The sequence below is a fragment of the Nocardia sp. NPDC058640 genome (assembly GCF_042716995.1).
GTDB lineage: Bacteria > Actinomycetota > Actinomycetes > Mycobacteriales > Mycobacteriaceae > Nocardia.
The window spans coordinates 1-56,053 of sequence record NZ_JBHXRG010000010.1; the positions used below are offsets into that span (position 1 = coordinate 1).

General features: G+C 66.6%; 59 protein-coding genes and 2 pseudogenes (1 of these 61 cut by a window edge). 41 read left to right on the forward strand and 20 right to left on the reverse strand.

Annotation, left to right across the window (positions count from 1 at the left end):
- Positions 1-178: 178 nt before the first annotated feature.
- Both ACFWU5_RS14135 and ACFWU5_RS14140 read left to right on the forward strand, forming a co-directional pair.
- Complete coding sequence (locus ACFWU5_RS14135) at positions 179-370, forward strand: DUF3046 domain-containing protein (protein ID WP_379240850.1); 192 nt, start codon at positions 179-181, stop codon at positions 368-370.
- Between the two features lie 7 nt (positions 371-377).
- Positions 378-1,601: a tetratricopeptide repeat protein gene (locus ACFWU5_RS14140; protein WP_379240851.1), complete on the forward strand. Its 1,224-nt coding sequence runs from the start codon at positions 378-380 to the stop codon at positions 1,599-1,601.
- Positions 1,602-1,614: 13 nt separating this feature from the next.
- Here the strand turns inward: ACFWU5_RS14140 and ACFWU5_RS14145 are convergent, their stop codons facing one another.
- A complete protein-coding gene (locus ACFWU5_RS14145) occupies positions 1,615-2,130 on the reverse strand; it encodes a CGNR zinc finger domain-containing protein (RefSeq protein WP_379267449.1) in 516 nt (171 codons plus the stop codon).
- 140 nt (positions 2,131-2,270) lie between these two features.
- On the opposite strand from ACFWU5_RS14145, the gene ACFWU5_RS14150 reads away from it, so the two are divergent.
- From ACFWU5_RS14150 to ACFWU5_RS14195, 10 genes and pseudogenes are all read left to right on the forward strand, one after another.
- Positions 2,271-2,720, forward strand: coding sequence for a VOC family protein (locus ACFWU5_RS14150; protein ID WP_379267526.1), 450 nt, complete (start codon positions 2,271-2,273; stop codon positions 2,718-2,720).
- A 40-nt stretch (positions 2,721-2,760) separates the two neighbouring features.
- Positions 2,761-3,639: a pyridoxamine 5'-phosphate oxidase family protein gene (locus ACFWU5_RS14155; protein WP_379267450.1), complete on the forward strand. Its 879-nt coding sequence runs from the start codon at positions 2,761-2,763 to the stop codon at positions 3,637-3,639.
- Positions 3,640-3,659: 20 nt separating this feature from the next.
- The gene (locus ACFWU5_RS14160) at positions 3,660-4,109 is read left to right on the forward strand and encodes a nuclear transport factor 2 family protein (RefSeq protein WP_379267451.1); all 450 of its coding nucleotides are present in this window, start codon (positions 3,660-3,662) and stop codon (positions 4,107-4,109) included.
- Positions 4,110-4,281: 172 nt separating this feature from the next.
- The gene (recA, locus tag ACFWU5_RS14165; protein ID WP_379240856.1) at positions 4,282-5,319 is read left to right on the forward strand and encodes a recombinase RecA; all 1,038 of its coding nucleotides are present in this window, start codon (positions 4,282-4,284) and stop codon (positions 5,317-5,319) included.
- A gap of 430 nt (positions 5,320-5,749) precedes the next feature.
- A pseudogene (locus tag ACFWU5_RS14170) lies at positions 5,750-6,289 on the forward strand (regulatory protein RecX); the annotation flags it as partial.
- 153 nt (positions 6,290-6,442) lie between these two features.
- A pseudogene (locus ACFWU5_RS14175) lies at positions 6,443-6,601 on the forward strand (recombination regulator RecX); the annotation flags it as partial.
- A 242-nt stretch (positions 6,602-6,843) separates the two neighbouring features.
- A complete protein-coding gene (locus tag ACFWU5_RS14180; RefSeq protein ID WP_379267527.1) occupies positions 6,844-7,494 on the forward strand; it encodes an ABC transporter permease in 651 nt (216 codons plus the stop codon).
- A complete protein-coding gene (locus ACFWU5_RS14185) occupies positions 7,487-8,665 on the forward strand; it encodes an ABC transporter ATP-binding protein (protein WP_379267452.1) in 1,179 nt (392 codons plus the stop codon). The genes ACFWU5_RS14180 and ACFWU5_RS14185 overlap by 8 nt, the downstream gene beginning before the upstream one ends.
- 154 nt (positions 8,666-8,819) lie before the next feature.
- Complete coding sequence (locus ACFWU5_RS14190) at positions 8,820-9,584, forward strand: ABC transporter permease (protein ID WP_379267528.1); 765 nt, start codon at positions 8,820-8,822, stop codon at positions 9,582-9,584.
- A gap of 26 nt (positions 9,585-9,610) precedes the next feature.
- Positions 9,611-10,561, forward strand: a complete 951-nt coding sequence (locus ACFWU5_RS14195) for a glycine betaine ABC transporter substrate-binding protein (RefSeq protein WP_379240858.1) — start codon at positions 9,611-9,613, stop codon at positions 10,559-10,561.
- A 65-nt stretch (positions 10,562-10,626) separates the two neighbouring features.
- Here the strand turns inward: ACFWU5_RS14195 and ACFWU5_RS14200 are convergent, their stop codons facing one another.
- The 4 genes from ACFWU5_RS14200 to ACFWU5_RS14215 form a co-directional block, all read right to left on the reverse strand.
- On the reverse strand, positions 10,627-11,520 hold the full coding sequence (locus ACFWU5_RS14200) for an amino acid ABC transporter permease (protein WP_379240859.1): 894 nt from the start codon (positions 11,518-11,520) through the stop codon (positions 10,627-10,629).
- Positions 11,517-12,188 carry an amino acid ABC transporter permease gene (locus tag ACFWU5_RS14205; RefSeq protein ID WP_379240860.1) on the reverse strand — a complete coding sequence of 224 codons (672 nt, stop codon included), beginning with the start codon at positions 12,186-12,188 and terminating at the stop codon, positions 11,517-11,519. The genes ACFWU5_RS14200 and ACFWU5_RS14205 overlap by 4 nt, the downstream gene beginning before the upstream one ends.
- A gap of 93 nt (positions 12,189-12,281) precedes the next feature.
- Positions 12,282-13,115: a glutamate ABC transporter substrate-binding protein gene (locus ACFWU5_RS14210; protein ID WP_379267453.1), complete on the reverse strand. Its 834-nt coding sequence runs from the start codon at positions 13,113-13,115 to the stop codon at positions 12,282-12,284.
- 38 nt (positions 13,116-13,153) lie between these two features.
- Positions 13,154-13,882: an amino acid ABC transporter ATP-binding protein gene (locus ACFWU5_RS14215; RefSeq protein WP_379240995.1), complete on the reverse strand. Its 729-nt coding sequence runs from the start codon at positions 13,880-13,882 to the stop codon at positions 13,154-13,156.
- A 239-nt stretch (positions 13,883-14,121) separates the two neighbouring features.
- Here ACFWU5_RS14215 and miaB point away from each other — a divergent pair, with 239 nt between their 5' ends.
- Both miaB and ACFWU5_RS14225 read left to right on the forward strand, forming a co-directional pair.
- A complete protein-coding gene (gene miaB, locus ACFWU5_RS14220; protein ID WP_379267454.1) occupies positions 14,122-15,663 on the forward strand; it encodes a tRNA (N6-isopentenyl adenosine(37)-C2)-methylthiotransferase MiaB in 1,542 nt (513 codons plus the stop codon).
- Between the two features lie 107 nt (positions 15,664-15,770).
- Positions 15,771-16,349 (forward strand): hypothetical protein, encoded by a 579-nt coding sequence (locus tag ACFWU5_RS14225; protein ID WP_379240863.1) that lies wholly within the window; start codon positions 15,771-15,773, stop codon positions 16,347-16,349.
- 55 nt (positions 16,350-16,404) lie between these two features.
- Here ACFWU5_RS14225 and ACFWU5_RS14230 read toward each other — a convergent pair whose 3' ends face one another.
- Positions 16,405-17,775, reverse strand: coding sequence for a DUF349 domain-containing protein (locus ACFWU5_RS14230; protein ID WP_379240864.1), 1,371 nt, complete (start codon positions 17,773-17,775; stop codon positions 16,405-16,407).
- A gap of 170 nt (positions 17,776-17,945) precedes the next feature.
- Here ACFWU5_RS14230 and ACFWU5_RS14235 point away from each other — a divergent pair, with 170 nt between their 5' ends.
- The 6 genes from ACFWU5_RS14235 (at position 17,946) to ACFWU5_RS14260 (ending at position 24,091) form a co-directional block, all read left to right on the forward strand.
- Positions 17,946-18,803 carry a hypothetical protein gene (locus ACFWU5_RS14235; protein ID WP_379267455.1) on the forward strand — a complete coding sequence of 286 codons (858 nt, stop codon included), beginning with the start codon at positions 17,946-17,948 and terminating at the stop codon, positions 18,801-18,803.
- The gene (miaA, locus tag ACFWU5_RS14240; protein WP_379267456.1) at positions 18,800-19,732 is read left to right on the forward strand and encodes a tRNA (adenosine(37)-N6)-dimethylallyltransferase MiaA; all 933 of its coding nucleotides are present in this window, start codon (positions 18,800-18,802) and stop codon (positions 19,730-19,732) included. The genes ACFWU5_RS14235 and miaA overlap by 4 nt, the downstream gene beginning before the upstream one ends.
- A complete protein-coding gene (locus ACFWU5_RS14245; RefSeq protein WP_379267457.1) occupies positions 19,729-20,565 on the forward strand; it encodes a TrmH family RNA methyltransferase in 837 nt (278 codons plus the stop codon). Before miaA ends, ACFWU5_RS14245 begins: the two co-directional genes overlap by 4 nt.
- A 44-nt stretch (positions 20,566-20,609) precedes the next feature.
- Positions 20,610-21,491 (forward strand): diaminopimelate epimerase, encoded by an 882-nt coding sequence (dapF, locus tag ACFWU5_RS14250; RefSeq protein ID WP_379267529.1) that lies wholly within the window; start codon positions 20,610-20,612, stop codon positions 21,489-21,491.
- 169 nt (positions 21,492-21,660) lie between these two features.
- Positions 21,661-23,094, forward strand: coding sequence for a GTPase HflX (hflX, locus tag ACFWU5_RS14255; protein WP_379267530.1), 1,434 nt, complete (start codon positions 21,661-21,663; stop codon positions 23,092-23,094).
- Between the two features lie 97 nt (positions 23,095-23,191).
- Entirely contained in the window at positions 23,192-24,091 is a 900-nt protein-coding gene (locus ACFWU5_RS14260) for a lysophospholipid acyltransferase family protein (protein ID WP_379267458.1), read from the forward strand.
- A gap of 64 nt (positions 24,092-24,155) precedes the next feature.
- On the opposite strand, the gene lexA is transcribed toward ACFWU5_RS14260, so the two are convergent.
- Positions 24,156-24,866 (reverse strand): transcriptional repressor LexA, encoded by a 711-nt coding sequence (lexA, locus tag ACFWU5_RS14265; RefSeq protein WP_379240869.1) that lies wholly within the window; start codon positions 24,864-24,866, stop codon positions 24,156-24,158.
- Between the two features lie 232 nt (positions 24,867-25,098).
- Here lexA and ACFWU5_RS14270 point away from each other — a divergent pair, with 232 nt between their 5' ends.
- The 3 genes from ACFWU5_RS14270 (at position 25,099) to nrdR (ending at position 27,640) form a co-directional block, all read left to right on the forward strand.
- A complete protein-coding gene (locus tag ACFWU5_RS14270) occupies positions 25,099-25,755 on the forward strand; it encodes a hypothetical protein (RefSeq protein ID WP_379240870.1) in 657 nt (218 codons plus the stop codon).
- Positions 25,756-25,939: 184 nt separating this feature from the next.
- Entirely contained in the window at positions 25,940-27,097 is a 1,158-nt protein-coding gene (locus ACFWU5_RS14275) for a hypothetical protein (protein ID WP_379267459.1), read from the forward strand.
- Positions 27,098-27,166: 69 nt separating this feature from the next.
- Positions 27,167-27,640 carry a transcriptional regulator NrdR gene (gene nrdR / locus ACFWU5_RS14280; RefSeq protein ID WP_379267460.1) on the forward strand — a complete coding sequence of 158 codons (474 nt, stop codon included), beginning with the start codon at positions 27,167-27,169 and terminating at the stop codon, positions 27,638-27,640.
- A gap of 31 nt (positions 27,641-27,671) precedes the next feature.
- On the opposite strand, the gene hrpA is transcribed toward nrdR, so the two are convergent.
- Positions 27,672-31,826: an ATP-dependent RNA helicase HrpA gene (gene hrpA, locus ACFWU5_RS14285; protein ID WP_379267461.1), complete on the reverse strand. Its 4,155-nt coding sequence runs from the start codon at positions 31,824-31,826 to the stop codon at positions 27,672-27,674.
- A gap of 231 nt (positions 31,827-32,057) precedes the next feature.
- Here hrpA and ACFWU5_RS14290 point away from each other — a divergent pair, with 231 nt between their 5' ends.
- Complete coding sequence (locus ACFWU5_RS14290; RefSeq protein WP_379267462.1) at positions 32,058-32,726, forward strand: Pr6Pr family membrane protein; 669 nt, start codon at positions 32,058-32,060, stop codon at positions 32,724-32,726.
- A 54-nt stretch (positions 32,727-32,780) separates the two neighbouring features.
- Positions 32,781-34,004 (forward strand): aspartate aminotransferase family protein, encoded by a 1,224-nt coding sequence (locus tag ACFWU5_RS14295; protein WP_379240875.1) that lies wholly within the window; start codon positions 32,781-32,783, stop codon positions 34,002-34,004.
- Between the two features lie 80 nt (positions 34,005-34,084).
- On the opposite strand, the gene ACFWU5_RS14300 is transcribed toward ACFWU5_RS14295, so the two are convergent.
- Complete coding sequence (locus ACFWU5_RS14300) at positions 34,085-34,432, reverse strand: type II toxin-antitoxin system HicB family antitoxin (protein ID WP_379240999.1); 348 nt, start codon at positions 34,430-34,432, stop codon at positions 34,085-34,087.
- 520 nt (positions 34,433-34,952) lie between these two features.
- Here ACFWU5_RS14300 and ACFWU5_RS14305 point away from each other — a divergent pair.
- The 9 genes from ACFWU5_RS14305 (at position 34,953) to ACFWU5_RS14345 (ending at position 40,483) form a co-directional block, all read left to right on the forward strand.
- Complete coding sequence (locus ACFWU5_RS14305) at positions 34,953-35,327, forward strand: hypothetical protein (RefSeq protein WP_379240876.1); 375 nt, start codon at positions 34,953-34,955, stop codon at positions 35,325-35,327.
- On the forward strand, positions 35,324-35,620 hold the full coding sequence (locus ACFWU5_RS14310) for a hypothetical protein (protein WP_379240877.1): 297 nt from the start codon (positions 35,324-35,326) through the stop codon (positions 35,618-35,620). The genes ACFWU5_RS14305 and ACFWU5_RS14310 overlap by 4 nt, the downstream gene beginning before the upstream one ends.
- A complete protein-coding gene (locus ACFWU5_RS14315) occupies positions 35,621-35,938 on the forward strand; it encodes a hypothetical protein (RefSeq protein WP_379240879.1) in 318 nt (105 codons plus the stop codon).
- Positions 35,939-35,943: 5 nt separating this feature from the next.
- Entirely contained in the window at positions 35,944-36,708 is a 765-nt protein-coding gene (locus ACFWU5_RS14320) for a hypothetical protein (RefSeq protein WP_379267463.1), read from the forward strand.
- 307 nt (positions 36,709-37,015) lie between these two features.
- Positions 37,016-37,369: a hypothetical protein gene (locus ACFWU5_RS14325; protein WP_379240882.1), complete on the forward strand. Its 354-nt coding sequence runs from the start codon at positions 37,016-37,018 to the stop codon at positions 37,367-37,369.
- Between the two features lie 122 nt (positions 37,370-37,491).
- Positions 37,492-38,049: a DUF3558 domain-containing protein gene (locus ACFWU5_RS14330; protein WP_379241000.1), complete on the forward strand. Its 558-nt coding sequence runs from the start codon at positions 37,492-37,494 to the stop codon at positions 38,047-38,049.
- A gap of 13 nt (positions 38,050-38,062) precedes the next feature.
- On the forward strand, positions 38,063-38,443 hold the full coding sequence (locus ACFWU5_RS14335; RefSeq protein WP_379240883.1) for a hypothetical protein: 381 nt from the start codon (positions 38,063-38,065) through the stop codon (positions 38,441-38,443).
- The gene (locus ACFWU5_RS14340) at positions 38,440-39,744 is read left to right on the forward strand and encodes a hypothetical protein (protein ID WP_379240884.1); all 1,305 of its coding nucleotides are present in this window, start codon (positions 38,440-38,442) and stop codon (positions 39,742-39,744) included. The genes ACFWU5_RS14335 and ACFWU5_RS14340 overlap by 4 nt, the downstream gene beginning before the upstream one ends.
- A complete protein-coding gene (locus ACFWU5_RS14345; RefSeq protein ID WP_379240886.1) occupies positions 39,731-40,483 on the forward strand; it encodes an ESX secretion-associated protein EspG in 753 nt (250 codons plus the stop codon). The genes ACFWU5_RS14340 and ACFWU5_RS14345 overlap by 14 nt, the downstream gene beginning before the upstream one ends.
- A 15-nt stretch (positions 40,484-40,498) precedes the next feature.
- Here ACFWU5_RS14345 and ACFWU5_RS14350 read toward each other — a convergent pair whose 3' ends face one another.
- The 5 genes from ACFWU5_RS14350 to ACFWU5_RS14370 all read right to left on the reverse strand — a co-directional run bounded on the left by ACFWU5_RS14350 (position 40,499) and on the right by ACFWU5_RS14370 (position 44,023).
- A complete protein-coding gene (locus ACFWU5_RS14350) occupies positions 40,499-41,143 on the reverse strand; it encodes a hypothetical protein (RefSeq protein ID WP_379267464.1) in 645 nt (214 codons plus the stop codon).
- Positions 41,124-41,726, reverse strand: a complete 603-nt coding sequence (locus tag ACFWU5_RS14355) for an energy-coupling factor transporter transmembrane component T family protein (RefSeq protein WP_379267465.1) — start codon at positions 41,724-41,726, stop codon at positions 41,124-41,126. The genes ACFWU5_RS14350 and ACFWU5_RS14355 overlap by 20 nt, the downstream gene beginning before the upstream one ends.
- The gene (locus ACFWU5_RS14360) at positions 41,723-42,403 is read right to left on the reverse strand and encodes an energy-coupling factor ABC transporter ATP-binding protein (RefSeq protein ID WP_379267466.1); all 681 of its coding nucleotides are present in this window, start codon (positions 42,401-42,403) and stop codon (positions 41,723-41,725) included. The genes ACFWU5_RS14355 and ACFWU5_RS14360 overlap by 4 nt, the downstream gene beginning before the upstream one ends.
- Before the next feature lie 12 nt (positions 42,404-42,415).
- Positions 42,416-43,009, reverse strand: a complete 594-nt coding sequence (locus tag ACFWU5_RS14365) for a biotin transporter BioY (protein WP_379240890.1) — start codon at positions 43,007-43,009, stop codon at positions 42,416-42,418.
- A 105-nt stretch (positions 43,010-43,114) separates the two neighbouring features.
- Positions 43,115-44,023: a hydrogen peroxide-inducible genes activator gene (locus ACFWU5_RS14370; protein WP_379267467.1), complete on the reverse strand. Its 909-nt coding sequence runs from the start codon at positions 44,021-44,023 to the stop codon at positions 43,115-43,117.
- 92 nt (positions 44,024-44,115) lie between these two features.
- Here ACFWU5_RS14370 and ACFWU5_RS14375 point away from each other — a divergent pair, with 92 nt between their 5' ends.
- The 3 genes from ACFWU5_RS14375 to ACFWU5_RS14385 all read left to right on the forward strand — a co-directional run bounded on the left by ACFWU5_RS14375 (position 44,116) and on the right by ACFWU5_RS14385 (position 46,082).
- Complete coding sequence (locus tag ACFWU5_RS14375) at positions 44,116-44,703, forward strand: peroxiredoxin (protein WP_379267468.1); 588 nt, start codon at positions 44,116-44,118, stop codon at positions 44,701-44,703.
- 35 nt (positions 44,704-44,738) lie between these two features.
- The gene (locus ACFWU5_RS14380) at positions 44,739-45,278 is read left to right on the forward strand and encodes a carboxymuconolactone decarboxylase family protein (protein ID WP_379267469.1); all 540 of its coding nucleotides are present in this window, start codon (positions 44,739-44,741) and stop codon (positions 45,276-45,278) included.
- Between the two features lie 102 nt (positions 45,279-45,380).
- Positions 45,381-46,082, forward strand: coding sequence for a PhzF family phenazine biosynthesis protein (locus ACFWU5_RS14385; protein WP_379267470.1), 702 nt, complete (start codon positions 45,381-45,383; stop codon positions 46,080-46,082).
- On the opposite strand, the gene ACFWU5_RS14390 is transcribed toward ACFWU5_RS14385, so the two are convergent.
- Both ACFWU5_RS14390 and ACFWU5_RS14395 read right to left on the reverse strand, forming a co-directional pair.
- Positions 46,079-47,290 (reverse strand): hypothetical protein, encoded by a 1,212-nt coding sequence (locus tag ACFWU5_RS14390; protein ID WP_379267471.1) that lies wholly within the window; start codon positions 47,288-47,290, stop codon positions 46,079-46,081. The two genes, ACFWU5_RS14385 and ACFWU5_RS14390, sit on opposite strands and share 4 nt — an antisense overlap.
- Positions 47,291-47,348: 58 nt before the next feature.
- On the reverse strand, positions 47,349-47,933 hold the full coding sequence (locus ACFWU5_RS14395; protein ID WP_379267472.1) for a DUF5134 domain-containing protein: 585 nt from the start codon (positions 47,931-47,933) through the stop codon (positions 47,349-47,351).
- 208 nt (positions 47,934-48,141) lie between these two features.
- Here ACFWU5_RS14395 and ACFWU5_RS14400 point away from each other — a divergent pair, with 208 nt between their 5' ends.
- From ACFWU5_RS14400 to ACFWU5_RS14415, 4 genes are all read left to right on the forward strand, one after another.
- Positions 48,142-48,639 carry a GNAT family N-acetyltransferase gene (locus tag ACFWU5_RS14400; RefSeq protein WP_379267473.1) on the forward strand — a complete coding sequence of 166 codons (498 nt, stop codon included), beginning with the start codon at positions 48,142-48,144 and terminating at the stop codon, positions 48,637-48,639.
- Between the two features lie 67 nt (positions 48,640-48,706).
- On the forward strand, positions 48,707-49,297 hold the full coding sequence (locus ACFWU5_RS14405) for a TetR family transcriptional regulator C-terminal domain-containing protein (protein ID WP_379267474.1): 591 nt from the start codon (positions 48,707-48,709) through the stop codon (positions 49,295-49,297).
- Positions 49,298-49,377: 80 nt separating this feature from the next.
- A complete protein-coding gene (locus ACFWU5_RS14410) occupies positions 49,378-50,118 on the forward strand; it encodes an SDR family NAD(P)-dependent oxidoreductase (protein ID WP_379240900.1) in 741 nt (246 codons plus the stop codon).
- A 97-nt stretch (positions 50,119-50,215) separates the two neighbouring features.
- Entirely contained in the window at positions 50,216-50,428 is a 213-nt protein-coding gene (locus ACFWU5_RS14415; protein ID WP_379267475.1) for a 4-oxalocrotonate tautomerase family protein, read from the forward strand.
- 38 nt (positions 50,429-50,466) lie between these two features.
- Here the strand turns inward: ACFWU5_RS14415 and ACFWU5_RS14420 are convergent, their stop codons facing one another.
- From ACFWU5_RS14420 to ACFWU5_RS14435, 4 genes are all read right to left on the reverse strand, one after another.
- Positions 50,467-51,048 (reverse strand): hypothetical protein, encoded by a 582-nt coding sequence (locus ACFWU5_RS14420; protein WP_379267476.1) that lies wholly within the window; start codon positions 51,046-51,048, stop codon positions 50,467-50,469.
- A 109-nt stretch (positions 51,049-51,157) separates the two neighbouring features.
- Positions 51,158-52,360 carry an adenosylmethionine decarboxylase gene (speD, locus tag ACFWU5_RS14425; protein ID WP_379267477.1) on the reverse strand — a complete coding sequence of 401 codons (1,203 nt, stop codon included), beginning with the start codon at positions 52,358-52,360 and terminating at the stop codon, positions 51,158-51,160.
- A gap of 7 nt (positions 52,361-52,367) precedes the next feature.
- On the reverse strand, positions 52,368-53,471 hold the full coding sequence (locus ACFWU5_RS14430; RefSeq protein ID WP_379267478.1) for a type III PLP-dependent enzyme: 1,104 nt from the start codon (positions 53,469-53,471) through the stop codon (positions 52,368-52,370).
- A 105-nt stretch (positions 53,472-53,576) separates the two neighbouring features.
- On the reverse strand, positions 53,577-56,053 hold the 3' portion of the coding sequence (locus tag ACFWU5_RS14435) for a DEAD/DEAH box helicase (protein ID WP_379267479.1). Its footprint extends 22 nt past the window's final position; the window shows 2,477 of its 2,499 coding nt (coding positions 23-2,499); the start codon falls outside the window, past its right edge; its stop codon occupies positions 53,577-53,579.

The following is a 56,053-nucleotide window of genomic DNA, read 5'->3' on the forward strand; positions in this document are numbered from 1 at the left end:
CTGGACAGGCGGAGAGGCTAAACGCCTGCGGAGGGACCGTAAGTCCTGCCGCCTAGCGGAAGGCACGTCCCTGTGAAACAGGAACCCACCGGAGAACCGCAAGGTTCAGGAGGAATCCCGGCCCTTCAGGGCCGGGAGGATGTCAAAGCTGTCACACAGCGCGAGTATCTTGGGCAGCGTGCGGTTGACCGAATTCCAGGAGCTGATGCACACCGAGTTCGGCGTCGCGCGCGCCGACGCCATGCTGACCGATCACGTGATACCCCAGTTGGGGCGCACGGGGGCGGTCGCGATCGACCAGGGTGTCGACCCGCGCGACGTGTGGCGGGCCCTGTGTGCCGACTTCGATGTCCCTCCGACCCGGTGGTGAGCAGGCAATGGCCGTGACAGCGCAGAACTCGGACACGCGACCGTATCGGTTCGACGAGCGGCTGCGCATGATCCCGGTCGACCCCGAAACCCTCGCGGCCCGGGTCGCGCTGGCCGACCCGCACGATTTCCCCGGCCTGCGCAGGCTGGGTATCGCGTTGATGCTGCTGGGCCGCCACGACGAGGCGCTGGACCGGCTCGACCAGGCCCTCGAACTGGCTGATACCGAACGGCGCCGGATCACCGTCTGGATCAACCTGGCCGACGTCTACCGCTACCAGGGCGAGCCCACCCACGCCGAAATCCTGTACCGCCGGGCCCTGCACGCCAGCCGCGCGCTCGACCCGGATCTGGTCTCCTTCGCCGCCCACCACCTGGGCAAATCCCTGGCCGAACAGCACCGCCCACAGGAAGCGCGCGAGCTGCTCAACGAGGCCATGCGCCTGCGGGTGGCCGACGGCGATTCCGAACTCATCGAATCCACCCGCGCGGCCCTGGACCACCTCGACGAGCTGGCCCTGCCGCTGCCGCCGACGATCGAGACGCTGCTGGGACCGGTGCCCGCGTGGTCGGACGAGCACGAGGGCCGTGACGGCAACCTGGTGCGTTCGGGCCAGTACTGGATCAAACGTGGGCCGCGCGCGGTGGCCGAGTTCCATCGGCTGACCTGGTTGCGGGACAAGGGAATTCCGGTACCCGACGTGGCCGCCTTCGCCGAAGACGTGTTGGTGCTCGACGATGCCGGGGTGGGATCGCTTGCCGGACAAGCTGATCCGGCCGAGGTCGGCACGCAGATGGGTCAGACCCTGCGCGCGCTACACGACCTTCCGGTGGCGGACTGCCCGTTCGACGGTGGTCTCGACGTCACCCTCGCCCGCGCCCGCCGGCACGTAGTCGAAGGTTTCGTCGACACAACGGATTTCGACGATGACCACCGCGACCTCGCTCCTGCGGCGATGCTGGAACAACTACGCGAACAGCGCCCGGCCACCGAGGATCTGGTCGTCACGCACGGCGATTTCACGCCGGGCAACGTGCTCACCGGCGGCCTGCTGATCGATGTCGCGGCACTGGGCCGCGGTGACCGCTACCGCGACCTGGCACTGGCCGAACGCGACCTGGCCGCAGACTTCGGCAGCGAGGCGGTCACGGCCTTCTTCACCGCCTACGGGTCGACCGAACCCGATCGCACCAAACTCGACTACTACCGCCTGCTCGACGAACTGTTCTGACCGGGCGGGTCGGTCAGCTGCCCTTGGCGTAGTGCCGCGCCGCCTTGGTGCGATTGCCGCACGTCGCCATCGAATGCCAGCGGCGGGTGCCGTTCTTGGACGTGTCGTAGAAGAACAGCACGCAGTCGGGGTGCGCGCACTGGCGGATCCGGTGCGGTGCCTCACCGATCAGGTGCAGCAGATTGTCGGCGGCGAGCCAGCCCGGTAGCCATGCTGGGTCGTCGACCTCGGGGATGTCGCGCGGTCCCTCGTCGATGAGCTCGCGACGGATGCGCCCGGTGGCCAGGACGCGATTGAGCGCGGCGTGCTCGGTCCGGGTGACCGCGTCGTGCACGGCGTCGCGCGCGGTGTGCAGCGCGGTGAGGGTGTGCTCGTCGACGGGCACGCGGTCGGCCAGACCGAGCAGCTCCAACCAGGTGCGCAGGCCGTCGAGATCGGAGAGCAGATCGCCGGGTTCGGCGCCCGCCCACCGGGTGTTGAGCAGGTCCAGAGCAGGGGGTTCGCCGGTGTGCGGACGGGGATCGCGCATGCCCGAGGTTATCAACACGCCGTTCCTAACTGTCTAAAAGTATTTCAAGGGTTGACGAAGGGTGGAGTCCATCGTATGTTCTAACTGTTCAACAACCAATAGCTGGTTAACCATTCCGGGAGGAAATCACGACCGCCGTCATCGCACCCGTGCTCACCACCGGCCACATCGGCCTCAATGTCGCCGACCTCGATCGATCCGTGGACTTCTATCGCCGAGGCCTGGGCTTCGAACCGCTGGGTATCGGCGCGAACGGTGAACAGCGGTGGGCGTTCCTGGGCCGAGGTGGGGCGCTGGTGCTCACGCTGTGGCAGCAGAGCAGCGGCGAATTCTCCACCAGCACACCGGGTTTGCACCACCTGTCGTTCCAGGTCGACGATGTCGACACGGTGCGCGCCGTCGAGTCGGCGTTGCGCGACCTGGACGCGGAGTTCTTCCACGACGGCGTGGTCGCGCACGGGGAGGGTGCGTCCTCGGGCGGCATCTTCTTCGCCGATCCCGACGGCATCCGGCTCGAGGTGTACGCCCCGGCGGGCGCCGAGACCGCACCCGCACCGGCGGCATCCGCGCCGACGTGCGGATTCTTCTGAGCCACCGGCGATTTCACGTCATCGATTGAGGAGAATCAGCATGTTTCACTCCGGTGAGCTGGCCGTGCAGCAGCGCCTGGGACAGGCCGAGACTGCCGCACACGTCGGGCGCTCGATCCGTTCGCAGATCCCGGCGGTGGCCGCGTCCTTCCTGGCGCAGCAGCCGATGGTGGTGCTGTCCGCCGCGGACCCGGCGGGCCGCCTGTGGTGCAGCCCGCTCACCGGGCCCGCCGGTTTCGTCCATGCAATCGATGACGTCACGATCGGTATCGACACCGTGCCCGCCGCCGACGATCCACTGTCGGCGGCGTTGGCAGGCGACGTCGCGGTCGGCATAATCGCGCTGGAACCGCAGCGCCGCAGGCGAATGCGCGTGAACGGCACCTCCACCGCTCGGGCGGACGGGCTACGGATCACCACCGAACAGGTCTACGCGAACTGCCCGAAGTACATCTCACGCAGGCACATTCAGGAAATCGCAGCTGCCTCGATCGAACCCGTGTGGCGTGGAACAGAACTGACCACGGCGGCAGTCGAGATGATCGGCGGTGCCGACACCTTCTTCGTCGCCACCGCCGACGCCGAAGGGCATGCCGACGCCTCTCACCGTGGGGGCAATCCCGGTTTCTTGCAGGTACTTTCAGCAAACCGGCTGCGCTGGCCGGACTACCGCGGCAACTCGATGTTCATGACACTGGGCAATATCGCCGTCCAACCACGCTGCGGCCTGCTGATCGCCGACTGGTCGACCGGCGCTTTGCTGCAGCTCACCGGACATGCCGAAATCCTCTGGGACACAGAAACATTGACCGCCGGAGCGCAGTGCGCGGTCGACTTCACCATCGAACAGATAGTCGAAAGGCCGGGCGCGCTCGCCCTACGCTGGGGACCATCCGAACTGTCCCCGGTCAACCCCTGATCACCGAAAGGCCTTCTCCCATGCGACCTCCCCTGCCACCGTTCGACCTGGAATCCGCGCGCGCGAAGGTGCTCGCCGCCGAAAACGCCTGGAACACCAAGGATCCCGAACGCGTCGCCGCCGCGTACACCGAGGACTCGGTGTGGCGTAACCGCGACGAGTTCTTCACCGGCCACGCCGCGATCGTGGACTTCCTGACCCGCAAGTGGTCGACCGAGAACGGCTACGCGCTGCGCAAGGATCTGTGGGCCTTCCACGACAACCGCATCGCCGTGCGCTTCCAGTACGAATGGCACGACGAGTCGGGGCAGTGGTGGCGCAGCTACGGCAACGAGCAGTGGGAGTTCGCGCCCGACGGGCGGATGGCGCGGCGGGAAGCCAGCATCAACGATGTGCGCATCGACCAGGCGCAGCGGCGGATCTTCGGGCCGCGGGCCGAGGGCGACGAGTCGGTGCTGCCACCGCACTGACCGCCGGTAACGCTGTCGGATTGCTGGTCGGAGGGGCTGCTTCGCGTGTTGCCGGGCGCGTCGCTTGACTCGAATGGGTGTTCGACTAACGTGGGCGCCAGAACTTGTCGGTGCCGGCCTCTACTGTGGGCGCCAACCAGAGAGACACTCAGCTCGAGAAGGGGCACACAACATGGCACCGCAGGCCTACGATCGCGACAAAGCGCTGGAACTGGCACTGGCGCAGGTGGAGAAGAGCTTCGGCAAGGGCGCGGTGATGCGCCTGGGCGAAGAGACCCGGCAGCCGATCGCCGTCATCCCCACCGGGTCCATCGCGCTGGACGTCGCGCTGGGAATCGGCGGGTTGCCGCGTGGTCGCGTCGTGGAGATCTACGGCCCGGAATCCTCGGGTAAGACCACCGTCGCGCTGCACGCGGTGGCCAACGCGCAGGCCGCGGGCGGTGTCGCCGCCTTCATCGACGCCGAGCACGCGCTGGACCCCGACTACGCCCGCAAGCTGGGCGTGGACACCGACGCACTGCTGGTCTCCCAGCCCGATACCGGTGAGCAGGCCCTGGAGATCGCCGACATGCTCGTGCGCTCGGGCGCCATCGACATCCTGGTCATCGACTCCGTGGCCGCCCTGGTGCCGCGCGCGGAAATCGAAGGCGAGATGGGCGACAGCCACGTCGGCCTGCAGGCCCGCCTGATGAGCCAGGCGCTGCGCAAGATGACCGGTGCGCTGAGCAACTCCAACACCACCGCGATCTTCATCAACCAGCTGCGCGAGAAGATCGGCGTGATGTTCGGCTCGCCCGAGACCACCACCGGTGGTAAGGCGCTGAAGTTCTACGCCTCGGTGCGCCTGGACGTGCGCCGCATCGAAACCCTCAAGGACGGCAGCGACGCGGTCGGCAACCGCACCCGCGTGAAGGTGGTCAAGAACAAGGTCGCCCCGCCGTTCAAGCAGGCCGAGTTCGACATCCTCTACGGGCACGGCATCTCCAAGGAGGGCTCGCTCATCGACATGGGTGTCGAGCACGGCTTCATCCGCAAGTCCGGCTCCTGGTACACCTACGAGGGTGACCAGCTGGGTCAGGGCAAGGAGAACGCCCGCAAGTTCCTGCTGGAGAACAAGGACGTGTGCGACGAGGTCGAGAAGAAGATCAAGGAGAAGCTGGGCATCGGCGCGGTACTGACCGCCGAGGCCGACGCTCCCGCCGACTTCTGAGCCGATGAGCACGCCGAGCCCCGGCGGCCACCGCGATCGGGTCGACGTCGATCCGGTGCAGGACATGCGTCAGCAGCTGGCCCGCCTCGGTATCGAGGTGGAGCCGGAGCCGCTGATCGTGCCCACAGCAGGTCGCGGCCGGGGTGAGGCCGATGGACTCGTCCGATCGGCTCGAGACAATCGAGCCGATCAGGACGCGGAGGGGATTCGGTCGGGTGCGGGCGACCCGCAGCGCGCGCACCCGACCGGATTCACCGATCGTGACAAACCACCGCATTTCGCTGCGCGGGTTGGTGATGATCATGAAGAGTGGAGCAGGCAGGGTCGGCAACGGCCCCGCGGCGCACGACGCGAACGCAAGTCCGCGCGGCGCGACGAATTCTCCCTGTCGTCCGTCGTCGGTGGTGACGACGGCAGGCAGGTGGATCCGGTGGCGGCCGGATCCCAGCCGGGAGAGCCCGACAGGCGGGCCGGCACACGCCGGCTCGCCCCGGGCGACCGTCCCGACGCGACCCTGGAACAGGCCAAGGAAGCGTGCTTGCGGCTGCTGTCCGTGCGCGCCCGCAGCCGCGCCGAACTGGAGAAACGGCTCGGCGAGAAGGGGTTCCGGGTCGAGGTCACCGAGGCGGCACTGGAACGGTTCACCGAAATCGGCCTGATCAACGACGCCTCCTTCGCCGAACAGTGGGTGCACGAACGACACACCTACTCCGGGCGGGGCAAGAAAGCCCTGCAACGGGAGCTACGCGAGAAAGGCGTCGCTCCCGGCGATGCCGAGCAGGCGCTGTCGATCGTCACCGACGATGCCGAACAGGCCCGCGCCGCCGACCTGGTCCGCCGCAAACTGCGCACCCTGTCCGCGGAGATGGACCGCGACAAGGCGGTTCGTCGTCTGGTGGGCATGCTCGCTCGTCGCGGCTACGACCAATCCACCGCCTTCGCCGTGGTCACCGCCGAACTGGACGAAGCGGGTTTCGCGCGCACGTCCGCCGCAGCGGTCCGGGCGAACAGGTCCGGCGACACCGCGGACGGATCGGCGGCGGACGAAACCGCCGCTGCCACAGCGGAGCCGGACGCTCCCGGCTACGCGTCACGCAGGCCGACACCCGGCGACGAACAAGCCGCGATCGACCTGGTCCGCCGCAAACTGCGCGCCATGCCCGCCGATCTGGACCGCGCCAAAGCCACCCGCCGCCTGGTCGACATGCTGGCCCGCCGTGGATACAGCCCCTCGGTGGCCTACGCGGTAGTGAAAGAAGAACTGTCACAGGCAGACCGATAGGCCCTCGCGGGAATGCCGGTTCGGTGGCTCACAGCAAGTGGCGTCGACGGTGATCGATCAGCGGCCTGGTAAGTGGTCGGCATTGTCCGAATCGGCGCGGGGGTTGTTCGCGAGGCGTAGCATGATCATGCTGGCGAAACCTGGTTTCGCACAGGCTAATTCGCCGATGCCATGCCTCGGAATGGGGTGTGTTTTCGGGGAGCAGGGCCGTAGGTGGCCGTCGTTCGACGGGGGAGGGCATCCTGGACGCGTTGTGGTCGTTCGTGGTGAACCGGCGGGAACAGCTGCTGGTCGATTCTTATCTGCATGTGTCGGCGGTGGTGCAATCGCTGGTGCTGGCGACGCTGATCGCGGTGGCACTGGGTGTGCTGGTGTACCGGAGCCCGCTGGGGTCCGCCGCCGCGACCGCCTCGGCGGGGGCGATTCTCACCGTGCCCTCGTTCGCGTTGCTGGGGTTGTTGATTCCGTTCCTCGGCCTGGGGGTCGCGCCCACGATCGTGGCCCTGGTGCTGTACGCGCTGCTGCCGATTCTGCGTAATACGGTGCTCGGGTTGTCGTCGGTGGATCCGGCGGTGACCGATGCCGCGCGCGGTGTCGGCATGAACCAGGTGCGGTTGCTGACCACAATCGAACTGCCGCTGGCCTGGCCGTCCATTCTCACGGGGATGCGGGTCAGCACCCAGATGATCATGGGCATCCTGGCGCTGGCGGCCTATGCGAAGGGCCCCGGTCTGGGCAACCTGATCATCTCCGGGCTGGGTCGTCTCGGGAGTCCGAACGCGATCCCGCAGGCGCTGACCGGCACCGTCCTCATCGTCGTGCTCGCACTCGCACTCGACGGCGTGCTCGTCCTGCTCGGACGGCTCACTATTCCGAGGGGAATTCGTGACTGACATCGACATCGCCAAGCCGACATCCAGTGCGGTGAAACCCGCGGTCTCCGGCGAGGAGATCGTGCTGGACCGGGTCACCAAACGCTATCCAGAACAGGCGCAACCCGCGGTCGAAGAGGTCTCCATGACCATCCCGGCCGGGGAGATCGTGGTGCTGGTCGGCCCGTCGGGCTGTGGCAAGACCACCACGATGCGGATGATCAACCGGCTGATCGAACCCACCTCGGGCACCGTCACCATCGGCGGCCGGAACGCCGGCGCGATCGACGCCGACGAATTGCGCCGCGGCATCGGCTATTCGATCCAGCAGGCGGGCCTGTTCCCGCACATGACCGTGGCCAAGAACATCGCCACGGTGCCGGGTCTGCTGGGCTGGGACCGCCGCCGCATCGCCGAACGCACCGACGAAATGCTCACCCTGGTGGGCCTGGACCCCGACACCTACCGCAACCGCTACCCCCGCCAACTGTCGGGCGGACAGCAGCAGCGCGTCGGCGTGGCCAGGGCGTTGGCCGCCGACCCGCCGGTGCTGCTCATGGACGAACCCTTCGGCGCCGTCGACCCGATCACCCGCGGCCTGCTTCAAGACGAATTGCTGCGCCTGCAAAGCGAACTCGGCAAGACGATCGTGTTCGTCACCCACGATTTCGGTGAAGCCGTGAAACTGGGTGACCGCATCGCCGTGCTGGGCGACCGTTCCCGCATCCTGCAATACGACACCCCCGCCGCGATCCTGGCCGCTCCCGCCGACGAAACGGTCGCCGGGTTCGTCGGCGCCACCGCCACCATCGACCGCCTCGGGTTGGCAGTCCTGGCCGACCTGGACTTGGACCAGGGCGTCACTGCAGACGAGAACACCACCCCCGCGGCACTCACCGCAGCCCTGCACGCAGCGGACCGCACCTGGGGCATCATCCTCGACCCCGAACGCCGACCCTTGCGCCGCGTCTCGACAAACGAACTCGCCCATGCGAATTCACTACGAGACCTGGGCACCCCGATCGGCAGAACCCTGCCCGCCGACGCGACCCTGCAGGACGCACTCGCGGCGCTGCTCACCGAACGCACCGCCTCCGCCGTCGTCGTCGACAACACCGGCACCTACACCGGAACAGTCACCGTAGACACCCTGATCAGCCACTTGGCCGCGACCGAAACGGCAACGGCATGAAGGCCGCGCACCGCGACATCCGCCCACACTCGGCGCATCCACGCACCGTCAGTTGTTCGCCATCTGGCGCGGTCCCGACCTCCCGCCGAGGCGAAGCGCGGAGGGCCGCACTGTGACGAATGCTGTGTCAGTTCCGCCCCGTTCGATCGTCGACATCCCCGCGGTGACCGCCGCCCCCGCCACCCAGCGCCGCGCGGAATACCTGCGCCTGCTCGCCCAACCGGTGATCGTGCTGTTCCTCACCGTCGGTGTGCTGGTCTGGGCGTTCCGGCGCGATCTCACCGTCATCCAGCAGGCCACCATCAGCGTGAGCAATATCGCCCAGGTGACCTGGCAGCACATTCTCATCACCGCGGCGGTGGTGCTCATCGTCGTCGCGCTGGCCGTGCCCCTGGGCACGATCCTCACCAGACCCCGATTCCGCCGCCTGGCACCCCTGTTCGTCGGCATCGCCAATATCGGTGCCTCGGCGCCCGCGATCGGCCTGATCGTGCTGTGCTACTTGATCACTCGCACCACCGGGTTCTGGGTGGGTGTGGCGCCGATCGCGTTCTGCTCGCTGCTGCCGGTGCTGCGCAATACGATCCTGGGCTACCAACAAGTCGACCCCGCACTGATCGACGCGGGCAGGGGACAGGGCATGTCCACGGGACTTGTGTTGCGCCGCATCGAGTTCCCCCTCGCGGTGCCCTACATCCTCGCGGGCTTGCGCACCTCGCTGGTACTCGCAGTCGGCACCGCCACCCTGTCGTTCATGGTCAGCGCGGGCGGCCTGGGCATCCTCATCGACACCGGCTACAAACTGCGCGACACCGTCACTTTGACGTTGGGCGCGGTCCTGGCGGTCGCCCTCGCACTGTTCGTCGACTGGCTCGGCGCGCTGGCCGAACAGTTCCTCGGCCCGAGGGGGTTGCGTTGAGGTTCAAGGGATTACAGCGCGCACTCGTGCCGGCACTGAGCGTGCTGGTGCTGGTCAGTTGCGGACTACAGTCGGGCGGCTCCGTGCCGCTGCCGGTAGGACCGGGCAGCATCCAACCCGTCCCCGAACTCGACGGCGTGGCCGTCACCGTGGGCTCCAAGGACTTCACCGAGGCCAACATCCTGGGCTACATGATCGAATTCGCACTCACCGCCGCCGGCGCGAACGTGCGCGACCTCACCAACATCCAGGGCTCCAACAGCCTGCGCGACGCCCAACTGCACGGCCAGATCGACATCGCCTACGACTACACCGGCACCGGCTGGATCAACTACCTCGGCAAGGAGAAACCCGTCCCCACCGAACAGGGCCAGTTCGACGCGGTCCGCGACGCCGACCTGGCTGAACACAACATGGTCTGGGCGGCGATGGCGCCGATGAACAATACTTACGCTCTGGTCACCAGCAAGGCCACCGCGCAGGAAACCGGCGTGCGCACCCTGTCGGACTACGCGAACCTGCTCGCCAAAGACCCCGGCGCCGCGACCACCTGCGTGGGCACCGAGTTCAATGTGCGCCCCGACGGCTACCCCGGCCTGGCCGCCGCCTACGGCATCGACGCGGGCAAGGCGCAGCGCCAGATCGTCCAGGACGCACTGGTCTACCAGGCCACCGCCGACGCGAAACAGTGCCGGTTCGGCTCGGTCGCGGCCACCGACGGCCGCATCCCCGCCCTGGAACTGGTGTTGCTCGAAGACGACAAGGGCTTCTTCCCGAAGTACAACGCGTCGCTGGTGATGCACCGCGACTTCGCCGACGCCCACCCCCAGGTCGCTCAGGTGCTGGCCCCGATCTCCGCGCGTCTGACCAACGAGGTGATCACCGAACTCAACCGTCAGGTCGACATCGACGGCCGCGAACCCGCCGACGTCGCCCGCGACTGGATGGTCGAGCAAGGCCTGGTCACCGTGCCGTAAAGGCCTGTCGCACCACAAAAACGGGCCCGATCCAGCACGCTGGATCGGGCCCGTTCTCGTGAACGTCACAACTTCTTGGTGAGGTCCATTCCGGGTGTCGCGTCGGCGGCGATCGAATCCGCGGCCAACACCACACCGCCGCCCTTCTTCCGCGCCCGCAACCGCTTCTCCAGCGTCGTGGCCAGGAAGCTCAGCGCCATGTTCAGCGAGATCATCAGCACCGCCACGACCATCAGCGCGGGGATCGCGTTGCCGAACGACGCGCCGATCTGCGCACCGGATCGCACCAGCTCCACGTAGGTGATCTGGTAGCCCAGCGCCGTGTCCTTGAGGACGACGACCATCTGCGAGACCAGCGCGGGCAGCATCGCGGTGACGGCCTGCGGCAGCAGGATCAGCCGCATCAGCTGGTTCTTGCGCAGACCCAACGCCATCGACGCCTCGGTCTGCCCCTTGGGCAGCGACTTGATGCCCGCGCGCACGATCTCCGCGATGACCGCGGAGTTGTAGATGATCAATGCGATGACCACCGCGGCCAACGCCAGCTGATCCGACGGGAACAGGTCGTAGTCGGCGAACACCGCGAACAGGAAGATCATCAAGATCAGCACCGGGATCGCCCTGGCCAACTCCACGACCGTGCCCGCGACCAGGCGCACCCACCGGTGATCCGACAGCCGCAGGATGCCGAACAGCATGCCGAAGATCACCGAGCCGATGATCGAGATCACCGCGGCGGTCAGGGTGCCTTCCAGGCCGGGCAGGATGTAGGTTTCCCAGACCTGGGAGTCCAGGAACGGCTCCCACTTGGCCGCGGTGAACTGGCCCTTCGCCGCGAAGGCGTCGTACAGCCACCAGCCCGCGCCCACGAGCGCGACCACCACCAGCACCGAGTACAGGTTGTGACGCAGCCGCGCGCGGGGGCCCGGAGCGTCGAACAGAACCGAAGCACCGCTCATCGTGCCACCTCGTAACGCTTGGCCAGCCAACCGAACAACAGCCCGGTCGGCAGGGTGAGGACGACGAAGCCCAGCGCGAAGATCGCACCGATGGCCAGCAGCGCGGCCTCGTTCTCGATCATCTCGTTCATCAGGTACGCCGCTTCGATCACGCCGATGACCGAGGCCACCGTCGAGTTCTTGGTCAGCGCGATCAGCACACTGCCCAGCGGCGCGATGACCGCGCGAAACGCCTGCGGCAGCACGATCAACCGCAGGTTCTGCGAGAACCCGAAGCCCAGCGACCGCCCGGCCTCGGATTGGCCCAGCGCCACGGTGTTGATGCCCGAGCGCAGCGATTCGCACACGAACGCGGCGGTGTAGACGCTGAGGCCGATGATCGCCCAGCGGTAGTTGATGACCTTGATCTCGTCGCTGCCCAGCGTCCACCCGAGGGTGGTGTAGAGGCCGATCGAGGTGAACACCAGGATCAGCGTCAGCGGGGTGTTGCGGAAGATCGACACGTACGCCGCGCCGACCCAGCGCGCGACCGGGATCGGGGACACGCGCATACCGGCGACGACGGTACCGATGACAAGGGCACCGATCGCCGAGAAGAAGGTGAGTTTGATTGTTACCCAGAACGCATCAAGGATTCGGGATTGATACGTCGAGATCAGGTCGAACACGGACGCGCGTCCTCCGATCGGTGTAAAGGCCAGCGGGACAACACCGCATCGGTGACCCGAGACAGTCTCGGGTCACCGATGAACAGTGGTAGATCAGTAGCGGTCGACGACCGGAGCCTCGGGCACCGCGAAACCGGTACCGGCGAAGTTCTTCTCCTGGGCGGCCTTCCACGAACCGTCATCGATCATCGCCTGGATGGCGTCGTTGACCTTGCCGCGCAGCTCCGAATCGCCCTTCTTCAGGCCGATGCCGTACTTCTCGGTGGTGAACTTCTTGTTCACCAGCTTGAAGGTGCCCGGCGCCTGCGCCGCGTAACCGGCCAGGATCACGTTGTCGGTGGTGACCGCGTCGATCGCACCGTTACGCATGGCCTCGATGCACAGCGAGTAGGTGTCGTAGGTCTGCAGCTGCGCCTGCGGGTAGTTCTTCTCGATGTTCTGGGCCGGGGTGGAACCCTTCACCGAGCAAACCTTCTTGCCGGCCAGCGAGTCCGGGCCGGTGATGTCGGTGTTGGCCGCGGGCACCAGCAGGTCCTGACCCGCGATGTAGTACGGGCCGGCGAAATCGACCTTCTCCTTGCGCTTGTCGGTGATCGAGTAGGTGGCAACGACCAGGTCGACCTGGCCGTTCTCGATCAGCGTCTCACGCTGCGCGGACGGCGATTCCTTGAAGGTGAGGTTCTCCGGCTTCACACCGAGCTTGTTCGCGACGTACTTGGCCACATCGACGTCGAAGCCGCTGTAGGTGCCGTCGGTGTTGCGCAGGCCAAGACCCGGCTGGTCGAACTTGATGCCGATGGTGAGCTTGCCGTCCTTGGCGTTGTCCAGGGCCGACTTGTCGCTGCCGCCACCGCACGCGGTGAGCGTGGCAGCCATTACCAGTGCCGCTGCGCCGATACCGACGCGCATCGCACGATTGATCCTCATGGGTTTCCTTCTCCTTGTGACACAGATGATGCTGGAAGTCAGTGGCTGAGAATCTTGCCCAGGAAGTCCCTGGCACGTTCAGATTTCGGTGCGGTGAAGAACGCTTCGGGGGCGGCGTCCTCGACGATCTCGCCGTCGGCCATGAACAGCACGCGGTCGCCTGCCCGGCGCGCGAAGCCCATCTCGTGGGTGACCACGACCATGGTCATGCCCTCCTTGGCCAGCGCCACCATCACGTCGAGCACCTCGTTGACCATTTCCGGGTCCAGCGCCGAGGTCGGCTCGTCGAACAGCATGACCTTGGGGTCCATCGCCAGCGATCGGGCGATGGCCACGCGCTGCTGCTGACCACCCGACAGCTGGGCCGGGTACTTGTCGGCCTGGTTGGCGATGCCGACCCGCTCGAGCAGGGCCAACGCGTGCTCGCGGGCGGCGTCCTTGCTCTTGCCGCGCACCTTCATCGGCGCGAGCATGACGTTTTCCAGGATGGTCTTGTGCGCGAACAGGTTGAACGACTGGAACACCATGCCGACCTCGGCGCGCAGCGCCGCGAGAGCTTTGCCCTCGTCGGGCAGTGCGACGCCGTCGATGGCGATGTCACCGGAGTCGATCGGTTCCAGGCGGTTGATCGTGCGGCACAGGGTCGACTTTCCCGAACCCGACGGGCCCAGAACGATCACTACCTGCCCACGGGGCACTTCGAGGTGGATATCGCGCAGGACGTGGAGGTCACCGAAGTGTTTTTCCACGTTGCGCATCGAGATCATCGGCACAGCAGTAGTGGCTGCGGCGTCGGCTTTCCCGAACGCGGGTGCGGCGTCGTCGGTCATGGTGAGAAACCTTATGTCCAATCTGGAGAATTGCCCGGCTTTCGCCGACATGCCGTGACGGCTCGCCGAAACGACACGTGCTGGTAACCCAGCAGCTTGCCCGTTACCTTTGCGCATTATTACCCATTCGCAACCGTGACGCGCATCACAGTCGGTGTGGCCCGTACCCTGGACGGGTGGAATCGACGGTTCAGAACGGGACTCAGCGCACGGACGCGCGCAGCTACGAGGTGCGCACTTTCGGCTGCCAGATGAATGTGCACGACTCCGAACGACTCTCGGGTCTGCTCGAAGACGCGGGCTACACCAAGGCCGCCGCCGGGCAGACGCCGGACCTGATGGTGTTCAACACCTGCGCGGTGCGCGAGAACGCCGACAACAAGCTCTACGGCACGCTCGGCCAGCTGGTCCCTGTCAAGCAGGCACGCCCCGGTATGCAGATCGCCGTGGGTGGTTGCCTGGCGCAGAAGGACCGCGAGACCGTGGTGCGCAAGGCGCCGTGGGTGGACGTGGTGTTCGGCACCCACAACATCGGCTCGCTGCCGGTGCTGCTCGAGCGCGCCCGGCACAACGAGGAAGCCCAGGTGGAGATCCTGGAATCGCTCGAGGCGTTCCCGTCGACCCTGCCGGCCAAGCGGGAGTCGGCGTACGCGGGCTGGGTGTCGATCTCGGTGGGCTGCAACAACACCTGCACGTTCTGCATCGTGCCGTCGCTGCGCGGCAAGGAAGTCGACCGTCGCCCCGGTGACGTGCTCGCCGAGGTGCAGGCGTTGGTCGACCAGGGCGTGCTGGAAGTGACCCTGCTGGGTCAGAACGTGAACTCCTACGGCGTGAACTTCGTTGACCCCGAACAGCCGCGCGACCGGGGCGCCTTCGCGCAACTGCTGCGCGCGACCGGTCGCATCGAAGGCCTGGAACGCGTGCGGTTCACCTCCCCGCACCCGGCGGAGTTCACCGACGACGTCATCGAGGCGATGGCGGCCACCCCCAACGTCTGCCCGCAGCTGCACATGCCGTTGCAGTCGGGTTCGGACCGGGTGCTCAAGGCGATGCGCCGCTCGTACCGCAAGGAACGGTTCCTGGGCATCATCGACAAGGTGCGCGCCGCGATGCCGCACGCGTCGATCACCACCGACATCATCGTGGGCTTCCCCGGCGAGACCGAGGAGGACTTCCTCGAGACCATGGACGTGGTCCGTCGCGCCCGCTTCACCAGCGCGTACACGTTCCAGTACTCCAAGCGTCCCGGTACACCGGCCGCGGAACTGCCCGATCAGCTGCCCAAGCAGGTCGTGCAGGAGCGGTTCGAACGGCTGATCGCGCTGCAGGATCAGATCGCCTGGGAGAACAACCAGGCGCTGATCGGCACCGAAGTGGAACTGCTGGTCGCCGAGGGCGCGGGCAAGAAGAACGCGGTCACGGCACGCATGAGCGGGCGAGCGCGCGACGGTCGACTGGTGCACTTCCGTCCCGGTGACGTGACCGGCATCCGCCCCGGCGACATCGTGACCGTCGACATCACCGAGGCCGCCCCGCACCACCTCATCGCCGACAGCGCGGTGAAATCGCATCGCCGCACCACCGCCGGTGACGCGCACGAACGCGGCATCACCCCCAAGACCGCGCCGATCGGTGTCGGTCTTGGTCTGCCGCGCATCGGCGCACCGGTGGTCGAAACGGTCGTCGACAGCGGCTGTTCGACCGGTTGCCCCTCGTGAGCGACGAATCTACTACCGGTCGTAGTGGGTCGAATACGAACGGCACATCCGGTGATGGCACAGTGGAACCCATCCATGATCAGCCTGTCGACAGGAGCGGACACGCGGTGAACCCGGCGCGCAACGACCAGGATTTCGAACAGTTCCGCGGTGAACTCGACGCCGTCGAACGCCGCATCGCCGGTGAGATCGACCCCGGCGCGCGAGCACTGGTGGTCGCGGGCGCGGTCTTCGCGCTGCTGTTCTCCCTCGTCTTGCCGACCGCGGGCACCGCGCGCGGCTTCGACGTGCTGCTGAACACCGAGGCCGCGGGCGTGGAACACATCGGCCTGCCCTCGCGGATCTTCGTGTGGCTGGTCATCGTGTTCGGCGTCGGCTTCTCGCTGCTGGCGCTGACCACCCGTCGCTGGGTGCTGGCCTGGATCGCGTGCGCGGGTTCGGCGGTGGGCAGTGTGTTCGGTGTGCTGTCGATCTGGCACCGTCAAACCCCCGGCCTGGGCAATTACGAAGGCGCGGGCCCCGGCATCGGCCTGATCCTGGGCACGATCGCGATCATGGTGCTCACGTTCCACTGGATCCGCGTCGTGTGGAGTCGCACCGCCGTGCAGTTGGCGGCGGAGGAGCAGCGTCGCAACGCCGCGCGCGAGGCCGAAGACCGCGACCGAAAGCGCCTCACCGGCGAATAGCCTTGTCACACAAAGAAACCCCGACCGATTCGGCCGGGGTTTCTTCGTACTTCACTCACAAATTGCTGACCGCGCCCTCTGCGGCCTCGGCCCATTCGCGCCACTGCTGAGCCTGTTCCAGGGCCTTCTCCGCGTCGCGCTTCTTGCCCGCCGCGGTGGCCTTGGCGGCCTGCTCCTCGTACTGGGCGACCCGCTCACGGAACTGCGCGGCCCGGGCGACGGCCTCGGGGTCGCTGCGCCGCCACTGCTGGTCGGCGGCGTCGCGCACCCGCTTCTCGATGGCACGCAGCTTGGCTTCCAGTTCCTGCATCTGTTCGCGCGGGACCTTGCCGATGGCGTCCCACTTGTCCTGCAGTTCGCGCAGGGCGTTGCGGGCGGCGTCCATGCCGTTGGCCGGGTCGATGTGCTCGTAGGCCGCCAGCAGTTCCAGTTTGGCGGCGGCGTTGGTGTCGAATTCGGCGTCGCGTTCGGACACCGCGGCGTTGCGGGCGGCGAAGAACACGTCCTGCGCGCTCTTGAACCGGCGCCACAGCGACTCGTCGGCTTCGCGTGGTGCCCGGCCCGCGGCTTTCCAGTCGTTGAGCAGGTCGCGGAACACCGCGGCGGTGCCGGTCCAGTCGGTGGAGTCGGCCAGTTCCTCGGCGCGCACGCAGAGTTCTTCCTTGCGCGTCTTGGCCGTGGCGCGTTCGCGATCCAGATCGGCGAAGTGGGCACCGCGACGGCGGTTGAACGCCTCGCGGGCCTTGGAGTAGCGCTTCCACAGCGCGTCGTCGACCTTGCGATCGACCCCGCGGATGGATTTCCACTCCTCGAGGATGTCGCGCAGTCGGTCGCCCGCGGCCTTCCACTGGGTGGATTCGGCGGCGATCTGCTCGGCCTCGGCCGCGAGGGCTTCCTTGCGCTCGGTGTGTTCGTGCCTGGCGCGGTCCTTCTCCTCCTTGGCCTGCGCGGCGGCTTCCTCGGAGTGTTCGGTGATGGCCTGCAGGCGCGCGGCCAGCCCGTCCAGGTCACCGATGACCGCGGCGGTGGGCAGCGTTTCGGCCAGGGCGAGCGCGGCGGCTTTCGTCTTGCGCGCGTCGGCACCGGCGGCCAGGCGTGCTTCCAGCAGCGCGACCTCGGTGGCCAGATCGTCGAACCGGCGGCCGAAGTGGACAAGGCCCTCGGCGACATCGCCCGCCTGCCAGGAGCCCACGATGCGTTCGCCGTCGGCGGTGCGCACCCAGGCGGTGCCGTCCTCGTCCACGCGTCCCCACTTGCTCGGGTCGGTGGCCGACGGCACGACCACGGCGTGCGGGTGCGGTTGGTCGGGGCCCGGCGCCGGTTTCACGGCATGGGGTTTCGGAGCTTTCCCGCCGGGTTTGGGGCTACCGGACGGTCGCGGGGCCGGACCTGGGGTGGGCTTCGCGGTTCCGTTGCTGTCGGTCATTGCTCTCCGTCCCTGCCGCGCGTCACGGCTGCCTGGTTACGCCCTAGCACTTCCCATTGAACCCGGTTCGCGCCGCGGAAACCATCGATCCGAAGGATCGAAGAGCGGATTTCCTGGGATTTCGTCCCGGACGACGTGGGTAGTCGCACCTGAAAACACTAGCAATCTCGGTGGGCAACGCTGCGCCGGACACTCGCAGACCGCCGTGGGCCCGCGCCGCGCCGGATGCGGGCCTGCCCGCGCACTGCGGCTACGGTTACCGCGTGTTCTCGATAGCGGCCCTGGTCCCGTCGCCGCCGATGCTGGTGCCCGCACTGTGTGGGCGAGTTCCGGTGTCGGGCAGCGATCCCGACGATCCGACCGTGGTGCTGCGTGCGGCGGCCCTGGACGCCGCGACCGCGCTCGCCGCGCGGGCGGACCGGTGGATCGTGATCGGCGTCGACAGCCATGACCGGATCTACGGTTCGGCGACGCGGGGAACGTTTCGGGGCTTCGGTGCCGATGTCGTGGTCGACCTCGGACCGTCGGTGGAGCAGTCCACGCCAGCAGACTCCCAGCTTCCCCTTCCGGTGCTGATCGCTGGCTGGTTGCGGGAGCAGGTCGCGCCCGGTATTTCGGTGCAGTCCCGGCTGATCGCCGCGGACACATCGGCGTCGGAATGTGTCGCGGTCGGTGCCGCGTTGCGCGAGGAACTGGATGCTTCGCACGATCAGGTCGCTGTGCTCGTCGTCGCGGACGGCGCGGCGACTCTGACGCTGAAAGCCCCCGGCTATCTCGACGAACGCGCAGCCGCTGTCCAGCACGATCTGGACACCGCGCTGCGCACCGGTTCGCGTGCCGGTCTGGCCGCGCTGCCCCCGGAACTGTGCGCGGAGCTGCTCGTGGACGGGCGGGCCGCCTACCAGGTACTGAGTGGTCTATTCGCCGCTGATTCGACCGATCCGCGGGTGCGTACGCTCTACCAAGGCGCACCTTTCGGTGTCGGCTATGACGTGAGCGTGTGGCAGCAAGGGGAAGGTGACCAGTGACGATCAGACCGATCGCGGTCGTCGGCCCGACCGCCACCGGAAAATCCGACCTGGCGCTGGATCTCGCCACCGAACTCGACGGCGAGATCGTCAACATCGACGCGATGCAGCTGTATCGCGGCATGGACGTCGGCACCGCGAAACTGCCCCCCGACCAGCGCCGTGACATCCCGCATCACCTGCTCGACGTCCTCGACGTCACCGAAACCGCGACCGTGGCCGCCTATCAGAGCGCGGCCTGCGCGATCGTCGACGACATCATGGCCCGCGGCAAAACCCCCGTCATCGTGGGCGGTTCGATGATGTACGTGCAGGCCCTGCTCGACGAGTGGGATTTCCCCGCCACCGATCCCGACGTCCGCGCCCGCTGGGAAGCCGTCCTCGAGGAAGGCGGCGTGAACGCCCTGCACGCGGCCCTGCAGCGGGCCGACCCGGTCGCCGCGGCCACCATCCTGCCCACCGACGGCCGCCGCATGGTCCGCGCGCTCGAGGTGGTCGAACTGACCGGTCGCCCCTTCGCCGCCTCGGCCCCCACCATCGGCACCCCCCGCTGGAACGCCGCCATCCTCGGCGTGGACCGCGACACCGCCGCCCTGGACGCCCGCATCGAAACCCGCACCGCGCTGATGTTCGACACCGGCCTGGTCGACGAGGTCCGCGGCCTGCTCGACGCGGGCCTGCGCGAAGGCCAAACCGCCCGCCGCGCCATCGGTTACGCCCAGGTCCTGGCCTACCTCGACGACGAATACGACCTCGCGCACGCCCGCGAACGCACCCTCATCGGCACCCGCCGTTACGTGCGCAGGCAGCGGTCCTGGTTCCGCCGCGATCCCCGCGTGGCCTGGGTAGACGGCGCCGACCCTGACCTGGCCGCGACCGCGCTGGCCCTGCTCACACCCCACGACCCGATTGGACGGACAGCGCAGTGACGCGACGAGTCAGTACCCGCAACGCCTCGGTCCAGGTGTGGCAGGCCTACCTCAACAACCGCACCAAACGGCATCGCGACGGCCGGTTCCTCGTGCAGGGCGTGCGCCCGATCACCCAGGCGTTGGCCAACGACTGGCCCATCGAAACGCTGCTGTACCGCCTCGGCGGCCCCGACCTGTCCAGTTGGGCACGCGAAATCCTCGACACCACCGAGATCCCGGTGGTGGGTCTGGTCCCCGAACTCATGGCCGAGCTGGGGGAGAAGGCGGCCAGCTCGCCGGAGATCGTCGCGGTCGCGGAGTCGCGGCACGTGAACCTGGCCCACTACGCTCCCGGCGAACCGGGCGAGGACGCGCCGGTGGTGGTCGTGTTCGATCGCCCGAACTCGCCCGGCAACCTCGGCACGCTGATCCGCTCCGCCGACGCCTTCGGCGCGTCCGGGGTGATCGTGACCGGCCACGGCGCCGACCAGTTCGACCCGCAAGCCGTGCGCGCCTCGACAGGCTCCCTGTTCGCGATGCCGGTCCTGCGCGCCCAAGGCCCCGAACAGGTGCTGGAATTTCGGGACCGCCAGGTGGCACGCGGCATCCCCACCCGCATCGTGGGTACCGACGAGCACGCCCCCGAAACGATCTACGACCACGATTTCACCGAGGCCACCATCCTGGTCGTGGGCAACGAGACCAGCGGCATGAGCTCGGCGTGGGCGCAGGCCTGCGACGACCTGGTCACCATCCCGATGGGCGGCACGGCCAGCTCACTGGGCGCGCCGTCGGCGGGCGCGATCAGCCTGTACGAGATCGCCCGGCAACGCCGCACCTTCGCCCGGTAACGCCCACCGCTTCGGCGCGGAGCACAATGAAGCTCGTGTCCGACATCGAATTCAGCAAGGGCCACGGCACCCAGAACGACTTCGTGGTGCTGCCCGACCTCGAGGTGCGCCTCGACCTGACCGCCGACCGCGTCGCCGCCCTGTGCGACCGGCAGCGAGGTCTGGGCGCCGACGGCGTGTTGCGCGTGGCGAAGGCCGGTGCGTTGCTGTCCGCCGGTGTCCTGGACACGCTGCCCGACGGTGTCGGTCGCGACGACTGGTTCATGGACTACCGCAATGCCGACGGCTCGATCGCGGAAATGTGCGGCAACGGCATTCGCGTGTTCGCGCACTACCTCAACGCCACCGGCCTGGAAACCCGCACCGAATACGTCGTCGGCAGCCGCGCGGGCGCGCGACCGGTCGTCGTGCACACTGCGGACGCGACCGACGGCGAAGTCACGGTCGACATGGGCATTGTCCGCGAACTCGGCCCCTCCACCGCCACTCTCGCCGGCTGGGCACTGGCCGGCATCGGCATCGACGTGGGCAACCCACACCTGGCCTGCGTCGACGAGAGCCTGACCGCCGACGCGCTGGCCAAACTCGACCTCACCGCGTCACCGGGCTTCGACCCCGACCTGTTCCCGCACGGCGTGAACGTGGAAATCCTCACCGCGCTGGACGCCGACAACGCCGTGGACATGCGCGTGTACGAACGCGGCGTGGGCGAAACCCGCTCCTGCGGCACCGGCACCGTCGCCGCGGCCGCCGCCGCACTGACCGCCGCGGGCGTGTCGGTGGGCACCGAAACCGGCGAGGTCACCGTGCGCGTTCCCGGTGGTCAGGTGCGGGTCACCGTCGTGCAGGGACGGGCGTGGATGCGCGGTCCGTCGGTGCTGTTGGCCACCGGAACACTGTCGCGGCACTGGTGGGACGCGCAGTAGTGCCGATAACCGCGTGCACGCTGTCACCCCGACGTGGCAGCATGGAGAACGTATGACGAAACCAGTAGAACCCACAGAACCCACATCGGCGCAGCAGTCCACCGCCGATCCCGACATCGACGCGCAGCACAGCGACGTCGATGAGGCGCTGGCGCGGCACGCGGCCCGCATGAACCAGCCCGGCTGGGCCGCCGAACCCACCCGCGGCGAGATGCAGCTCGACGAGCGCAGCTCCCTGCGTCGCGTGGCCGGTCTGTCCACCGAGCTCACCGACATCACCGAGGTCGAATACCGGCAGCTGCGCCTCGAGCGGGTCGTGCTGGTCGGCGTGTGGACCACCGGCAGCACCGCGCAGGCCGAGGGCAGCATGGTCGAACTGGCCGCCCTGGCCGAAACGGCGGGCTCGGAAGTCCTGGAAGCGCTGATCCAGCGCCGCGACAAGCCCGACCCGGCCACCTACATCGGTTCCGGTAAGGCCGAGGAGTTGCGCACGATCGTGCTCGACACCGGCGCCGACACCGTGATCTGCGACGGTGAGCTCACCCCCGCGCAGCTCAACGCGCTGGAGAAGGTCGTCAAGGTGAAGGTCATCGACCGCACCGCGCTGATCCTGGACATCTTCGCCCAGCACGCCACCTCCCGCGAGGGCAAGGCCCAGGTCGCGCTGGCCCAGATGGAATACATGCTGCCCCGTCTGCGCGGCTGGGGTGAGTCGATGTCACGTCAGGCCGGTGGTCGCGCGGGCGGCGCCGGTGGCGGTGTCGGCACGCGTGGTCCCGGTGAGACCAAGATCGAAACCGACCGTCGCCGCATTCGCGAGCGAATGGCCAAGCTGCGCCGCGAGATTCGCGAGATGAAGACCGCGCGCGACACCATGCGCGCGCGTCGCAGCGAAAGCGGCGTGCCGTCGATCGCGATCGTGGGCTACACCAACGCGGGCAAGTCCAGCCTGATGAACGCGCTCACCGGTGCGGGCCTGCTCGTGCAGGACGCCCTGTTCGCCACCCTCGACCCGACCACCCGTCGCGCGGCGCTGGACGACGGCCGCGAGATGGTGTTCACCGACACCGTCGGTTTCGTGCGCCACCTGCCCACCCAGCTGATCGAGGCCTTCCGCTCGACCCTGGAAGAGGTCACCGACGCCGACCTGCTGCTGCATGTCGTCGACGGCGCCGACCCGCTGCCGCTGGAACAGATCAAGGCCGTGCGCGAGGTGATCACCGACGTGATCCGCGAACAGGGCACCCCCGCCCCGCCGGAACTGTTGGTGGTCAACAAGATCGACGCCGCGGACCCCAACGAACTCACCCGCCTGCGCGGAATGCTCGAGCAGGCCGCGTTCGTGTCGGCGCAGACCGGCGAGGGTGTGGAGGAGCTGCGCGAGCGGCTGTCGGAGGTGCTGGGCGGACTCGATGTCGACATCAGCGTGCTGCTGCCCTACAGCCGCGGCGACCTGCTCGCCCGCATCCACGCCGACGGCCGCATCGTCACCGCCGACCATGAGGAAGGCGGCACCCGGGTTCGCGCGCGCGTGCCGCACTCCTTGGCCGCGGCACTGTCGGAGTACGCCCATTCCGGGCCCGCGGAGCCGGTGCACAGCTGATCTTCTGCGCTGATTTGCCGACCGGTTGCGGTCATTTGTCGATGCGACACAGGCGTTTTCGGGCGCTATGGTCGATGGTCGACAGCAGGAGGGTGTTATGTCGAACGACAAGCAGGGCTCGGGAATTGTGATCGACGACAGGGTCGCCGCGCGTGACGGCGACCCTGTCCTGTCGGATGGGGCACCGTTGAATCCGGCGCCGGGCGTGTGGGACATGCGCGTGTTCGAGGCGTTGCTCGCGCCGCTGCGGGCGTGGACCAGCCCGAAATTCTATGGCCTGGAAAACATTCCGGCGCAGGGCCCGGTGCTGATCGTGGCCAACCACAATCTGCTGGGCGGGATCGATGCCCCGCTGATCCTGCCGGAGATCCTGCGTCAGCGCGGTCGGTTGGTGCGCGGCCTGGCCGAGCACGTGCTGATGGTGCCCGGCGTGCGGAACTTCCTGCACCACTACGGCGCGGTGCGCGGCACCCGCTCGAACTGCCTGGCGCTGCTGGAGCGCGGCGAGGCGGTGGTGGTGTTCCCCGGCGGTGGCCGCGAGGCGATCCGCAGGCAGGGCGAGAAGTACGTGCTCAAGTGGGAGGGCCGCACCGGTTTCGCTCGCATGGCGATCCAGGCCGGCGTCCCGATCGTGCCTCTGGCGATGATCGGCATCGACGACGCCTACGACATCGTCTTCGACGGCCAGCACCCGGTGATGCGCCCGCTGCGCTGGACCTGCAGCCTGCTGGGCATCAACCCGGAACTGAACCCGCCCCTGGTCAAGGGCATCGGCCCGACCATCGTGCCCCGCCCGGAACGGTTCTATTTCTCCGCGGGCACCCCCATCGACCCCACGGCGTGGATGGAAGCCGAAGACCTCGACGGCGCCGCCGCGGACCTGCGCGACGTGGTCCGCAAGGGCCTGGAAGAGGAACTGCAGTTCCTGTTCAACGAACGCGACCGCGACTCCGGCCGCACCCTGGCAGGCCGCCTGCGCAACGCCCTGCCGTTCTGACGCGAGCACGACAACGCCGCGGCGGACACGATGTCCGCCGCGGCGTCGTGCTGTGCGGAGTCCGCTAGATCTTGCGGATGACCGTGACGACCTTGCCCAGAATTTGCGCGTCGTTGCCGGGGATCGGTTCGAAGTGCGGGTTGTGCGGCATCAGCCACACGTCCTTGCCGGTGCGCTTGAACGTCTTCACCGTGGCCTCGCCGTCGATCATCGCCGCGACGATATCGCCGCCCTCGGCGACGTTCTGCTGACGCACCACCACGAAGTCGCCGTCGCAGATGGCCGCGTCGATCATCGACTGGCCCACGACCTTGAGCAGGAACAGCGAACCCTCGCCGACCAGTTCGCGCGGCAGCGGGAACACGTCCTCCACGGCCTGCTCGGCCAGGATCGGACCACCGGCGGCGATCCGGCCCAGCACCGGCACGAAGGTCGGGGTCGGGCGGCTGGGATCGGGCTCGTCGGGCTGCGGCAGCGTGGTGACCGAGCGCACCGCCTCGTCCAGACCGCGGACATTCACCGCGCGCGGACGATTCGGATCGCGGCGCAGATACCCCTTGCGTTCCAGCGCGCGCAGCTGATGCGCCACCGAGGAGGTGGACGTGAGCCCGACCGCGTCGCCGATCTCGCGGATGCTGGGCGGGTAGCCGCGCTCGGTCACCGAGGAACGAATGACATCGAGGACCGTGCGTTGACGCACGGTGAGATCCGCTCCGGATCCCGATGTGACGGTGCCGGTGCCGCTTTCGTCACCCGTGTCGTCTGTGTGGGTCACCGTGTCCCGCCCTTCTGAGTTGTCGAATTCGCCATCTCGAGGCTAGTCGGGCCACGCCGAACAATCAAACATCTGTTCGAGCATGTCGGGCGTTTCCTGCTGACATCCGCGCCGGGATCTGGTAGAAATCGAACATCAGTTCGTCGCACAGGTGTTCGAACAACGGGAGGCATCGCCGCCTCACCAGTACTTTCTCGCAGCAGCGGAGCACACCACCCCGGAGGTTCTTCCGATGAGCACAGCAACCAGCGCCCTGCGTTCCCTCGACTCCACCGCGGTCCCGGAGACCAAGCTCCGCCGTCGACGCAATGCCCGCACCGCACGACCTTTCGCTCTTGTACGACCCACTCTTTCGCGCCCGTCGGTGGATCGTGGCTTGCCTGCCGTGCCTCGCCCGTCGACCGAAGCCGATTCGACCATCGCGCGCGGCATTGTTCGATCCGGCGTGTTGGTCGGGGCGAACGACTCTTCCGTCGATATCGCCCGTGTCGCGCGTCGCATCGAACTCACCGACGCCGAACTGGATCTCGCCTTCGCCACCGTGCCGCGTAGCGCGCCGGCGTTTCGAACCCGCGACCTCGCGCGGCCCTCGTCGGATCGTGGCCCTCGTCATCGTGCGCCGCGCAGTGAACTGTCGCTGTATGCGCGCGGTTCGGTAGGTCCCGCCCGGCACGCGCGGGGTGCACATCCGCTGCACCGGATCGAACAGGCCAAAACCGGGTTCGCGGCTCTGGCGGTGACGGCGCTGGTCACCGCGCTGATCGTGGTGGCGTTTCTCGGGTTGGCGCATGTGCGGGCGGGAAGTTTCGTGGACCACGTCGACTCGTCGATTCCCGGAATCTCCGAGCAGGCGGGGTTACCGTCCGGCGGGATGCCCTCTCTCCGATAGCGCGAAAGCGGTTGCGCGAAAAGGGTTTCGAGTCGAAACCCCGCCCAAAACTAGAACACGTTGCTACGGTGCGAGCATCCTGAATCAGGGCGGGGGCCTTGATCGAAACCGGATGTGAGGTCCTGTGCGGCGCTTCTCGATCGCTCTACTTCTGAGCGTGCTGCTCGGTGTGTCACTCGCGCCTGTGGCACACGCGGAACCCACCTATCTCGATCTGCCCACCCTCAACGGCGACGGAGAATACGGCGGCGGCCTGCACCCGGACCTGCCCACCGCGCAGCAACCTCTCCTGGACTCACTGACCCAGGCCCGAGTCGACGGCATCGACCCAGCCCGCTATTCGACTCTGCTGCACCAGTATTGGCTCGTAGTCGCCACCGACAACGCCGCCATCGACCTCGACACTTGGGATATCAACCGTGGCGTAGCAGCCAACACCGCCACCTTCACCCAGGTGTACGTGAACTACTTCCGCATCGCCGCAGCCCGCCCCGACTTCTACTGGACAGGCCTGGCGGGCATCGCGGGCGGCTCCTTCGCCTCAGGTGTGTTCGATGTCGGCGATATCGGCACCGTGCTGTCGGTCGGCGGCATCCACCAACTCGGCTCCGCGGTGGCCGACCTGCTGCGCACCACCCCGCCGCAGCTGCTCACCGGCGTGCCCGCCGACATCACCGCCCTGGCCACCCTCGCCCCGCGCCTGACCCCGGCCGACCTGGCCTGGTACCAGTCGCGGCTGATGATCATGCAGAAGCACATCTTCACCGACCTGGTCCCGATGCACGAGGCCTACCTCGCCCACGGCATGGCGGGCATCGACGAGATGTACGCGGCGGGCCTGCTCGACGACCGCATGTACGCGGCCTGGCAGGGCATCGACGGCGGCACCGATTCCGGCCGTGCCGACGCGCTGGTCACCATGACCGATCGCGAACAGAACCACATCGTGGCCGACCAGTGGGATCAGACCGCCGCCGGTCGCGCGGGACTGGGTCGGGTGCTCACCTATGTCACCACCGTCGCGGGCAAACCTGGCGTGCCCGGCACCCGCGCGCCCGGCGTATACGCCCCGGTGACGGTGTGGTCGCCGATCGCCGCGGGCAGTCCGGTGGGGCTGCGGATGCCGCTGCCCGCGTTCAACTGGGCCGACCGCGACACCCGCTGGGCCTACCTCACCGCCGATCTGGTGCCCCGGCATCTGGACCTGGTCACCGACCCCGCGCACGCGGCGACCGTGTATCGCGAACCGTTCCCCGGCAAGCTGCACCGTGGCCGGATGCTGTCCCGGTTACCCGACATCATCGCGGACCTGACCACGCAATGGCAGGTTGTGCCCTCCTGACCGGTATCCTGTCAAGAGCCGTGGAACAACCAGGCACAAGAAATCGCGCATCGACGAAGGAACCCTCGGATGCATTGCCCGTACTGCCGACACCCCGACTCGCGCGTGGTCGACTCGCGGGAAGTCGAGGAGGGCACCGCGATCCGCCGCCGCCGTTCCTGCCCGTCGTGCACCCGCCGTTTCACCACGGTCGAGACCGCGATCCTGTCGGTGGTCAAGCGCAGTGGCGTGACCGAGCCGTTCAGCCGCGAAAAGGTGATCGTCGGCGTGCGCCGGGCCTGCCAGGGTCGCGAAGTCGACGACGACGCCCTGAACCTGCTCGCCCAGCAGGTCGAAGACGCGGTGCGCGCCACTGGTTCTCCCGAAGTGCCCAGTCACGAAGTCGGTCTGGCGATCCTGGGCCCCCTGCGCGACCTCGACGAGGTGGCGTACCTGCGCTTCGCGTCGGTGTACCGATCCTTCACCAGCGCAGCCGATTTCGAACGCGAGATCACCGAGATGCGGGCCGCGCGCGAAGCCGCCGCGGTCGCCACCACCGACTGATTGACGTTGTAGCCGTACAGAATTCGACAGGTCAGCGTCGAATAGTGCTGATGGCCTTCTCGATTCGCTTGGCCGACACCGGGTACGGCGTGCCCAGCTTCTGCGCGAACAGGCTCACCCGCAATTCCTCGATCATCCACCAGATCTCGGTGACGTCGCGGGCATTCTTGCGCCCGGGGGACAGGGCGCGCACGAGCTTGTCATAGGCGGCGAGCATCCGATCGACTTCCACCATCGCCTGCCGGTCACGCACCGCCGACCCCGGCAGCGACTCCAACCGCTGCGCCGCGGCGAGCAGATACCGGGGCAGTTCCAGCAACCGCACCCGCCCCCATTCGGCGACAAAACCGGGAAACAGCAGGTCATCGAGCTGCTGGCGGACATCATCGGCGATATCGGTCTCGAGGGTGTCGGCCAGCGCCGCACGCGCCTGCTGCGCCGCGGCCAGCACCGGCACAACGGTGCGAATCAGCGCCACGACCGCCGTCGACAGTTGCGGCCGGACTTTCTCGACCAGCTTGTCGAACTCGGCGGGCGTGCGAACCGGCCCACCCGCCTTGGCGATGAGTTCGTCGGCCGCGGCGACCCGACAGTCTTCGACCAGTTTTTCCAGGGAACCGTCCGGGTTCTGGCTCAGCGCCAGCCGATCGCGCGGCGGCAGCCCGGCCGTGACCGCACGGGTCGAGGTGGGGACCGCCGCGAGCAACAGGGTACGCACACCCGCGCGCATCGCCGCCGCCTGCTCACCGGGCGAGCTCAACACGCGCACCGCCACACCGTCACCCTCGGGCACCAGCGCCGGATACCCGGTCACGGTCTGCCCCGCGACCTCCCGACTCACGGTCGGCGCGACCGAACCTAGGGATTCCGACGTCCACACCGTGGCAGGCGCCCGCTCGGCACCGGCGGTCACCCGCGCGACCGACGCCGAAACCTGGTCGGCCAGTTGCACTTTCAGCTGCGGCAAGCTCTTGTTCTTGGCCAGCACCTTGCCCTGCTGATCGACCGCGGCGAACGTCATCCGCAGATGATCGGGCAGCGCGGCGGGGGACAGGTCGTCGGTGGTGATGGTGACCGAACCCAGTCGCGACAGTTCCCGCGACAACCCGGTGCGCAGCGGTTCGGCGCGCGGGGTCAGCCCACGCAGCGCCGCCGCCGCGAAGTCGGGCGCGGGAACTACCGCGCGCCGCAACGCTTTCGGCAGAGTCTTGATGAACGCGACGGCCAGTTCCTCGCGCATCCCGGGCACCAGCCAGTCGAAGCCGACCGCGCGCACGTGCGCGAGCTGCTCCACCGGAATGCGCGCGGTGACGCCGTCGTCGTCCTGGCCGGGTTCGAACTGGTAGGTCAGCGGGAAGCTGAGTTCACCCTGCCGCCAAGCGTCGGGGAAGTCTGTCGGGTCCAGTGCCGCGACACCGGCATTGACCACGGTGTCCGTCGAGAAGTCCAGCAGCGCAGGATCTTTGCGTTCGGTCTTGCGCCACCAACTGTCGAAATGCCGCACCGACACGATGTCGGCGGGCACGCGCTTGTCGTAGAACTCGAACAGCACCTCGTCGTCGACGAGCAGATCGCGCCGCCGCGCCCGATGCTCCAGATCGGCCACATCGTCGATCAGCGCGCGATTGCGTGCGAAGAACCCGTGCCGCGTCTGCCACTCACCCTGCACCAGGGCATGTCGGATGAACAGTTCCCGCGAAAGCTCCGGATCGATGCGCCCGAAGTCCACCGGCCGCCCGGTCACCAACGGCACGCCGTACAGCGTGGCCCGCTCGTAGGCCCGCGCCGAACCGCGCTTGGCCGACCAATGTGGTTCGGAGTAAGTACGTTTCACCAGATCGCCGGCCAGCCGCTCGGCCCACTCCGGCTCCACCTTCGCCGCGATCCGCCCCCACAGCCGCGAGGTCTCCACCAGCTCCGCCGCCATCACCCAGCGCGGCGCCTTCTTCGCCAGCGACGACCCGGGAAAGATCATGAACTTCGCGTTGCGCGCGCCGAGGAACTCGCGCGACTCCGCCTCGCGCACACCGATATGCGAGAGCATTCCGGCCAGCAGTGACTGGTGGATCTGGGTACTCGGCCACGGCATCGCGTCGTCGTGGGCCGAGTTGGTTGACGCCCCTGCGGGTTTCGCGTTGGTCGTTGCCGGCCGCTGCCCGCGCTGAGCTCCCTGGCCGGCGGTCGAATCTGCTGCCGGGCGTGGGGAATTTCCCCGCCCACGGCCTCGGCGCCCCCGTCCGCCGGCAGGGGCATCCGCCGACGCCGCGGGTTGATCGGTCTCGGTGTCCGCCCGGCCCGAACCAGCACTGTTCCAGCCCATCCCGCGCGCGATCGTGCGCAACTGACCGTGCAGATCCTGCCACTCCCTGATGCGCAGATAGTGCAAGAACTCGTCGCGGCACATCCGCCGGAACTGGTTGGAAGACAAAGACTTCCGTTGCTCGGTGAGGTAATCCCACAGTCGCAGATACGCCAAAAAATCCGAACCCTCGACCACGAAACGTGCGTGCTGGGCGTCAGCCGCCTGCTGATGCTCGACAGGACGCTCCCGCACATCCTGAATCGACAGCGCCGCAACAATAATCAGCACCTCATCGAGACACCCGTTGCGCTGAGCCTCGACGAGCATCCGCGCCATCCGCGGATCCACCGGCAGCTGCGCCATCTCCCGACCGATCGGCGTCAGCGTCAGATGCCCACCCGAATCAGTTTCGCCCACAACAGCTTTAGAGCTGCCATGCGCCAGCGCACCCAACTCCTCGAGCAACGCGATGCCGTCACGAATAGCCCGACGATCCGGTGCCTCCACGAACGGGAAACTCTCGATATCGCCCAGCCCCAGCGCCGTCATCTGCAGAATGACCGCCGCGAGATTGGTGCGCAGGATCTCCGGTTCGGTGAACGCGGGCCGCGCCTCGAAATCGTCCTCGGAATACAACCGAATACAGATACCGTCCGCGACACGACCACAACGCCCCGACCGCTGTCGCGCCGACGCCTGCGACACCTCTTCGATCGGCAGCCGCTGCACCTTCGTGCGCATCGAATACCGCGAAATACGTGCCGTACCAGGGTCGATCACGTACCGGATGCCGGGAACCGTCAGTGAAGTCTCGGCGACGTTGGTGGCCAGCACCACCCGTCGACCGGTATGCGGCGAGAACACCTTGTGCTGCTCGGCCGCCGACAGTCGTGCGTACAGCGGCACGATCTCGGTGCGCGGCAGTTTCAGGTCACGCAGGGCGTCGGCGGTATCGCGGATCTCGCGTTCGCCCGACAGGAACACCAGCACATCACCGTCGCCCTCGGCGAACAGTTCGACCACACCGTCGGCGATCGCGTCGGTGGGATCGCGGTCGACCACCCGCGAATCCTCATCGTCGTCAGCCCCGGGCAGTTCCAGCGACAGCGGTCGATACCGCAACTCCACCGGATAGGACCGCCCCGACACCTCCACGATCGGCGCCGGATCACCCTGCGCGTCGGCGAAATGCCGCGCGAACAGTTCGGGGTCGATGGTGGCGGAGGTGATGATCACCTTCAGATCGGGGCGCTGCGGCAGCAACTGCTTCAGATAGCCCAGCAGGAAGTCGATATTGAGGCTGCGTTCGTGCGCCTCGTCGATGATGATCGTGTCGTAGCGGCGCAGCATCCGGTCGCGCTGGATCTCCGCGAGCAGGATGCCGTCGGTCATGAGCTTGACCAGCGTGCGATCCGACGCGTGATCGGTGAACCGGACCGTGTACCCGACCACGTCACCCAGTTCGGTGCCCAGTTCCTCGGCGATGCGCTCGGCCACCGTGCGCGCGGCCAGGCGTCGCGGCTGCGTATGACCGATGGTGCCGCGGATGCCGCGACCGAGTTCGAGACAGATCTTCGGGATCTGGGTGGTCTTACCCGAACCCGTCTCACCGGCCACGATCACGACCTGGTTGGCGGCGATCGCGGCGGCGATATCGTCGCGCCGCGCCGACACCGGCAGCTGCTCGGGGTAGGTGATCTGCGGAAGCGCCGCGCGGCGATTGTCCACGCGGGTGGCGGCAGCGCTGATCTCCGCGTCGAGAGCGGGCAGGTCGTCGGGGCGAGCACGGTCGAGCTTGCGCCGGAGCCGGTGTTCGTCGCGCAGCGAGACCTCCGCCAGGCGGGTGCGCAGCGCGCGGGTTCCGGTATTAGCTGTGCTGGTCATTGCGTCTCCCAGACTAGCGAAGCCCGCCACCGATTTTCTCCCCGCGTCGACCGCTCGCCGCCGCGCGGAGACCAACGACACACCATGGTGCTCACTATCGGGCATCCGCGCGTCTGTGTGCGACGCGACGACCGAACTCCCGGTCGGTGTCGGCCGGTCGTGCGAAGATCCCGGCAGGAGCGCGCTCACGTCGACGACGCGGGGTGCTCGAGCACGGCGAACGGAGCGAGCATGAGCGGTCAGCGCGGAGTAGACCTGGCGCCTGTCCACGGTGCCCCGGCCTGGTGGATCAGGGCCTACCGGATCGGCTTCGGGCTGCTCGGGATCCTCGCGCTGGTGTGGATCCCGCTGCGCAATATCGACTCGGCCACCTTCTCGCTCACCAACTACCTGAGCTACTTCACCATCGAGTCCAACGTGCTGTCGGTGGTCGTACTGCTCGTGGGCGGCGCGCTCGCCCCGCGAAGTCCGCGCTGGCAGACCTTCCGCGGCGCGGTCACCCTCTACATGCTGATCACGATGGTCGTCTACGCCGTCCTGCTCGCCAACGTCGACGTGATGCTCACCGACAAGTGGATCAACGACGTCCTGCACCGCATCCTCCCGCTGGTGCTGCTGCTGGACTGGCTGTTCGTCCCGATGGCGAAACGCCTGCGCCCCACCCCCGCGCTGATCGGCCAATGGCTGATCTTCCCGGTCGTCTACGGCGTGTACAGCCTGATCCGCGGGCCGATCGTCGACTGGTACCCCTACCCGTTCATCGACCCCCGCGTGCAGGGTTGGGTGTCGCTGACGATCGGCTTGCTGGTGTTGCTGGTGGTGTTCGTCGTGCTCGCCGTCGCCATGGCAGGTCTGGGCGACCTACCGGCTCGGTGGCGCGAACGCAAGACCACAGACTGAGATAGCGGTGGGTCAGCTGCGGGGGCGCGAGCCCGGTGCGGTAAATGTGGACCCATGAATGCGCTCTGGCATGGATTCGCCGATATGGGTGCCGTCAATCGTGACGGTGCGTTCGTTGTCGCTCGCGGCGAGGGCGCGTACGTCTTCGACACCGCGGGCAAGCGGTACCTCGACGCCACCGCCGGGCTGTGGTTCGCCAACGTCGGGCACGGTCGCGGCGAGATCGCCGACGCGGTCGCCGACCAGCTGCGCACCATCGCGCACTACTCCAACTTCGGCGACCTCACCGAAGCCCCCACGCAGGAACTCGCCGAGAAACTGTCGTCGATCGCGCCCGTTCCCGGCAGCAAGATCTTCTTCACCTCCGGCGGTTCGGACTCGGTGGAGACCGCGGCCAAGCTGGCCCGCCGCTACTGGCACGAACAGGGCCGCCCCGACAAGAAGATCCTGGTCGGCCGCCGTCTGGCCTACCACGGCATGCACTACGCGAGCACCTCACTGGGTGGCCTGACGCCCAACAAAGAGGGCTACGGCGTGCTGGTGGAAGACACCCGCACCGTCGAATGGAACGACGCCAAGTCCCTGCTGGCCATGATCGAAGAGGTCGGCGCCGAGCAGATCGCCGCCTTCTTCTGCGAACCGATCATCGGCGCGGGCGGCGTGTACCTGCCCCCCGAGGGCTACCTGGCCGAGGTCCGTCAGATCTGCCGCGACCACGACATCCTGTTCGTGGCCGACGAGGTCGTCACCGGTTTCGGCCGCATCGGCGGCTCCTGGTTCGCCTCCACCCGCTTCGACCTGCAACCCGACCTGATGACCACCGCCAAGGGCCTGACGTCGGGCTACCTCCCCATGGGCGCGGTCTTCATCGCCCCCCACCTGGCCGAACCCTTCTTCGCCGGCGGCACCTGGTTCCGCCACGGCTACACCTACGGCGGCCATGCGGGCGCCGCCGCAGCAGCGCTGGCCAACCTGGCCATCATCGAACGCGAAGGCCTCGTAGAAGAAGCAGCCCGCCTCGAATCCACCCTCCACACCGCCCTGGCCCCCCTGGCCGACCACCCCCGCGTCGCCGAAGTCCGCAGCGGCCTCGGCGCGGTAGCAGCCGTCCAACTGGCCGACCCCTCCGAAGGCCCGGCCCTGGTGAAAACCCTGCGCGAACACGGCATCTCAGGCCGCGCCGCCGGCGCAGGCGCCATGCAGATCTCCCCGTCGTTCGTCATGACCGACGCCCAGGTCGCCGACCTGGCAGAAGGATTCGCCCGCGCCCTGGGCTGATCCCCACTCATCCACGCACCGGGCCCGCCAGCGAAACTCGCCGGCGGGCCCGGTGTCGTTCAGTGTTCGGGCCGCTTAGATCAACGTGCCGAAAGACGCTGATTCAGCAGCTGATTCAGGGACACCTTGGCCTCCTTGGCTTCGCGCACCAAGCGCGCGTGCAGTTCCGAGGTCGTCCGAACGATAAATTTCCCGCTGTAATTCTGTTCGGCCAGCGGCACGGGGATCGGCTCGTCGTTCACCGCAAGATCCTTGATGGTGTCGGCCACCAACTCGCGCATTCCATCGAGGGCTTGGGATTGGGTGGGCGCGACCCAGGACAGCGAGGGGAACTCGACGCACTGGGCGACGAACTCTTCATCCTCGGCCGACCACAGGACTCGATAGGCGTAGTGGGCAGGGTCGGGTAGGTGGTTGCGGTCGTACATCTCAGACACCCTCCTCCGGCTCCATCGTGCAACTTGTCGACCTGTGTCAAAGTAAATGGTATCGCCCGTGATACTGGGTAGCCACTATGCGACGTCGTGGTTGCCAGTCGAGGCACCCGGGGTCGGTGCCGACTGTGGTCGGCGTGGGCAAAGGCTCCCTCGGCAACGCAATCGCCTGGCCGATGGTGGGGACGCCAGTCAACATGGCGGAGCGCTGCACCGACTCGGCAATGTCGACCGGTGACTGAAATTGGCCGCCACCAACAGCATTCAGTCCTGATCGGTCCGCGATCACACAGCGCACCGATTGCCTCCGGTCGGACGAGGTGTCGTTCTTGCTGGTCCTGGGGGCGGATCGATGATTGGTTCATTTCGGACGTGGAGGGGCAGAGTCTGTGCAGTGGCAATCGTGTTGTCGGAGGTGTTGACAGCACCCCTGGGGCGGCAGGTAACCTCCACCCGGCGTCGGCCGGGCGGCGACAAGCGGTGTCCGGGATCCAGCGCACGGGGAGGCGGCCAGATGACGATCATGCATCGCGAGGAACTCGGCGAGCTGCTGGACCAGATCCATGACCAACTCGACACGTTTCGGGCCCGGGCTTCGCGCGCGGTCTCGACGGCGTCGCGCGAGTCGTTCACCGGGTACTCGAACGACCGACGGGTGATGGCAGTCGTGAGCGGCGACGGGCAGACCGTCCGCGACATTCGGATGAAGCAAGGATTCGGCGACCTCAGCCGACCAGCCTGGCTCCTCGCCGACGACATAGACCTGGCGTGCCAAGGGATCGTAGAGGCGATTAACAACGCACGGAAAGAAGCGGTTGATCAGTCGATCAAGGCTCTGGCGGAAGAATTCCCTGAAGCATTCGAACTTCTGAAGGATCTCAAAGAGTGACCGATTTCGATGAATTATACGCATTGACGCAAGAGCTGAACAGAAATTTTGACCGCACGGTCGGCAGGGTTAAGCGAGGGGAGTCACTGCCTCACCAGCAGCGACATACTGTCCCGATTGTTGACGCATATGTTGACGCAGAGTACGGCTCACTGACGATTGATGGCGTCGGCCAGCTGTTCGATATCCAGCTCGACGCCTACGAAGTATCTCAATCGAATGAGAGTCAGATAGTCGCGCTGATTTTGCAAACCGTGAATAGCGCGCTCAGTAGCAGGACAGGGGGAGATTAAGTGACCGACCTGAGTGTATGTCCGCAGGCATTGAGGATGCAGGCCCGCGAGATCGGGGATTGCTCGGTTCATTACACCACGTCTGCTGCGCGTGTTGGCGAGCATCGGCTTTCGCCACTGGCTCTGGGTGCGCTTGGCCGAGATATCGTCCAACACTTCAATGATATGAGCCTGAATGTCAGTAATAAACTGAAGGACAGCGCCGCGACAGTTCAATCCGCCGCAGATGGAATCCATGCGTGCGCAACGCACTTTGAGGGCATGGATGATGACTATTATCGCAAGTTTGGTTACATCAACGAGACTCTGGGGTACTGAGCGCTATGGGAAGCAGGACAACAAAAGGGTATCCCGTCCCAGCTGATCACAACCCAGGCAAGCTGCCCGAGGAGTTGATCTTTCCATGGGGTGCGGCGGGCACGCTCGTTACAACTGCCGAGCGGATTGGGGTGCCGGGAGTCCGTGAACTGATCGATGGCATTCAGGCGATGTTAGGAAATCCTAATGAGGCCTCTGAAACCACTACCGCCTGGCAAAGTGCCGTGCAGGAACTGACGTCGGCTGTGGACGGCAGCGGTACCAACAATATTGGGCTCTTGACGGCCAAGGACGAGCTGGGTGCACGTTGGAACGGCGGGGCGCGAGAGGCTGCAGTAGCCTATGTCGAGCGCGTCGTCACGACGACGAATGCGATCCGCGATTCCATTAAGAACATGGCGACGAAGGTTGACGAACTCCGTTCTATTATTATTATGATGAACTACAAGGAGGCAATTAAGCTTATCAGTGAATACGCCCAGATTGTTGTCGAGACCACCGGAGGTCTTATTTCATACGCTGATGACCTCCTAAAATTCGATCCAACTGGTGTTGTTGCGACAGTGACAAAGACGATTTCGAAGTTCGTAGAACTGGCCAGCGCGAAAGTGCAGGCGGTCATCGATTTTCGAGATCAGGTCGTCACGGTTATCAATGGTATTAAGAATGAAGCCGCCGCCATTCCCGTGCAATCGGGAATAGCCCCGGCCGCGCTCGATAAGGGCGCATGGCAGCCGCGAAAGCCTACTGGAAAGGCATTCGGTGAATAGGAATTCGATCCGTCTACCGCTAGTGGTTGCGTGTGGTGTCGCTCTTGCTGCGTGTAGCAACGATGGATCATCGGAAATCGCCCGGTTTGATCGAACCCCGAAATCCTGTGTCGCACTGTCGAAGTTCACTGCCTCTTCGATCTCGGATTACGCTGGCTCGATATACAAAAATGTGGAGCTTTCTCGGGTGAACCTTGACGAGCTCCCTCCCACTTCTGGTGCTCGGGATTACGGATGCGATGTCCACTTCCTTGCTGCCAGCGTCACTCATGGACCGCCGGGAACGCCTATCACGCGATCGATCAATGTGTCGTTCAAGCTGTATGACTCTGGGGTATCGGGTGCGGAGGAAAGCTTCCAGATCTCGCGCGACGCAGCCACTGGCAAACCCAAGGTTTCAGCGGCCAAGGCGGTTGCTGGAATTGGAGACGAGGGATACGTGGTCGATGATTCCAGCCTGAGTTCGGCCAAGACGACGGTCACCTTCCGCTCGAGCAACCTGGTCGTCAGGGTCGGTGCCAGCGGTGACGACTTTGGTGCGAGCGGGATGGATGATGGATCCCCCTCGTCCGAGCTGGTGTCGGGTGTCCACAATGCGGCCGAGGCAATTGCTCGCGCAGTGGCTACGAATCTCGAGCCGATCGTCAACGACATCGGCTAGCAGGCTCTAGCCGCAGCTCGGTCGAGGAGGTCGATGTGATGAACGCGAGTACGCTCAAAGCTGCTGCACAGGACGAAGATTCAGTAGTCCCGGTGCGCCGGTCACACAGAGGGGGAAAGTTCATGTGGTCATGGCGGAACGCCATCCCAGCTCTCGCTGCCGTGGGTGTCCTGGTCGGCGGATGTAGTGACCCGGAACTGACTCGTACGGCGCAGTCGAGCACCACTGTTGCGGCAACAACGAGCGTTGATGCGGACGCAAGCCTCTGGGACCCCTGTCTGCTGGCCGATTCTGCGGTGTCCGCAGCGGGCCTCAACACCTCGACTAAGGAGAAGGACGTAGCCGGCGTCGACTTCGAGGATTGGAAGGTGTGCGGGTGGGACGACGCAAAGAAGACCTACTCGTTGACGGTGTACTCGACGAACCACACTCCGGCAGAGCTAAGGCAGCGCTCCGACCGAGGCGAGTTTGTTGATACGAAGTTGGGCGACCGCCCCGCGCTGCAATACCGAACACTGGGCTCAAGTCGTGACTATTCGTGCTCGATCGCAACTGACGCGAGCTTCGGGCTTATCGATTTCGACGTCTTGGTCCGACACAGTGCGCGTGACAAAGTTCCTGACCCGTGTGCGGAAGTTCGGCGTGTAGCTGAGGCTTTGGTTTCCGGGCTGCCAAAATAATCTAGGGGGCTAGGTGTCGTTCAATATTGATCCGTCAGAATGGCAGCGGCTGAATACCCGAGCTGCGGCAGGAGAGCTTTCGATACACCCAGACGTTGGCCAAAACCTTGCGAAGGTATGCGACGACCACATCGATGTGCTGGAGAACGTGCTCAAGAAGTCCAGACAGGTCGAGAACATCACCGGCTTTGGCACATTCAGCTCCAGTCAAGTGCTCGAGAAAAAATTCTCGTTGACCGCAGTCGGCGGTGATCGGTCTCTCGACGACGCGATCCGTCAGCACATTGAGGCCGTAACGGCAGCAAAAGAGGCTGTCCTCAAGGCCGTCGCGAACTACAAAGCCCAAGACGATTACAACGCAGGTCAATTTGACGGTCTCGGGGGAAACGGATGACCTACGAGGAATATCGAGACAAGGTGATCGCTGCACAGGAGCAGTGGAACCAAGAACGCAGCGGAATCTACCTGATGCAGAATCTCGCCCAGTTCTCATCGATCTTCGGCGGTGGTGAGACGCAGCCGAATAAGCTCACTGTTCCAGACGGGTTCGATGGCATGTCTCTGACCGAGATGCAGAACGCGGTATCGGCGATGAAGCCAAGTATCGTGAACGACGCGTCGGAGGTGTGGGACACGATCTGTCAGGATCTGTCGACATCGCTCACCACGTTCAACAAGGCGTTCGAGGCCACGGTCAACGAGAAGGACGGTTGGTCAGGCGAGGCGGCAACGGCTGTCGTTTCCGCCGTGACCAACTATGCGAAACAGTCGAGCACGCTGCCCGCAGCGGCGCTCGCGGTAAGTCTGAAGCTCGCTGAGATGCGGACGGGTCTCGAGCAGACTCAGGCACTGATGCCCGGAATCACTGTGCGCCCCAGCAACACTGGAAAGACGTTGCCCGCTGACGGAGATCTGAAGATGGACGATTACACCACCGTGGAGGCGGAGGAAGAGTCGCGGCGGATCTTGCGTACTGTTTACAGCCAGGTCGCGGTCCAGTCCGATACCGGCGTTCCGTTCATGCCAGCCGCACCGAAGATTGCAGACGGTGGGGGCGACCAGGCTGTTGTGGGTGGCGATCGGGGTGGCAAGACCGGCGGAGATCCTGGTGGCGCGAGCAGCGAACACGGGGCGGATGGTGGGACACCCGAGACGGGCAGTACGCCGGAGACCGCTGCACCAGACAATGAGGTCGACGAATCACCGTCGAACTCGCCCGAATTGGCGTCGAAGGACGAAACGTCTGCAGCATCATCGGCGTCTCCTTCGACCACCACCCCCGCTCAAACAGGCGTACCGTCAGCCGCCACGCCTACAGCCCAGAGTCCCACCGCAACGACACCTTTGGTTGCCACGCCGGGTGTAGGGCGCGGCGGAGGCGGTGCTCCGGGAGCAGGACGCGACGGTGCCGGAGGTGCGCCCACTGCGGGTCGTGCGCAGCCGGGCACACCGACGAGTGACCGCGCTGCAGCGTCGGGAGCCCGTTCCGCGGCGGCGGCAACGGGCCGAGCGGGGATGTCGGGCATGGGCGGTATGGGTGCACCTGGTGCGGGTCGCGGTCAGGACGAATCCGAGGGTAAGGGCATTCCTGATTACCTGATCAACCAGGACAACGGTGATCGACTTACCGGAATCAACGAGGTCGAGACAGTAATCCCAGTGATCGGTGGGAAGCCGGACCGTGCACAAAGCTAGGTTCTCCGCGCAGGAGTTTCAGATCCTCTGGTCTGCGTATGGCCGCGATCGTCTGCCTTATCCACTCCGATTCCGCCCCGCGACCAGTGACTTCTATGAACTGAAGCAGGATCGTGAACGCGCGGTGGAAAGCCTGCTCGCAAAGTACGACCCATCGATTGAGCGTGCCCTCGACACGCTGGTCAATCCTGCGGCCCGGATCGAGTCGAAAGGTTTTGCTGGGCACGATAACTCCCGGATCATCCGGTTCTACGGCGCGATCCGTGACACGGTAGGGGCCACGCTCGACCAGGAACCAGGGCCGTCCGGTGACAATGGTGGCGCTGTGGTGCTCAGCTACGGAACTGCCGATGAAGTTGCCGATTCCGCGGTCGCCACGCTACCCGCGCGCGAGCCTGGCACCCGAGCGCCGATCGAAGTTCGCCGCGAGCGGATTGCCGCAGAAGACGAGTACTTCGAGTTCCGCGTCGGTGCGTTGAGCGCCGTCGACCAGCTCGATCTGATGTTCGGACGTCCACGGTCCGCGTATGGCGAGATTGCCGCATACGCAGGCGGTGCGCTCGACGCGCGGCCGTCGGCGTCGGTGCGTACGTTCTGGTGGATGGACTATCCCGACGGTCGTTACTACGTCCGCACCGGTGACCCAATCATCGCCGAACCGCTCGACAGCGCTCGCATGACCGCCGGTATTCGCGCGATGCTCCACCGCGCACAGCGCCAGCACTCAAACCTAGACTGACTAGTCGGGAAGCCTTCAGACCGAGTGCTGGCGCACAACACCGAATTCGGCAGTGCTGGTGGAGAACGCATCGATCGCTGCGCTCTCGGTCAGCGGCACTGTCGCATGGCCGACGGTCGATGCCAGCACGAAACCACTGCTGTAGAGGACAGGCACGGCGCGATTGGCTACCTGTCGGGTCAGCTCATGAAGGTCCGCGACCTCCGCTTCGGTAGATCCGGGGCCATGCCGCAGCCCGACCATACGGTGAGGGAGTCCGACGATGTCGACCCATAATTCCTCGGTGTCATCGGGCGTGGTGACCGTGAGACCGGCCTCGGATAGGATGGTCGCGACCTCGTCGCGCATACGGACCAACCCGAGGATCAGATCTAAGTCGTCGGCCAATGCTGTTTCGGCGAACTCCGCCCGAATCACCTCGTCGTCGGCTCCTTGCTTATGGAGGACATCGACAGCGGCGATCACGTCGTAGTCGGCCTGACCCAATTCATGATGAACCTCCTTCCAGCGCTGGATCGACGCGGCCAACAACAACTGCGCAGCAGGTTCCTCCCAGTCAGGGTTCATGACCTGACCGTAGTGCGAAGTCGGGCGTTGAGCGATGACCTGGACGCGTCGGGCGGCCAGCGGCGCGATTGAGTCAGTCGTCGTCGACCCCACGCGCGGCCAGGGCTTCGCCCATCGCGTCGGCGGTCCGCAAGGCGCGTACCAGCACTGGCGTGACCAACGCTGTCGTGGACCAGGAGACGCCTCGTGCTCGTCGCGCCTCGCCGACGTCGTGGACGATCTGCGTCAGGAGGGGAACGCACCGAATAGCCAGTGCGAGAAGTAGACTCACTCGCTCTGGGTTCACGCCGATGCGGCGCAGTGGGTTCAATGCGCGGGTCAGGGCGTCGAGCATGTCGGTGACGCGTGTGGTGACGGTGACCAGTGCGGCGAGAGCGACTGAGACCAGCAGTACTCCGCAGACCACCACCGCTCGCGCGGGTGAGGTGGTGAGTAGTTGGAATGCGCCGATGATCGCTGTCATCCACAGCACCGGGCGGATCTGAGCGAAGGCCACTCGCCAGGAAATGTGTGCCAGCGCAAACAAACTCGCCACGACCGCCACCGCGATAACCACTGCTAGCGGGGTGCGTACGAACACCGTCATCGCGAGGATCGCGACCACCAACAGTGCCAGTTTCGATCCGGCGGGCATTCGGTGCAGCAGCGAGTTGCCGGGGCAGTAGAGGCCAATCATTCGATGAGTTGCCGATACGCGTCGATCGCCTCGGCGGGTGGGCCGTCGAAGACGACAGAACCGTTGTCCAACACCACGACTCGATCGAAGCCGTCGAGCAATCCCAGTTGGTGGGTCACCACGATCACCTGCTGATCGAGGGAGTTCAGCGCCTCGGAAACCCGGCGTGCGTTGCGCAGATCGAGCAAGGTTGTCGGTTCGTCGGCGACGATCACCTCGGGTTCGCGAATCAGCGCGGAACCGATCGCGAGGAGTTGCTTCTGCCCGCCGGACAGTAGGTGCGCGGGGTGGTCGGGGTGTGCGGCCAGGCCGAAGCGGTCCAGCATTCGCTGCACGCGTTCCGCGACTTCCGCCTTGCTCAGACCGCTGCGCCGCAGCGAGAACGCCAGATCCTCGGCGACCGTCGGCATCACGATCTGCGTATCGGGGTCGGTGAACACGAACCCGACCTTGCGCCGCACCTGCGCGCCCTTGCGGGCGACGTCGAGCCCGTCGACGGTGACGGTGCCGGTCGACGGTTTCAACAACCCGTTGAGCATCCGGGCCAGCGTCGACTTCCCCGACCCGTTGGCACCGATGAACCCCACCCGACGCTCGGTGATGCGCAACGAGATATCGCGCAGCACGGTCCGGTCACCGAAGTGGTGACCGACCGCGTCGACGACGATCTCGCTCACGACAGGCGCCGATTACGCACGGATCAGTCCGGGATACGCGCGGTGCACGCCCTTGGCGACCACCGTGGCGACCACGACCTTGGCCAGGTCGCCGGGCACGAACGCGAAGTTGGTCGACACCGCCGCCCACACGCCGAGATCGGTGCGCAGCAGCAGGCCCGCGGTTCCGAACAGGTAGATGACCACGATGCCGCCCAGTGCGTTGATCAGCAGGCCGAGCCACAGCGGGTACTTCGGCAGGATCAGCGCGGTGAGCAAGCCGATGACCAGCGTCGCCGGGATCCAACCGGTCAGGTAGCCGGCGGTCGGCGAGGCCAGTGCGGTCAGGCCGGTGCGGCCGCCGGACAGCAGGGGCAGGCCGATCATGGTCAGCGCGATGAACACCGCGACGGCGGCGGTGCCCTTGCGCGCGCCCAGGATCGCGCCGGTGAGGATCACGCCCAGCGTCTGCAGGGTGATCGGTACACCGCTGAACCCGACGGTGATCGCGCCGGGCAGTCCCAGCGCCGCGATCAGGGCCGCGAACACCGCGATCTGCGCCAGATCCCTTGCGGTGAACAGGGTGGCCCGCTTCGGGGAGTTCTCGACTTCGGGCACGGCAGCCATCCTTCACAGCAGAATTGAACGACGTTCAAAATAGCAGGCGAGCTGCGCGAGCGCACGGGCGGAAGGGGAGACGCGCGCACTTCCGCGGCGCCGCCAGCGGGCGCGTCAGAAGGGTCGCTTGGAGCGGATGACCGCGGCCAAGAACTCGTAGTCGGCAGCCCGCGCCGACGACGACCGGAACACCAGTCCCACCGTGCGGCCCGGCGCGGGCGCGGCGAAGCGCGCGGTGTCCAGGGTGCCGCGCGCGGTTTCCGACGGCACCGCCATCTCCGGAATCAGCGTCACACCCAGCCCACCCGCCACACACTGCACGACCGTGGTCAGCGACGCGGCGCGGGTGTCGCCGACCGCGCCGGGGTACACGTCGGCCGAGCGGCACAGGTCAAGGGTCTGATCGCGCAGGCAGTGCCCTTCGTCCAGTAGCAACAGCGGCAGGTCGGTCAGCTCGGGCGCGGACAGGTCGGTGCGCCCAGCCAGCGCGTGCCCGCGCGGGGTGACCAACACGAATTCCTCACTGTAGAGCGGGATTTCGAGCAAACCGCTCGTCTCGGTGGGCAGCGCCAGCACCGCGACATCGAGCACTCCGGTGCGCAAACCGTCCAGCAGTCGGGAGGTCTGATCCTCCACCACATGCGGCACGACGCCGGGCAGTTTGGCGCGCAATTCGGGCAGCAGCTCCGGCAGCACGTACGGCGCGACGGTGGGGATGATGCCCAGGCGAAGCGTGCCGCCGAGGGTGTCACCGGTGGCCGTGGCGACGAAGCGATCCGCGGCTTCCAGGGTTGCCATGGCCTGCGGCAGCAGCCGGGTTCCGGCGGCGGTGACCAGCACGCGACGGGTGCTGCGCTCGATCAACTGCAGCCCGAGCCCGTTTTCCAGTGATGCCAGTGCCTGCGACAACGTGGGTTGGCTCACAGATAGCCGGGCCGCGGCGGTGCCGAAATGCCGGTATTCGGCCACGGCCACGAACGCACGCAGCTGCGACAGGGTTGGCTGATAAGTCTGATCACTCACACCTATCAGTGTACGGGTAACAATCGGCTTTACCTTTTAGTAGGCTGCGATCAAGCACAACGAATCCACACCACGAATGAGGAGACGAACGCATGGCTCTGCTGACCATCGGCGACCAGTTCCCGGCATACAACCTCAAGGCCGTCATCGGCGGCGACCTGTCGAAGGTCGACGCGCAGCAGCCCGACGATTACTTCACCCAGATCACCAGCGACGATCACGCCGGCAAGTGGCGCATCGTGTTCTTCTGGCCCAAGGACTTCACCTTCGTGTGCCCCACCGAGATCGCCGCGTTCGGCAAGCTGAACGAGGAGTTCGCCGACCGTGACGCCCAGGTCCTTGGTGCCTCGGTGGACAACGAGTTCGTGCACTTCCAGTGGCGTGCGCAGCACGACGAGCTCAAGACCCTGCCGTTCCCGATGCTGTCGGACCTCAAGCGTGAACTGGCCGCCGCCACCGGCGTGCTCAACGCCGACGGTGTCGCCGACCGCGCGACCTTCATCGTCGACCCCAACAACGAGGTGCAGTTCGTCTCGGTGACCGCCGGATCGGTCGGCCGCAACGTCGACGAGGTGCTGCGCGTGCTGGACGCCCTGCAGTCCGACGAGCTGTGCGCCTGCAACTGGAAGAAGGGCGACCCGACCATCAACGCGGGCGAGTTGCTCACCGCCAGCGTCTGATTCACCCATCGAACATCTGAAGGAGCCCCACTGATATGAGCATCGAGAACCTGAAGAACTCTCTCCCCGAGTACGCCAAGGACCTCAAGCTCAACCTGTCCTCGCTGGCCCGCACCACGGTGCTGTCCGAGCAGCAACTGTGGGGCACTCTGCTGGCGTCGGCCGCCGCGACCCGGTCGGCCACGACGCTGCGCGAGATCGCCGAAGAGGCCGCCGATGTGCTGTCCGCGGAGGCGTACGACGCCGCGCTGGGTGCCGCCTCGATCATGGGCATGAACAACGTGTTCTACCGGGGCAAGGCGTTCCTGGACGGTCGTTACGACGACCTGCGTGCGGGTCTGCGGATGAACATCATCGGCAACCCCGGCGTGGACAAGGTCGATTTCGAGCTGTGGTCGTTCGCGGTCTCCTCGATCAACGGATGCGCGCACTGCCTCGAGGCGCACGAGAAGACGCTGCGCGAGGCCGATGTGTCGCGCGAGGTGATCTTCGAAGCGCTGCGCGCGGCGGCGATCGTGGCCGGTGTCGGCCAGGCGGTCGCGTCGACCGAGGCGCTGGCTTCGGCCGCCGTCTGATTTCTCCACGTGGTACGGCCTCGATCCGGATTGTCCGGGTCGGGGCCGTTTCTCGTCGGCGGGTCCGTCAATGCCGCTTGCGGGGCCGGTAGGCTTTCGATCATGAATGCACACGATGTGCCCGATGCCCCGGACATTCAGGTAGAGGTCGTCCGAGTGTTCACCGACCCGGCCGGAAATCTCGGCAATGCGCTGGGGGTCGCCCGCGCCGGTGATGTGGTCGCGTTGGACAAGCAGTTGCTCGCCGCCCGTCTGGGTTTCAGTGAGACCACGGTGGTCTCCGATCCCGTCGACGGCGTCGCCGACGTTCGCATCTACACACCCGCGGTGGAACTGCCCTTCGCCGGCCATCCGACCGTCGGCACGGCTTGGTGGCTGGACGTGCAGCGCACGCCGGTACACACGTTGAACGTGCCCGCCGGCGCGGTCGCGGTGACCCAAGCCGATGGCCTGACCTGGATCACCGCGCGTGCGGAGTGGGCGCCGAAATTCACCTTCCAGCAACTGGATTCGGTCGAACAGCTCGCGGCGTTGTCACCCGGCGACTACACCGAGGGTCAGCATTACTTCTGGGCGTGGACCGACGAGTCACGCGGTGCGCTGCGGTCGCGGATGTTCGCGCCCGCGATGGGCATCGCCGAAGACGAGGCGACCGGGGCAGCGGCGGTCGCGCTGACCGCACAGTTGCGTCGCGGGCTGATCATCACGCAGGGCCAGGGTTCGCAGCTGTACACGGAGTGGGACTCCGACGGCTGGGTTCGCCTGGGCGGGCGGGTCGTCGAAGACCACGTGGTGGTGCTCTAACCGTCGGGTTGAACACCGAAGCGGCGCAGCCACGGCGGGCGGGTCGTCCAGTGGCCGCGCCGTGGTGGCGCGTCGGTGCCCAGGTCGGCGAGGATGCGCGTTTCGAGGTTGCGGGGCGGGGTGTGTTGGTCGTCGGCGGCCAGTAAGGCCAGCACCTCGTGCACGCCGCGCACGCGAGTGGCGAACTGGGACACGCTGTTCGGGGTGAGTTTGCTCTCGATGTGGTGATGTTCGAGTTCGGCCACGGCGTCCAGTGCGTACGCGTCGGCCAGTGACAGCACCGAACCGGGCGGGGACCACTGTTGCTGCGCGGTCCAGCGATCGATGCGCTGTTCGGCCAGCCGCTCGATACTTTCGGCCAGCAATCTGGTGACCATCGGGACGCGTAAGCCCAGCTCGCGGCTGATCGCGCGGTAGGTGCGGCCGCCGTAGTAGGCGAGGACGAAGACTTCGCAGCGGCTGTCGAGGGGGTCTTCGAAGCCCAGTCGGGCCGCGGCCGCCAGCCAGGGGATGTCGTCGCCACGGCGGTCCAGGCGCAGGCGTTGGATGGCCAGGCGGTGGATTTGGGCCAGCAGCCAGGATTGGTCGGCGGGGATGGATGGGGTGTCGAGGTCGGGCTCGGTTGATTCAGAGTAGGGATCGCGGGTGCCGTCGGAGCTCGGGATCTGGTCGGGCTCGGTGCATTCCGGCGCGGGGCGTTCCGGTTCGGCTTGGTCGACCAGGCGGGAGCCGTCCGGGGTGTAGATGACACCGCGGCCGAAGGTGACGTCCAGTGAGCCGTTGGTGTAGTCGACCAGGTCGGAGCGAGGTCCGGACGCGGCGAATGCCGAACGACCCCACGGGGTGCCCAGGTCCGGGCGCGAGGACTGGTCCGTTCGAAACTGGTTCTCGGATTCGACGGCGGGAGAGCCGGATGCCGGTGCGGCAGAATGCGATTCGATAGGCGGGGAAGCGTAGTCGTCAGCAATCGGGTCGTCGTCGACGATCCACTGTGCGGCCCGCACACGTCGATACCCCTCGCGGACAACATCTTCGGCCGCACCACGACGGTGCAACACCCGCAGCGCCAACCCGAACGCGGCGGCACCGGTGGCTCGGTACAACTCCCGCATCTGTTCGCGATCGTCCGGCCCCGCGGCGATCTCGGGCACGCGAGAGCCCGCACCACGAACCCCTGGCGCCGGTTGGGGACCGCGCTGCCCACTCATCGTCGAATTCCTGCCCGCACAAAGGCAATTCGCAGCGCGAGCGGTTGTGGATCGGTATTCACCGGCCGATCGCGGCGATCAGCATGAACGCCGTCCCGATATCCATCACCACATGGGGCACCAGCGCCGAGGTCAGCGGGTGGGTTCCGGCGGGGTGCAGGGCCCGGTGCCAGCGTGGTCGGTGACCGGCGATACCGAGCGTGAGCAGCGCGTCCGCGCCGAACAACACCGCCAGCGCCACGGCGGGCCAGGTCGCGACACCCTGCTCGTGCACGGCCGCGTGTCCGGTCATCGCGTAGAGCATCGCCGCGGCCGCGACAGTGTGATAGCCCAGCGCCGACACGCCGTCGGGCGGTGAACCGGAACGCCACAGCACAGTACGTTCGGTCAACAGGATCGCGAACGCGACCGTGAGCGCGGTGAGCACCCCGCGCATCGCGTGCGGGTCGGCCGCGGCGGGGAACACCAGCATGGCCAACATCACCAGACACATGAGCAGGTGCGCACTGTCCGAGGCCGTGTCGACCCGATGAGAAACCGGTAATCGCCTGGTCAGCCGAGTCGCCACGATCAGCGACGCCACCACGAACGCGGCGACCACCGGCCACCGCACCACCGCGTACTCCTGCACGAAATCGCCCATGGCCCCACCACTTTCGAGTCGACACTCGCCCCACCATGCTCGCACCGACGGTGGCACCCCCGCACCGTTTCCGCGCGACCTCGTCACCGATTGCGGCGTGTTCGCTGTGCGTCCGCGCCGCGTCGGTCGGTGCACCGATCCGCACAACGTCGGTCGGCGGACCGACCCGGATCGCGACGCGACAGCACCCGCCGTAGAAGATGGACCGATGACCATCAACCAGCCCGGTGCCATCGATCAGCTACGCGTGACGCCCGACGACCTGTCCGGCCCGCAGATCCGCGCCCTGCTGGCCGCCCACCACGCGGAAATGTCGGCGGCCTCGCCCGCCGAGAGCATGCACGCCCTCGACCTCACCGCCCTGCGTGATCCCGCGATCACCGTGTGGAGTGCGTGGTCGGGCGACGACGTCGTCGGCTGCGGCGCACTGAAAGAACTCGACCACGAACACGCCGAGATCAAGTCCATGCGCACCGCCGCCGACCACACCGGGCGCGGCGTCGCCGCCACCGTCCTCACCCACCTGATCGCGGTAGCCCGCGAACGGGGTTACCGCCACCTGAGCCTGGAAACCGGCACCGAAGACTTGTTCGCCCCCGCTCGCCGCCTCTACCTGCGTCACGGGTTCACCGAATGCGGACCGTTCGGCAGCTACCGCCTCGACCCGCTGAGCCAGTACTTCACCCTGGACCTGGAACGCTGCTGACCTCCTCGCCGAAGGCTCCACCACGCGCGGTTGCCATAAGTAGACGACCGGTCGTATAGTTGCCCGCATGGCACGACCACGGCGCAGCGACGACACGCGAGCCCTTCTCATCGAGGAGGGCGCGGCCGATCTGCTGTCTCACGGCTATCACGGCACCGGCATCAAGCAGGTGCTCGACAAGGTCGGCGTGCCGAAAGGCTCGTTCTACAACTACTTCGACAGCAAAGAGACGTTCGCGCAATCCGTGATCGAGCATCACGCCCTGTGCATCCAGCGCAACCTCGCCGACGCCTTCGGCTCCACCGACGACCCCCTGGCAGGCGTGCGCACCTTCTTCGAACGCCAGACCGCCGAGTTCGTGCGCACCGACTTCACGGGTGGCTGCCTGCTGGCCAATCTCGCCGCCGAGCTCGAGGGCAGTGACGTACTGCGCGAAGAACTGTCGACCGCCTGGACCGGCTGGCGCGACGGTGTCGCGGGCGCCCTGCGTGCCGCGCAGGCCGCCGGTTCGGTGCGTGACGATATCGACGCGGTCGACCTCGCCGACCTGCTGCTCGAATCGTGGGAGGGCGCCGTGATCCGGATGAAACTGCAGCGCACCGTCGAACCGCTGCACAAGTGCCTGAAACGTCTACTGGACGACTACTTCCGGCCCTGATCCGGGTCGGGTGGAGCGCCCGGGTCGTCTGCTGTCCATTCCAAGACGACCGGTCGTATCAAATGAGAGGGAAGCAGATTATGTCCACCATCAAGACGGTCATCGTGACCGGATCCTCCAGTGGGATCGGGCGCGATATCGCCCGTGCCTTCGTCGCGCGGGGCGACAATGTCGTGCTCAACGGGCGCGATCCGGACAAGCTCGCCGCGGTGGCCGCCGAACTGGGCGCCCCCGAGCGCATCGCCGTCGTCGTCGGCGATATCGGCTCGCCCGCAACGGGTTCGGCGTTGGTGACCGCGGCCGTGCAACGGTTCGGTCGGGTGGACGTGTTGGTCAACAACGCGGGCACCTTCGCGGCCAAGCCCTTCACCGAGGTCACCGACGAAGAACTGACCGGCTACCTCGACGGCAACCTCAAGGGCACGTTCTTCACCACGCAGGCGGTGGTCCGCCGACTGCGCGAGCAGGGCGACGGCGGCAGCATCGTCAATATCGGCACCGTGCTGGTCACCCACGCCCTCGCGGCCATCCCCGCGTCCGCGCCGCTGGCCAGCAAGGGCGCGGTGCACGCGCTGACCACCAGCCTGGCCGCCGAACTGTCCGCGGACGGAATCCGCGTCAACGCCGTCGCGCCCGGCTTCGTGCGCACACCCCTGCTGGCAGATGCCGACGAAACCGCGTTCGGCGCCCTCGCCCTGCTGGGTCGCCTGGGCGAAGTCGCCGAAACCACCGCCGCGGTACTGCATCTGGCCGACGCGCAGTTCACCACCGGCCACATCCTGCCCGTCGACGGCGGCTTCATTTCCGGCCGAGCAGCCTGATTTCACGAGATCGATTCGTACACAACGGGTTCGGACCCGCAGCACACCGAACCTGGCTCATTCTGAAGTAGCTGCACCCACCGCGAAAGGACACACCATGCCGTACGTGAATATCAAGGTCACCGATGAAGGGGTCACCGTCGAGCAGAAGGCGCAGCTCATCAAGGGCGTGACCGATCTGCTCTACGACGTCCTCGGTAAGGACCCGAACCTCACCTTCGTGGTGATCGACGAAGTGCCGCTGACGGATTGGGGTGTGGGTGGGCTGAACGTGGCGGAGTTCCGCGCCAAGCACACGGCACAGGACTAGAGGCTCGGTGAGCCGGGACACGTGCCCGGCTCACCGGCTCAGGCGGGACCCTCGAACGGCACGGTGGCGTCGAGCGCGAACCAGCCCATCGACGACAGTTTCCCGCCACGCTTTTTCCGGTAGGTGGGCCCCAGCCACAGGCCCGGTTCGACCTCGCGCAGTTCGTCATAGACCCGACGCAAGGGGCCGGGTGTGCCCACGCGGGGATCGGCATAGTCCAAGCGGACGACTGCTCGGCCGTCGAACGCGGACTCACCCACCGTCGCAACGAAATTCAGGGCTCGCATGCCGCCGAGTAGACGTAAGACGTTGTGTCCGTACGCCATCCCGCCGTCCACGTGACGAAAAGACTTCGCTACCCAGAAGTAGCCGGGGCGTCTCATCAACGCGCCCAGGACTCGGGTGCCGGGGACGGGGAACGTTCGCATTACCAGGTCGCCGGTCAGGTGGGTGAAGTCGACGGTTTCCGGTGCGGCGGTGAACATTTCCGCGAGCGCGGGAATGCCCGCGGCGGACAGCGCGTCCAAGCGGGGGCGATGGGGTGACGGTTTGCAGACCGGCATCGAGCCGGTTTCCGACGAGGGTGTCTGCGGCAGGGGCGAATTCGAGGGGTCCAGCACCCTCGCATCCTGCCAAACATCGCCGGCCCGAGCACGGCGAAATCGAGCGCGGGCCGAAACGACAACGGACCGGGACGCCGTACAGCGTTCCGGTCCGTTGCGGTATTGCCTAGCGCCGCAACGCGTACGGCTCGATCGCGCCACGCTCCAACGCGCGCGCGTCGATCGTCTCGGCCCGGTAGGGCAGCAGCGCGAGACGGTCGCGCATGCCGCGCACCGGGTCGTCGATCTTCTCGTTCAGGCCGAACAGGAAGGTCCACTCGTGCTCGTCGGAACCGTAGGGGACCACGGTGGCGAACTGCTCGGTGAACCGGCCCCAGGACCGCTTCAGCGTTTCGTTGCGCCACATGGTCGCGCAACCGGCCTGGGCGGTCAGCACGCCGCCGGGGGCCAGCAGGGCCTTACAACGGGACAGGAACTCCGACTCGTACAGGCGGTTGTGCTGGGCATCCTCGACGCGCTCGTCGGGCAGATCGATCACGATCACGTCGTAGCGGGTGCCCGCCTCCTGCGCCTTGGCCAGGAAATCCCAGCCGTCGGCGTAGTGCACGTGGATCGGGCCCTCGTGGGCCACCGCGGCGGTGAGCTCGGCGGGGGTGTAGCCGTACGGCAGGTACTCCGCGCACAGCTCCACTTCGCGCTGGTCGATATCGACATGGTCGACCAGGGTCGCCCCGGCCGCCACCGACATATGCGACGCCACACCCTCACCGGAACCGATGATCAGCACCCGATCCAGCTTCTCCGCGAGCACGAACGCCGGGACCATCATGGCCTCGTGGTAGGTGATCTGGGAGAACTCGGTGGACTGGCGATCGTCGTCGGAGAACAGGGAGATGCCCTGATCGGTGCGCGCGATCACCATGTGCTGGTACGGGGTGTTGGTGTCCACGATCACCTCGTGCAGATCCCAGATCCGGGTCAGGCCGTCGCCCACCGGTTCGTAGATCTTCTCGGCACCGTGCCCACGCTGCACCGTCTGCATCCGAACGGTGGTGGGGGACAACTTGTCTCGCAGCAGTTCGACTGCCTTCGTCGCGCCCGCGCCGATGCTGCCGCAGGTGAACACGTCGACGAAGATATCGCCGGACTCCGGATAGGTATGAATCGAGGCGTGAGACTCCGCCAACAGCGCGAGGACGGTCACCCCCTGCGGATCGAACTTTTTATGGACGACTTCGCAGATGGTGACGCCCGCCGCGAGCAAAGACTCACGCAACGCCGATTCGAGTCGTTCGAGGTCGTCGCACAGGGCGGTGTCGACGCCACCGAACTCGGCCAGCACATGCCAACCGGTGAAATCCGCCGTCATGGCAAACTCACTCTCGCTCAGCGCCCTGGACATGAACGGTCAAGGGCGGAAAACCATTGAAGGACACCGACGAATAGCTCGCGGTATAGGCGCCGGTGTGCAGGATCTGAATGCGGTCACCGGCTCGCAACGTGGTCGGCAGAAGGACCTTCGTGCGTTGATACAGTACATCGTCGCCATCGCAGGTCGGACCCGCGACCACCGCCTCAGCCACCGGATCGCCGTCGCGATCGGTGACGAAACGGTAGGCGATGTACTCGTTCTCCGTCTCGGCCATACCGTTGTATCGGCCGATGTCGAGATACACCCAGCGCCGACCATCCGGCGCGAAACGCACGCCGACGACCTCGGCGTGAATAGTGCCCGCATTACCCACCAGCGCACGGCCGGGTTCGACGATGACGCCGGTGGTGGCGGGCAGGAACTGCGCGGCGGCGGCGCTGATGGCCGCGCCGATCGCGTCGAGTTCGGGGGCGGCGTCGGCGTAGGAGATCGGCAGACCGCCGCCGACATTGACCGCGGTGACGTGAATGTCTTTGTCGGCCAACGCTTGCACGATCTCACCGGCTTGCTCGATGCCGATCCGCCAGGCGGCGGGATCCAGCTGCTGGGAGCCGACGTGAAAATAGGGGCCACCGACCGTGAGGCCCAGATCGCGGGCGCGCACCAGCAGGCGCAGGGCCTCGGCGGGCGCGCAACCGAACTTGGTGCCGAACGGGGTGCGGGACTCGGGCGCGCTGGACAGGAACCGGCACTCGACCTCGGCGCCGGGCGCGTGCTCGGCGATGCGGACCAGGTCGTCTTCGGTGTCGAAGGCGTAGCGGCGCACACCTAGCGCGAAGGCGCGCGCGATGTGGGCGGCCTTCTTGATGGGGTTGCCGTAGCAGAGCTTGTCGGGGGACACGCCCAGCGCGAGGCACTGGTCGATCTCGCCGATGCTGGCGACGTCGAACTCCGCGCCCTCGTGGTCGAGCAGGGTGATCAGTTCCGCCACCGGCGCGGCCTTCACCGCGTACCTGATCCGAGTACCGGCGCTGACGGCGGCATGCAGGGTTCGGTAGTTGGCACGCACCCGCTCGGGGTCGATGACAAGGTACGGCGATTCGGGCACGGAGGGAAACTTTCGGTCGGCGGCCGAGAGAGACTATCAGCGGCGCCTACCCAACAACGAATCCGTCAAACCTTCGTCATCTTCGTCATAGTTGACAGGTATTACTCACCCCGCGGCGACTGTGACCTCGTCGAACACGACCTCGCCCGCGGCGTCGGACTCCTCGAGATCCACGATCGCGGTCAGCGCCCAGCCGTGATCGCCGGCCGGGTCGTCGATCACTTGACGCACATGCCAGAAACCGGGCCGCTGCTCCACCTGGAACAGGGCCGGGCCGCGCGCGTCGGGGCCGGTGCCGATGGTGGCGTACTCGTCGAAGTAGGGGGCGAGGTCTTCGGCCCAGTCGGGACCGGTGCCCAGTTCGTCGAGTTCGTACCAGCGGCGGCGCGAGGCCAGTTCCACGCGACGGAACATGGCGTTGCGCACCATGATTCGGAAGGCGCGTTCGTTGGCGGTGATGGGTCGCACGGTCTCGGCGCCGAACGCGATCTGCTCGGTGTCGTTCTCCGCGCCGGGGTTGGTGAGCTGTTCCCATTCGTCGAGCAGGCTCGAATCGACCTGGCGGATCAGCTCTCCCAGCCATTCGGTGAGGTCGCCGAGGTCTTCGGTGCGCGCGGAATCGGGCACGGTGCGGCGCAGGGCGCGGTAGGCGTCGGCCAGGTAGCGCAGCACCACACCTTCGGAACGGGTCAGTTCGTAGTGCGAGATCAGTTCGGCGAAGGTCATCGCGCGCTCGATCATGTCGCGCACCACCGACTTCGGCGACGGCGCGAACTCCGACACCCACGGGTGACCGGTGCGGTAGGTCTCGAACATCGGGTCGATCAGCTCGGCCAGGGGTTTGGGCCAGGTGACTTCCTCGAGGAGTTCCATGCGCTCCTCGTATTCGATGCCGTCGGCCTTCATTTCGTTGACCGCGACACCACGGGCCTTGTGCTGCTGGGCCATCAGTAGCTGGCGCGGGTCCTCGAGTGTGGCTTCGATCAGCGACACGACATCGAGTGTGTACGTGGGACTTTCGCGGTCCAGGAGGTCGAACGCGGCCAGTGCGAACGGGGACAGTGGTTGGTCCAGCGCGAAGTCGCGTTGCAGGTCCACGGTCAGGCGGGCCATGCGACCGTTGGCGTCGGGTTCGGAAAGTTGTTGCACCACACCGGCATCGCGCAGCGAACGGTACAGGCGGATGGCGCGCAGGATGTGTTTGCGTTGCGCGGACCGTGGCTCGTGGTTCTCTTCGAGCAGGTGACGCATGGCGTAGAAACAGTTGCCGGGGCGGGCGATCACGTTGAGCAGCATGGAGTTCGTGACGCCGAAACGCGACACCATCGGTTCGGGCGGGGCGGCGATGAGACGGTCGAACGTCTCCTCGCTCCACGACACAAAACCCTCGGGAGGCTTGCGGCGCACCACTTTTCGCTGCTTCTTCGGATCATCGCCGGCCTTGGCGAGCAGGCGGGTGTTCTCGACCTCGTGCTCGGGGGCCTGCACGACCACCGTGCCCATCGTGTCGAAGCCGGCACGGCCCGCGCGACCCGCGATCTGGTGGAACTCACGGGCTTTGAGCCTGCGGGTGCGCACACCGTCGTACTTGGTGAGACCGGTCAGCAACACCGTGCGGATCGGCACGTTGATGCCAACGCCCAGAGTGTCGGTGCCGCACACCACTTTCAGCAGGCCGTCCTGGGCGAGCTTTTCCACCAGTCGGCGATATTTGGGCAACATGCCCGCGTGGTGCACGCCGATGCCGTGGCGGATCAGGCGCGACAGGGTCTTGCCGAAACCGGTCGCGAAGCGGAAATCGCCGATGGCGGCGGCGATCGCCTCTTTCTCCGCACGCGACGCGAGGTTCACGCTGGTCAGTGCCTGCGCGCGTTCCAGCGCGGCGGCCTGGGTGAAGTGCACGACATACACCGGCGCCTGATGGGTGGACGCCAGCTCTTCCAGCGTTTCGGTGATGGGGGTCCGCACGTACGAATACGTCAGCGGCACAGGGCGTTCGGTGCCCGCGACCACCGCGGTCGACCGGCCGGTGCGCTTCTCCAGATCGGCCGCGAAGAAATCCACTTCACCCAACGTCGCCGACATCAGCAGGAACTGGGCGCGCGGCAATTCGATCAGCGGCACCTGCCACGCCCACCCGCGATCGGGATCGGCGTAGAAATGGAACTCGTCCATCACGATCTGGCCCACCGGCGCATCGGCTCCCTCGCGCAACGCCAGGTTGGCCAGGATCTCGGCGGTGGCGCAGATGATCGGGGCGTCGGCGTTGACCGCCGCGTCGCCGGTGACCATGCCCACGTTCTCCGCGCCGAACACGTCGCACAGCGCGAAGAACTTCTCGCTCACCAGGGCCTTGATCGGCGCGGTGTAGTAGCTGCGCTGCCCGTTCGCCATCGCGAACAGGTGCGCGCCCACCGCCACCAGGGACTTCCCGGAGCCCGTCGGGGTCGCCAAGATGACATTGGACCCCGACGCCAACTCCATGAGCGCCTCGTCCTGCGCCGGGTACAGGGGCGTGCCCTTCTCGGCGGCCCACAGCGCGAACGACTCGTACAGGGCGTCGGCGTCGGTCCCGGGGATTT

What these genes read in the sequence shown, in the direction of transcription:
- hrpA (WP_379267461.1), bottom strand. Translation starts at nt 31,826, where the DNA reads ATGACCAGCACAGCTAATACCGGAACCCGCGCGCTGCGCACCCGCCTG.
- ACFWU5_RS14355 (WP_379267465.1), bottom strand. Translation starts at nt 41,726, where the DNA reads ATGATTGGCCTCTACTGCCCCGGCAACTCGCTGCTGCACCGAATGCCC.
- ACFWU5_RS14390 (WP_379267471.1), bottom strand. Translation starts at nt 47,290, where the DNA reads ATGAGTGGGCAGCGCGGTCCCCAACCGGCGCCAGGGGTTCGTGGTGCG.
- ACFWU5_RS14380 (WP_379267469.1), top strand. Translation starts at nt 44,739, where the DNA reads ATGAGCATCGAGAACCTGAAGAACTCTCTCCCCGAGTACGCCAAGGAC.
- ACFWU5_RS14410 (WP_379240900.1), top strand. Translation starts at nt 49,378, where the DNA reads ATGTCCACCATCAAGACGGTCATCGTGACCGGATCCTCCAGTGGGATC.
- ACFWU5_RS14140 (WP_379240851.1), top strand. Translation starts at nt 378, where the DNA reads ATGGCCGTGACAGCGCAGAACTCGGACACGCGACCGTATCGGTTCGAC.
- ACFWU5_RS14215 (WP_379240995.1), bottom strand. Translation starts at nt 13,882, where the DNA reads ATGATCTCGATGCGCAACGTGGAAAAACACTTCGGTGACCTCCACGTC.
- ACFWU5_RS14230 (WP_379240864.1), bottom strand. Translation starts at nt 17,775, where the DNA reads ATGACCGACAGCAACGGAACCGCGAAGCCCACCCCAGGTCCGGCCCCG.
- ACFWU5_RS14290 (WP_379267462.1), top strand. Translation starts at nt 32,058, where the DNA reads ATGAGCGGTCAGCGCGGAGTAGACCTGGCGCCTGTCCACGGTGCCCCG.
- ACFWU5_RS14395 (WP_379267472.1), bottom strand. Translation starts at nt 47,933, where the DNA reads ATGGGCGATTTCGTGCAGGAGTACGCGGTGGTGCGGTGGCCGGTGGTC.
- ACFWU5_RS14160 (WP_379267451.1), top strand. Translation starts at nt 3,660, where the DNA reads ATGCGACCTCCCCTGCCACCGTTCGACCTGGAATCCGCGCGCGCGAAG.
- ACFWU5_RS14270 (WP_379240870.1), top strand. Translation starts at nt 25,099, where the DNA reads ATGAGCACAGCAACCAGCGCCCTGCGTTCCCTCGACTCCACCGCGGTC.
- hflX (WP_379267530.1), top strand. Translation starts at nt 21,661, where the DNA reads ATGAACCAGCCCGGCTGGGCCGCCGAACCCACCCGCGGCGAGATGCAG.
- ACFWU5_RS14305 (WP_379240876.1), top strand. Translation starts at nt 34,953, where the DNA reads ATGACGATCATGCATCGCGAGGAACTCGGCGAGCTGCTGGACCAGATC.
- ACFWU5_RS14260 (WP_379267458.1), top strand. Translation starts at nt 23,192, where the DNA reads ATGTCGAACGACAAGCAGGGCTCGGGAATTGTGATCGACGACAGGGTC.
- ACFWU5_RS14375 (WP_379267468.1), top strand. Translation starts at nt 44,116, where the DNA reads ATGGCTCTGCTGACCATCGGCGACCAGTTCCCGGCATACAACCTCAAG.
- ACFWU5_RS14300 (WP_379240999.1), bottom strand. Translation starts at nt 34,432, where the DNA reads ATGTACGACCGCAACCACCTACCCGACCCTGCCCACTACGCCTATCGA.
- nrdR (WP_379267460.1), top strand. Translation starts at nt 27,167, where the DNA reads ATGCATTGCCCGTACTGCCGACACCCCGACTCGCGCGTGGTCGACTCG.
- ACFWU5_RS14295 (WP_379240875.1), top strand. Translation starts at nt 32,781, where the DNA reads ATGAATGCGCTCTGGCATGGATTCGCCGATATGGGTGCCGTCAATCGT.
- ACFWU5_RS14340 (WP_379240884.1), top strand. Translation starts at nt 38,440, where the DNA reads ATGACCTACGAGGAATATCGAGACAAGGTGATCGCTGCACAGGAGCAG.
- ACFWU5_RS14155 (WP_379267450.1), top strand. Translation starts at nt 2,761, where the DNA reads ATGTTTCACTCCGGTGAGCTGGCCGTGCAGCAGCGCCTGGGACAGGCC.
- ACFWU5_RS14320 (WP_379267463.1), top strand. Translation starts at nt 35,944, where the DNA reads ATGGGAAGCAGGACAACAAAAGGGTATCCCGTCCCAGCTGATCACAAC.
- ACFWU5_RS14415 (WP_379267475.1), top strand. Translation starts at nt 50,216, where the DNA reads ATGCCGTACGTGAATATCAAGGTCACCGATGAAGGGGTCACCGTCGAG.
- speD (WP_379267477.1), bottom strand. Translation starts at nt 52,360, where the DNA reads ATGACGGCGGATTTCACCGGTTGGCATGTGCTGGCCGAGTTCGGTGGC.
- ACFWU5_RS14210 (WP_379267453.1), bottom strand. Translation starts at nt 13,115, where the DNA reads ATGAGGATCAATCGTGCGATGCGCGTCGGTATCGGCGCAGCGGCACTG.
- ACFWU5_RS14145 (WP_379267449.1), bottom strand. Translation starts at nt 2,130, where the DNA reads ATGCGCGATCCCCGTCCGCACACCGGCGAACCCCCTGCTCTGGACCTG.
- ACFWU5_RS14400 (WP_379267473.1), top strand. Translation starts at nt 48,142, where the DNA reads ATGACCATCAACCAGCCCGGTGCCATCGATCAGCTACGCGTGACGCCC.
- ACFWU5_RS14405 (WP_379267474.1), top strand. Translation starts at nt 48,707, where the DNA reads ATGGCACGACCACGGCGCAGCGACGACACGCGAGCCCTTCTCATCGAG.
- ACFWU5_RS14200 (WP_379240859.1), bottom strand. Translation starts at nt 11,520, where the DNA reads ATGAGCGGTGCTTCGGTTCTGTTCGACGCTCCGGGCCCCCGCGCGCGG.
- ACFWU5_RS14365 (WP_379240890.1), bottom strand. Translation starts at nt 43,009, where the DNA reads ATGGCTGCCGTGCCCGAAGTCGAGAACTCCCCGAAGCGGGCCACCCTG.
- ACFWU5_RS14385 (WP_379267470.1), top strand. Translation starts at nt 45,381, where the DNA reads ATGAATGCACACGATGTGCCCGATGCCCCGGACATTCAGGTAGAGGTC.
- recA (WP_379240856.1), top strand. Translation starts at nt 4,282, where the DNA reads ATGGCACCGCAGGCCTACGATCGCGACAAAGCGCTGGAACTGGCACTG.
- ACFWU5_RS14330 (WP_379241000.1), top strand. Translation starts at nt 37,492, where the DNA reads ATGTGGTCATGGCGGAACGCCATCCCAGCTCTCGCTGCCGTGGGTGTC.